Consider the following 56,591-nt stretch of genomic DNA (forward strand, 5'->3'; position numbering starts at 1 on the left):
TTCTCGCCCGCCTTGGCGATCCCCTTGTCGAGTCGCGTCCACCCGGTCCTTGCGTTGCCGATGAGCTGGCCGCTCTTGTCGGCGAGCACCGTCGGACCGCCTTCGACGATCCGGACGACGCCCGAGACCGTAGCCTTTTCGCGCTCGAGGTCCCCGGTGTCCCGGCCCGCTGCCCTGGCATCGGCGATCCGGCGGTCTATTTCCGCAAGTTCTGCGGCGATCTCATCGCGCTTCAATTTCACTTCGACTGCGCCTCGCCCGGTCACATCCTTCTGGACGTCCGCGGGCGCCTCCAGATGGCTGCCGAAAATGCTCAGTACCGCGAACATCAGGAATACGGAGAACAGGAAGAGCGCGAGCGGCGATACGAAGCGTGCGCGTTCGCCGTGGATATAGCGGCGCGTGAGCTCACCGGGACGTAGCGCGAGAAGCGGCAGCGTGCGCCAGATCTTGCCCTCGAAATGGAGCACCCCGTGCGCAATGTCGTGCCAGATTGCGCTCAATGATCGGTGAATATGCCCCGATTGCCCGCATGCGTGGCAATGCGATCCCACGAGCTTCGTGCCGCAATTCAGGCAGAAATCGCCGTGCTCGCCATGCTCGCCGGCATTGCCTTCGATCGCCTTTGCGACCAGTCCGCCAGTGATCGCGTCGCCGGCTGCTTCAATTTCCCCCGTCATGTCCCGGTAATAACAGCGGCTTGCGGGGCTGTGGAGACTATTTCGAAGCCGCGCCGATCGTGCTAGCGGGCAGGCATGATCGAGAAGGGCATCGACTGCGGATCGCTGATCCGTTCCATGGGCGAAGCCGCGCGCAGCGCGGGGCAAGTGCTTGCCGGCGCCTCAAGCGCGCGCAAGGCGGCAGCGCTCGAGGCCGCAGCGGCGGCGATTCTGGGTGAGCGCGACGCGATCCTTGCGGCCAATGCCGAGGATATGGCGCGCGCAAGCGCCAATGGCCTTTCTCCCGCGATGCTCGACCGGCTGAGGCTCGATCTCGCGCGCGTCGAGGCGATGGCCGCGGGCGTTGAGGCGGTGGCGCATCTGCGCGATCCCGTCGGACGGATCATCGACGAGACGCTGCGCCCCAATGGACTGATCCTCCAGCGCGTACGCGTACCGCTAGGCGTGATCGGCATCATCTATGAAAGCCGGCCCAATGTAACCGCGGATGCGGGTGCGCTCTGCCTCAAATCGGGCAATGCTGCGATCCTGCGCGGCGGCTCCGAGGCCATGGCGAGCAACCGCGCGATCCACGCCGCGCTGGTGCGTGGCATTGTTTCGGAAGGGCTGCCCGAACAGTCGATCCAGCTTGTCGGCGTCACCGACCGTGCCGCAGTGGGCGCGATGCTGACCGCCGCCGGTCTGATCGACATCATCGTGCCGCGCGGCGGCAAGTCGCTCGTCGCGCGTGTGCAGGAAGAGGCGCGCGTGCCCGTGCTCGCGCATCTCGACGGCATCAACCACGTCTATATCGACGCGGCGGCCGATCCCGCCAAGGCGATCGACATCACGGTCAACGCGAAGATGCGCCGGACTGGCGTGTGCGGCGCGATGGAAACGCTGCTGATCGACCGTGCCTATCCCGATCCAAAGGCGCTGATCGGCGCGCTGATCGAGACGGGGTGTGTCGTGCGCGGCGATGCCGCGGTGCAGGCGCTGGACGTACGCGTTACCGCGGCGAGTACCGAGGACTGGGATACCGAATATCTCGACGCGATTGCCTCGGTCGCGATCGTCGACGGCATCGATGGCGCGATGGCGCATATCGCGCGGCACGGATCGCACCATACCGACGCGATCGTCACCGAGGACAAGCCAACCGCAGAGCGCTTCCTTGCAGGGGTCGACAGCGCGATCGTCGCGCACAACGCCTCGACCCAGTTCGCCGACGGGGGCGAATTCGGGATGGGCGCGGAAATCGGCATCTCTACAGGCCGTCTCCACGCGCGGGGACCTGTCGCGCTCGAGGGGCTGACGACCTACAAATGGCTCGTCCGGGGAACGGGACAGACGCGGCCCTGATGACCCGCGTCGGCCTTCTCGGCGGATCCTTCAACCCTGCGCATCGCGGACATCGCAAGATAAGCCTGTTTGCGATGGAGGCGCTCGGACTCGACGAGGTGTGGTGGCTGGTGTCTCCGGGCAATCCGCTGAAGGACGGTGCGGGCGACATGGCGCCGCTTTCCGCGCGGCTCGCGTCGGCCCAACAGATGGCGCGCGGCAGCCGGATTCGCGCGACCGCGATCGAGGCGCAACTGGGCACGCGCTACACCGTCGACACGCTCCGTGCGCTCAGGCGGCGCTATCCCAAGGTTCGCTTCATCTGGTTGATGGGGGCCGATAATCTCGGTCAGTTCCACCGCTGGCGCGACTGGCGGAGAATTGCCGCTACTGTCCCGATTGCCGTAATCGCGCGTCCGGGTTATGATGGTGCTGCCCGCGCAAGCCCTGCGATGGGTTGGCTAAGGGGGTTCGTCCGCCCCGCATGCCACAGAAACCAGTGGACGCAATGGAGTTTGCCGGCGCTCGTGCTGTTGCGCTTTCGCCCCGACCCAACCTCCGCAACCCGTCTGCGACAGGCAGACCCCCATTGGCACCACGTCTTTGGCCGCAGCGTTCCGCGCGACGGTCTGACACGAGCGCCGATACCCTGAAGGAGCAACCTTGCCAGCCACCGCTTCCGCAAAAGTGCCTAGTGACGCCGAAGGCGTCGAGGCGCTTCATCAACTCGTGCTCTCTTCGCTCGAAGACGACCAGGCGGTAGAGACGGTTTCCATCCCGCTAGCCGGAAAAAGCAGCATCGCCGACCACATGGTGATCGCGAGCGGCCGTTCCACGCGTCAGGTCGCCTCGATGGCACAGAAGCTCGTCGAGAAGATCAAGGCCGAGTTCCACAAGACCGCGCGTATCGAAGGGCTTCCCAATGCCGATTGGGTGCTGATCGACGCGGGCGATGTGATCGTCCATCTCTTCCGTCCCGAGGTTCGCAGCTTCTACAACCTCGAGCGGATGTGGAACTTCGGAGACGCGCCCGCCGCCAACGAGGGCTAAGGCGCGTCAATGCTGCTCCATATCGTCGCCCGCGGGCGCATCGGCCGCGGGCCCGAGGCGGAGCTCGTTGATCGCTATGTCAAACGGCTGAACTGGCCGTTCAGGATGACCGAGCTGCCGGATGCCGGCGGCAAGATGCCTGCGCTCGAGCCTGGCACGGTGACCGTGATGCTCGACGAAAAGGGCGAGCAACTCGGATCGCTGCAATTCGCGAAAAAGCTCGAATCCTGGCGCGATCAGGGGCGGCGTGAGGTGCGGTTCCTCATCGGTGCGGCCGACGGCTTCGAGGACGCACAGCGCGCCGACGCCGACCTGCTCATCGCCTTTGGCAAGGCGACCTGGCCGCATCTGCTGGCGCGCGCCATGCTTGCTGAACAATTGTGGCGCGCCACCTCGATCCTTGCCAACCACCCCTATCATCGCGAAGGATAGCGCGCATGAAGCGGGCGGCGATATGGGGAGGGATCGCGGCGCTGGGGCTCGGCCTCGGCGTGGCCACGCTTTCGCCCGCTGCAACGACCCTGAAGGACGAGCAGCGGGCGCTGATCAAGGCAAAGCAGGATGCGCTGATCGCGCATCAACGGTCGCTCCAGTTCGAACACGACGCCGTCGCCGAGCGTGACGAGGCGATCCGGGCGCGCCGGCTCGCCGCCGCGGTCGCTGCACGCATCCAGGAGGCCGAAGCCGGAATCGCCGCGGCCGAAGCGCGCATAGCCATCGTTTCACGGCTTCAGGCTGAGCAGCGTTCGCGTCTTGCCGAAAAGCAGGATGCGATCGTGAAACTTGTTGCAGCGCTCCAGACGATGGCGCGACGTCCGCCCGTGCTGGCGCTCGTTCGCCCGGGCTCGACGCGCGATGTCGTCCATGTCCGTTCGCTGCTCGCGACCGTCATGCCCGTGGTGGAGGAACGCACCGCGGGGCTGCGCGAGGAGGTCGCGCGCGGGCGCGCGCTCAGGCGCACCGCCGATCTGGCGGCGGCATCGCTGCGTGAGGGGCGTCAGAAGCTTCAGACCGAAAGGGTGGCGCTGGCCAGAATGGAGGCCGAGCATCGTGTGCGCGCGCAGCGTTTTGCCAACAGCGCGATGTTCGAAGCGGATCGCGCGATCGCGCTCGGCGAAGCGGCGCGCGACATCACCGAGCTGATGGATGAGCTCGAAGACGCAGCGGTAACGCGCGAGACATTGGCGAGTTTGCCGGGGCCGCTGCTCCGACCGCGAGTTCCCGGAAGTGCTGCGCACGCGCCCGTCGATCGCCAGCGCGCGGAACCGAGCAATCCGCGCTATCGGTTGCCCGTCGTTGGCGATGTCGTGACCGGTCTGGGCGAGGTTTCGGCGGCGGGAACGCGTGCCAGGGGTATCACGCTGCAAACCGCGCCGGGCGCGCAGGTCGTGGCGCCGACAAGCGGGCGCATCGCCTTCGCCGCATCCTATCGCGGCTATGGCCAGATCGTCATCATCGATCACGGCGGCGGAGTGACGACGCTGATCACGGGCATGTCGCGGCTTGGCGTCAAGGTGGGCGATAATGTCGAGCAGGGCAGCCCTCTCGGTCGCGCCAGGGCGGACCGGCCGATGATCACGGTAGAGCTGCGCCGCGACGGCCAACCCGTCGATATTGCTCCGCTCGTCAGCTAAGGTTCATATGGCAGCGATAAGCTGTTCCGGCTCCCTGTGGGAAGGGGATGCCGAATATCGTCCCCTTCCCATGTTTCGGGGGGCAACTTGCATTTCTCCGGCGCGTAAAAGCCTGTATGCTGCCCCGCAATTTCTGGGAATCCTTACTGCAGGAACAGTGATTCAATGCCCAAACCGATGATTCGCGCCGCCCTAGCACTGTCCGCGGTGGCGCTGGTGCCCGCGACCACAGCCAGCATGGCCGCCGTGGATTCGACGACCTGGCGCGAGCTGGACCAGTTTCTCGCGGTGTTCGAGCGCGTGCGCGCCGACTATGTCGAGAAGGTCGACGACGAAGCGCTCATCAAGGGCGCGATCGACGGCATGCTCTCCAGCTTGGATCCGCACAGCTCCTATCTCGACGCGCGCGATTTCGAGAATATGCGCACCCAGACCGATGGCGCTTATGGCGGGCTGGGCCTGACTGTCTCGATGGAAGATGGCGCGGTCAAGGTCATCACCCCGACCGAGGACACGCCCGCGTACAAGGCGGGGATCAAGGCGGGCGACTATATCACGCATCTCGACGGCACGCTGATTTACGGCGGCACGCTTGATGAGGCGGTCGACCAGATGCGTGGCAAGCCAGGAACCGCGATCAAGCTGACCATCGTCCGCCCCGGCCGCGACAAGCCTTTCGACGTCACGCTCACGCGCGAGATCATCGAGCTGAAGCCCGTCAAGTGGGAGGTGAAGAACCGCGTCGGGATCATCAACATCAACAGCTTCTCGCGCACGACGGCGGAAAGCGTTCGCGCCGCCATCGTCGGCATCGAGAAGTCGCTGGGCGGCAAGCCCGCCGGCTATGTGGTCGACCTGCGCTCCAACCCCGGCGGGTTGCTCGACCAGGCGGTCGAGGTCTCCGACGTCTTCCTCGAACGCGGTGAGGTCGTCTCGCAACGCGGACGTCAGAAGGGCGATATCGAGCGCTTTTATGCGCGTCCTGGCGACATGGCGAAGGGGCTGCCCATCGTCGTGCTCGTCGATTCGGGGTCGGCCTCCGCCGCGGAGATCGTCGCGGGTGCGATTCAGGATCACCATCGCGGCGTCGTGATGGGCGAACGCAGCTTTGGCAAGGGATCGGTGCAGACATTGCTGCCGCTCACCGACACCACCGCGCTTCGCCTCACCACCGCGCGCTACTACACACCCTCGGGCCGCTCGGTGCAGGAAGGCGGGATCGAGCCCGACATTCAGGTGCCGCAGCTCTCCGACCCCGACTACAAGACGCGCCCGCGCTTCCGTGAGGCCGATCTCAAGCGCCATCTGATCAACGAGGCCAAGGTCGACAACAGCGTGCTCGAGGAAGACGCCAAGGACGATCCGCGCTTCAAGATGACTGCCGAAGAGCTGAAGAAGAAGGGCGTCGAGGACTTCCAGCTCACCTATGCGATCGATTCGATTACACGGCTCGCCAAGCCGCTTACGGTCGCCGCGTCGCGCCCTACCGGCAAACGCTAACGCGCGCGGGGGGACGATGATGGACGCACTTGGCAAAGCGCGCGCGCTCGCGCTGCTCGCGCCCGCCGTGCTGCTCGGCGGCGCGCTCGGCTCGCAATATCTCGGCGGGCTCCATCCGTGCGAGATGTGCTACTGGCAGCGCTGGCCACATTGGGCCGCGCTCGCGCTGGCGGTGCTGGCGATCGCGCTCCGGAAAAGCGCAGCCGGACTCTGGCTGCTCGCGCTTGCCGCGTTCGCGATCTTCGTCAGCGGCGGCATCGGCGTGTTCCATGCGGGTGTCGAATATGGCTGGTGGGAAGGGCTGACGAGCTGCTCGACAGGCCTTTCGGGCGGAAGCGCAGAGGATATCCTGAATTCGATCATGGCGACCCCTGTGGTGCGCTGCGATCAGGCGCAATGGACGTTCGCCGGAATCTCGCTCGCGGGGTTCAACGCGATCTTTTCGATCGGCGTGGCGATCGCCATATGGGGGCTGATGGCAAAGGCGAGGAAGCCATGACTCCGATCAGGCCCGGCGAACGACGTCCCGACACTGCATCGATGCTGCGCGTCGATCAGGCCGGCGAGTTCGGCGCGACGCGGATTTATGCAGGGCAGCTTGCGGTGATGGGCGATCGGCAGCCTGCCGCCCGCACGATCGCGGGCATGGCGGCGCAGGAAGACCGCCACCGCAAGCATTTCGATGCGATGATCGCACGCCGCGGCGTTCGCCCCACGCTGCTCCAGCCTGTCTGGCACGTCGCAGGCTTTGCACTGGGCGCAGTGACCGCGGCGATCGGCCCCGAGGCGGCGATGGCCTGCACCGCTGCGATCGAGACCGAAATCGACAAGCACTATGCCGAACAGCTCGAGCAATTGGGGGACAGCGATCCCGAGCTTTCCTCGGCGATCGCCGAGTTCCAGGCGGAAGAGATTGAGCACCGCGATGCGGCGCTGGCGGCGGGCGCGGAGAATGCGTTCGCCTATCCGCTGCTGAGCGCTGCGATCCGCATGGGCTGTCGCGCTGCAATCGCCTTGTCCAAGCGGATCTGAAGTGAAGGGGCACCGTGCGTATCAACGGGGTAGCGTAAAGGAATGACCGAATGAAAAGCCCCACCATGATCGCGGCGCTGGTCCTTGCGGCAGCCGGCGCAAGCCCGGTGGCTGCGCAGGAAAACCAGCGCATGCTCGTCATCTATGGCGACGACGAATGCCCGCGCGGCGCGGATGAGGACGAGATCGTCGTCTGCGCGCGCCATCCCGAATCCGAACGCTACCGTATCCCCGAGCGTTTCCGCGAAAAGGAAATCTCGCCGCAGAACGGCAATGAAAGCTGGGCGGTGCGCGCTGAAGCGCTTGAATATGCAGGAAGAACGGGCATCAATAGCTGCTCGGTCGTGGGCCCTGGCGGCTGGACGGGGTGCTATGCGGAAATGCTACGCATCGCGCAGGCCGAACGGCGGCAGGCGGCGCGTGAGCGTGCACGCGTTCCGTGATAGGCTGATCGCAGGACGGGCAGGGTTGAGGAGGAAGTTATGATGCGTTTGTTGGTCCCCGCGATCCTGTTGGCGCTTGTTCCATTGGGCGCAGCCCATGCGCAGGAGCGTGAACGGATCAATCAGATCGTGGTCTATGGCGACGATCCCTGTCCCCCGAGCACGGGCGACGAAATCGTCGTGTGCGCGCGCAAGAGCGAGAACGAACGCTTTCGCATTCCCGAAAATCTGCGCGGCAATCCCACCGATCCCGCGCGCGATAGCTGGGTGAACCGCGCCGAGCGGCTCGAATATGTCGGCCGTTCGGGCATCGGCTCGTGCACGCCCACGGGGTCGGGCGGAGCCTCTGGCTGCTTCAACCAGCTCATGCGCCAGGCGCGCGAGGAACTCGCGGTCGGCGACGGGACGAACTGGACCCAGCTCGTCGAGGCTGCGCGCCAGGAACGGCTGGGCCAGATCGACGAACAGGCCGAGCGCATCGAGGCCCAGATCAAGGCCGAGGAAGAGGCCAAGGCGCCGCAGTAGCGCGGGAAAAAAGGGGGAGAGTTTCAGCGCTACGCCCGGGTTTCTCCCGATACCCGCGCACCTCAGTTTTGCATAGCGTCACCGTTCAGCGTCATTCGCAAACGGAGACACGTTCATGCCTGCGAAACTGCCGGTAGCGGAAACCCCTGAAATCCTTCCCCGTCCCGATTTCCATTTCACAGGACAGGTCGGGCGCACCTTCAAGGATTCGGACCCGGCGACCTTCCCGCAACCGGTGCAGCCGTCCAAGGGCGCGCCCAACATCGTGCTGATTCTGCTCGACGATGTCGGCTTCGGCCAGTTCAGCACCTTCGGCGGTGGCGTGCCTTCGCCGACGATGGATCGGCTGGCGAAGGAGGGGCTGCGCTACAATTATTTCCACACGACGGCCTTGTGCAGCCCGACGCGGGCGGCGATCATCACCGGGCGCAACCATCATTCGGCCTCGTTCGCCGGCATCACGGAAGCAGCCACAGGGTTCGACGGCTATACCTGCATCCTGCCGAGGAATTGCGGCACAGTGGCGGAAGTGCTGCGCCAGAACGGCTACATGACCGCCTGGATCGGCAAGAACCACAATACGCCCACCTGGGAGACGAGCGCCGCGGGGCCGTTCGATCGCTGGGCCAATGGCCTGGGCTTCGACTATTTCTATGGCTTCAATTCGGGCGATATGAACCACTGGCACCCGCTGCTGTTCGAAAACCATAATCTCGTGCCCGCATCGGATGATCCCGACTATCATCTGACCGAGGATCTGGCCGACAAGGCGATCCGCTGGGTCCGTCAGGTCAAGAGCATCGCGCCCGATAAACCCTATTTCCTCTATGTCGCGCCCGGCGCCACCCACGCCCCGCATCAGGCGCCCCAGAGCTGGATCGACCAGTTCAAGGGCAAGTTCGACATGGGCTGGGACGCCTATCGCGAACAGACGCTCGAACGGCAGAAGAAATTGGGCGTGGTGCCGAAGGACACCCTGCTGACCGAGCGGTCAAAGGGGCTGCCCGCGTGGGATGGGCTGAATGCCGACCAGAAGCGGCTCTATGCCCGGATGATGGAGGTGTTCGCGGCCTATGGCGCGCAGGTCGATGCGGCGATGGGCCGGGTGATCGACGCGGTGAAGGAACTGCCCGACGCCGACAACACGATCATCATCTATGTCGCCGGCGACAACGGTTCCAGCGCCGAAGGTGGGCTGGAAGGTTCGCTCAACGAGAATCTGTTCTTCAATGGCTTCCCGGAGAAATGGGAAGATAATCTGAAGGCCATCGACGATCTGGGCGGGCCGAAGCATTTCAACCACTTTCCTTCGGCCTGGGCGCACGCGATGAACACGCCCTTCCAGTGGACCAAGCAGGTGGCGAGCCATTTCGGCGGCACGCGCAACCCGATGATCATCTCCTGGCCGGACAAGATCGAGGACAAGGGCGGCCTGCGCGATCAGTTCCTGCATGTGATCGACATCGTGCCGACGCTCTACGAGGTCTGCGGCATCACCCAGCCGCGCGAGATCAACGGCGTGCAGCAAAAGCCGATCGAGGGGGTGAGCTTTGCCGCGACCTTCACGGACGGAAAGGTGCAGAGCAAGCGCAAGACCCAATATTTCGAGCTCGGCGTCAATCGCGGGCTTTACCACGAAGGCTGGATGGCCTCGGCGCCGTCCTTCATTCCATGGAATCCCAATCGCGACGAGAATTGGGATCCCGACCAGCAGGTGTGGGAGCTCTACAAGCTGGACGAGGATTTTTCGCAGGCCAGGGATCTCGCCAGCCTGCATCCCGACAAGCTGCGCGAACTTCAGGATTTGTGGTGGGTCGAAGCAGCCAAATATAATGTCCTGCCGCTCGACTGGCGCGGGACGATCCGCATGAATGCAGAGTTGATGGGACGGCCAAGCATGGTCGGCAAGCGCACCAAGGCGACTTATTATGAAGGCATGGTGGCCTTGCCCGGCGCGGCCTGCCTACCCATGCTCAACAAGAGCTGGACGATCACCGCCGAGATCGATGTGCCCGACGACAAGGCAGAGGGGATGATCGTCACGCAGGGCGGATCGGAAGGCGGCTATGGCCTCTATTTGCGCGAGGGCAAGCCGGTCTTCGTTTACAACTATCTCGGCATGGAGCGGCCGACCTTCACCGCAGACGCGCCGCTGCCGAAGGGCAAGTCGAAGCTGGTCGTCGACTTCAAATATGATGGCGGCGGCATGGGCAAGGGCGGCGCCGTGACACTGAAGGCGGGCGGCAAGACGATCGCGCAAGGGAGGCTCGAGCGGACCGTCCCGATCCAGTTCGCGATATTCGAGGGCCTCGACATCGGCATGGACACCGGATCGGCAGTGGATTTCACCTATCCGATGCCGTTCAAGTTCAATGGCAAGATCGAGCGCGTCGAGGTGGAGGTGAAGCCGGGCAAATGACCGCGCCTGCCCGCTCGCGCGACAAGGCGGTCCAATGAGATTGACGAAGTGAGGCCGCCTTCGCCCTAGGACCGATCGACAACCAGAGATTGCGACGCTCTTACGTGGATTTTCAATCCGTTCGGGCTGACTGGACCGGGTGTTGAGATGTCGATCCGTCCTAAAGAACAGTCGGTCGTAGCACGGCGCGCGAGCACGCGCCCGGGGCGGCCTGTCCTACATGCAATGTTCATGTCATGTTCTCACCGGGGTCGGGCTGTTCACCCGCGAGCGAGAGGGCGAATCAACATGGCGTTTTGTGAGAAGTTTGCGAAGCTAAGCGAAGTTAAGCCTGTGCTGAGCATCGCCGAGGGGCCTGTCCCGAGCATCGCCGAGGGGCCTGTCCCGAGCATCGTCGAGGGGCGAAGGCGGGGGCATTCAGCCCGCCGCCGTCTCCTTGGCGATCCATGCGTCGATCTGCGCCTCGAGCACATCGAGCGGGACCGCGCCCTGGACCAGCACTGCGTCGTGGAAATGGCGCAGGTCGAATTTGGGGCCGAGTGCCTTCTCCGCCTTCGTGCGCAACTCGCGGATCTTGAGCTCGCCGATCTTGTACCCCAGCGCCTGGCCGGGCCAGGTGATGTAGCGATTGACCTCGGCGTCGATATTGGCGGCGCTGAGCGCGCTGTTGTCGGTCATGAAGGCGACCGCCTGCTCCTTGGTCCAGCCCTTTGCATGGATGCCCGTGTCGACGACGAGGCGGCACGCGCGCCACATCTCGTAACTGAGGCGCCCCATGTCCTTTTCGGGGGTGTCGTAGAGTCCCATCTCGATGCCCAACCGTTCCGAATAAAGGCCCCACCCCTCGGTATAGGCGGTGAAGAAGGTCGCGTGGCGGCGCCATTCGGGTATGTCGAGCTCCTGCTGGAGCGCGATCTGATGATGATGTCCGGGCACCGCTTCATGCACGCTGAGCGCGGGAACCTCCCAGAGCGGACGCTGGTCGAGCTTCGAGGTGTTGACGTAATAGGTGCCCGCGATCCCCGATTGTGGCGAACCCTGATTGTAATAGGCGGTCGTCGTCCCCTCGGCGATCTCGGCCGGAATCTCGCGGATGCCATAAGGGAGGCGCGGCAGCTTGCCGAACAGTGTCGGCATCTTGCCGTCGATGGTCTTGTTGATGCGCGCCACCTTCTCCATCAGCTCTTCGGGCGTCTTCGCATAATATTTGGGATTGGTGCGCAGTTCCTGGATAAAGGCCTCGCGGCTGGCGAAGCCAGCCTTCTTCGCGACCGCCTCCATCTCGGAACGGATGCGCTTTACCTCGTCGAGCCCGATCTGGTGGATCTGGTCGGCGGTCAGCTCGGTGGTCGTTTCCTGCCGGATGCGGAAGGCATAATATCTGGCGCCCTGAGGCTGCGCCGACACGCTCGCCGATTTGGCGCACTTCTTGAGATACGTATCCGTGTAGAAGGCATAGTGTTTGCGATAGGCGGGGTTGAGCACGTCGGTGATGATCGCCTTCGCCTTCGCCTGCATCGCGCTCCATTCGGCATCGCTGACGTCGAGCGGCCTGGCCTTGAGGAAGGGCGCGTAGAAGCGCGACTTGGTCGGATCGTCGACGACGACGCCGATGATTCCCTTCTCCGACCCCTCGATCGCGACGCAGGGCAGCACATAGCCCTTGTCGACGGCGGCTTGCGTGATTTTCAGCGCCTCGTCGTTGAGCTTGGGATATTGCGCGATGCGCGCCAGATAGCTTTCATAGTCGGCTTTGGTGCGCATCGGCAGATTGTCCGCCATTCCCGCAAAGCTCTGATGCCAGCCGTCATAGGTGGTGAACAGCATCATGCGCTGGCCAAAACTGTTGGCTTCGATCGCCTCCGAAAGCGTGCGGCGCAGGATCGCCTTGTTGGTCTGGTCGGCCGCCGAAAGCTGCGCGGTCGGGATTGCATCGAGCCGTTTGAGGAACGCGGCGGCGTCTGCCGCGCGTCGGTCCGCCGCCGCCAGGCTGACGTCCTGAATCTGCGCGTCATAGTCACGCACTCCCAGCGCCGTCGCATACACCGGATTCTGCTTCAGCACCCATGCCCAATAGGCGTCGGTCAGCGTCTTGAAATCGTCAGCAGGAGCGGCGACCGCGGGGCTCGTGGTCGCGAGCAACAGGGGAAGAAGCATTTTTCGCATGAAGTCCGGTCCCTTGAGATGTGCGCGGACGCTAGCGGGGCTTGGCCGTGCTTTCCAGTGCAACGATCGCGAGGCTGCTTCGTTACCCTTGTGAACCGAAGCGAGGAGAGCGGCCATGAGCGATCATGTCTACAAGATCAGCGAAGTCGTCGGATCGTCCGCAACCAGCATCGAGGACGCGATCGAAAAGGCGATCGCGCGCACCGCAAAATCGGTGAAGCGGCTCGACTGGTTCGAAGTCGTCAACACGCGCGGCCATATCGTCGACGGCAAGGTCGGTCATTATCAGGTGACGCTCAAGATCGGCTTCACGCTCGAGGGCTGAGCGCGATCACCGCGCGGCGCTCTCCAGCTTGGCGAGATCAACGCTCGCGACCGCGGACTTGAGCGCGTCGATCCCCCCGACATTGCTGCCCTCCGCCTCGACCATGAAGCGATTGGCCACGAGCACGCCGAAGCTGCCCGATCTGGTGTTGTTGTCCCATTTCTCGCTGGTCATGCGGCCGTCGACGGTGCCCGTCTTTTCGTACCCCGTCTCGGTCTGGCGGCTCGACTGGACGTTGAACGCGGTGCCGAGCGCGGCGAGCCCGCCTGCCGCGGCGAGGTCCGTGACTTTGAGCGTCATCGTCGCATCGCCCGTGCCGTAACGTGCCTCCGCGCTCGATCCGCCAAGGCCTGCTGCGCTGGCGGACGCGCTCGAAAGCTCGCTACGCGTGAAGCCGCCGATCGTGGCCGGTAACATGCCCTGAAGCACATTCGGGTCGAGTGCCGCCACGGCTTCGCCATTGGCACCCGCCTGCATCTGCTGCGAAGCAGCCTCAATCTGTTTGGATGCTGCCTCGAGCTTGCCGAGATCGACCGAGCCGACGCCGGGGACCGATAGCGTGCCAGATACCTCTCCGTCGTTGCTGGCGAGCGTCGGCGCACCACCGAACATCGCTGCCACGGGTGCGACGACCGCGCCCATCGCGATGAAGGCGAGCACGGCGGCGAGGACCACGACCGCGGTGTAGGGCAGCGCCTTTTCGGCGGGCGCCTTCATCAGCCTGGGGAGCCCGAGATAGAGAAGATAGAGGCTGTAGAGCCCTCCGATCAGCGCCAGAATGCCAAGCGCCGGCAACAGGTTGAATATGCCTGCGACCCAGCCCGCGGTTGCCGAATAGGCCGCGACCTTGAACGCCTGGACGCGGTTCGCCGTGGCGCTGAACTGCGGTGCCAGGAAGTCGATGACCAGCGCTATGACGAAGATCGAGGCCAGCGTCAGGACATATTGCACTACTGCGGTGCTCAGCGCCTCGGTGATCGATGGGCGATATGTGATCCCGAGCAAAGAGTGCCCGAAGAGGAGTGAACCGATCAAAGTTGCAAGCGCGGGTATCGCCGCGAGTGGCAGGACCCAGCCCTTGAAGAGGTCGGCTATTGTCGCGGGCTCATCGTCGATCTTCGACCATTCATCCGCGGGCTTGAGCAACAGGTTCTTTGCGCGCGCTATCAGCGCGGCGCGGTCCACACCACCGACGGGTAGCTGCTCCATATTCTGTCTCCTGCATCGCATGTTTCGAAACCGACCGGCATCAACCGGCGCGACCATGTTCTTGTCAGGAGTTACGCTCTGCGATCAGTCGCTTATGTGCGCCCCGTCACAGCCCGCCCCCATTTCCCGCGATGCTAATCACACTATCAGCGGGCTTCAAGCTGCCATTGGTCGCGCAGTTGCATCGGTTCGTCGGAACGCGTTAACCTTATCTTGTGAGGCGCGCGGGCAATGGCTTAGTCGTCGATCAAGGGAGAACAGGGCAATATGGCGTCGGTCCCAATGCCGGAATACGGCACTTGGAAGAAACGGATTTCGAACAACGCGGCGGGCGCGCTGCTGCTGTTCACTATGCTGCACGTTACCTGCTTCACCGCGCTTGCGGGTTATGCCCGGTCCTCGCTCGTCAGCTATCTGGGCATCGCGATCCTCATGGGGCTGGTGATTCCCGCGCTCGCACGCATCGAGGCGCGCTGGCACGGTGACGCGCTGCGCGGCCTCACCGATGCTGAACTCTCTGTACGCTTCCGCGTCGAGCGCGCCCGCCTGTGGGGCGCGGCGATCGCGTTGCCTTTTGTCTGGAGCGGGTTGTTTCTCGGCGCGTTCCTGATCTTCACGCGCCTGACGGGATGAACCGATAGCACGGCGCGCCCGTTCAACCTCCCGGAGGCGAGCAGGCGATGGCAGAGCAACAAGATGCGTCCGCGCTCGCGGCAGTCCGCGCCGAGGCACAAGCATGCACGCGCTGCGACCTCTACCGGCACGCCACGCAGATGGTCTTTGGCGAGGGCCCCGTCGATGCAAGGCTGATGCTGGTCGGCGAGGCGCCCGGCGATCAGGAAGACCTGCAAGGCGGTGTCTTTGTCGGCCCCGCGGGCAGGGTGCTCGACCGCGCCCTTGCGGATGCGGGTATCGACAGGGCGCGGACCTATCTTTCGAACGCGGTCAAGCATTTCAAGTTCGAGCCGCGCGGGAAATGGCGGTTGCACGCCAAGCCCGATGCCGGAGAAATTACGGCCTGCCGATGGTGGCTTGATCAGGAGGTCGGGCTCATTCGCCCGGCGATGACCGTTGCCATGGGCGCCACTGCCGCGCGCGCGCTCTTCGGCCGCGTCATGACCATAGGACGTGAACGCGGGCGCGTGCTCGAACTGCCCGGCGGCGGAGAGGCCTGGATCACGGTCCACCCCAGCTATGTGCTCAGGATCCAGGACGAAGCGCTCGCCGAAGAGGAATATGCGCGCTTCGTCGATGATCTGAAGAAGGCGGCAGCGCGTAGCGCCCGGGCCAGCGACAGGCCGTCAGGCCGTCTCCTTTGACCTCTCGGCCACCGCGCGGATGCGGGCGTCGCGGTCGTTCCCCTGACCCGCGAACAGCGTCGAAAGGCGTGCGACTGTCTCGGGCGTGGCCTTGTCGGGCGCACCCGAATCGAAAGGCGGGGCTGGATCATATTCAAGCCCGAGCTGGACCATCCTCGCGTGCTCCTCGCCCGCGATTGTCGCCATCAGCGCAAAGCCGAAGTCGATCCCCGCGGTGACCCCGCCACCCGTGACCCTGCTGCGATCGAACACGACGCGCTGCCGCACGGGCTCGGCGCCGAAAAGTGCGAGATAGTCGTGCCACGCCCAGTGACAGGTCGCACGATAACCGGTGAGCAAGCCCGCGGCCGCCAGAATGAGTGATCCGGTGCAGACGCTCGTCACCCATGTCGAGGCCGCGCCCGTCTCGGCGAGCCAGGCGACGATTTCCTCATCCTCCATGACGTCGGTGCAGCCTATGCCGCCGGGCACGCAAAGAATGTCGGCGTGCGTGACCTCAGCCAGCGTCGCGGTCGGCAGCACCGAGAAGCCCGAGTCGGTGAGCACGGGTTCGCGTGTCTTCCAGGCATAGTCGACGCGTGCGTTCGGCAGCCGCGAGAGAACCTGGGCGGGACCGGTGAAATCGAGCTGGGTGACATTAGGGTAGATGAGGAAAACGACGTGCATCGGCTGGCCCTCCGTTGATTTCGGCGAAATGTTAATGCAGCCGGGGCTTGTCATAAATGACAAGCTAGTGCATTTTTCTGCCATGCCTGCGCCAACGGTGTTTCTTGCCTATCACGGCATCCAGATTCTCGACGTGACCGGACCCTGCTCGGTGCTTGGCGGTGCGAACGACCTGCTGGGGCGCCGCGCGTATGAGATCGTGGTGACGGGCCCGAAGGCGGGGCGGGTGCGGAGCAATTGCGGAGTCGAGCTCGGCTGCAACGCGCTGGGCGAGATTGCGCCCGACGGCGTCGATATGTTCTTCATTCCCGGCGGTGAGCGCGAGGGTCTGACAGCTATGATCGCCGACACCGAGGCGCGGGACTGGACGGTGACAGCGAGAGGCGCTGCACGGCGTTACGGATCGATCTGCACGGGTAGCGTGGTGCTTGCCGCATGGGGACTGGTCGATGGCCGCCGCTTTGCGAGCCATTGGCAGGCTACCCGCTATTTGCGCCGCACGCACCCCGCGCTCGATCTCGATGCCGAGGCGATTTTCGTCGAGGACGGGCCGCTATGGACCTCGGCGGGCGTGACGACGGGGATCGACATGATGCTGGCGATCGTCGAGCGCGACCACGGCGCCGAAGCAGCGCGACATATCGCCCAGCGGCTGGTGCTGAGCGTGCGCCGACCCGGCACCCAGTCGCAGTTCAGCCCGCTGCTCGCGGCGCAGGCGGGAAGGGAGGGGCGCTATCGCGACCTGATCGGCTGGATCGCGCTCAACCTCGAAAAACCGCTGGGAGTGGAAGCGCTCGCAGAGCACGCGGGCGAAACGCTGCGCAGCTTTCATCGCAATTTTGTGGAGGCGACGGGTCAATCGCCTGCAGCGTTTGTCACCCAGCTCAGGCTCGATCGCGCTCGTACGCTGATCGTGGACGGGCATGCGCTCAAGACGGTCGCTGCCCAAGCAGGATTTCCAGACGTCGCGCGGCTGTCGGCGGCATTCCGGCGTCGCTTCGGCATGACCGCGAACGAATATCGCGTGGTGCACGCCGCCTGATCTATTCCGCAGCGAGCAACTGCTCCGCGCCGCCCAAATCGACCGAGACGAGGCGGCTGACGCCCTGTTCGATCATCGTCACGCCGAACAGGCGGTGCATGCGGCTCATCGTCACCGCATTGTGCGTGACGATCAGGTAGCGCGTTTCGGTTTCCTTGGTCATCGCGTCGAGCAGGTCGCAGAAGCGCTCGATATTGGCGTCGTCCAGCGGCGCGTCGACCTCGTCGAGCACGCAGATCGGGGCGGGGTTGGTGAGGAACAGGCCAAAGATCAGCGCGACCGCGGTCAGCGCCTGCTCGCCGCCCGAGAGCAGCGTCAGCGTCGTCAGCTTCTTGCCCGGCGGCTGCGCCATGATCTCAAGTCCCGCCTCGAGCGGATCATCCGAATCCACCAGCTCGAGATGCGCCTGACCGCCGTTGAACAGCGTGATGAAGAGCCGCTGGAAATGGCCGTTGACCGCTTCGAAGGCGGCAAGCAGCCGCTGGCGGCCCTCGCGATTGAGGTTTCCGATCGACCCGCGCAACCGGTTGATGGCAAGGCCCAGTTCTTCGCGCTCGGCCGCCGAGGTTTTGTGCTCGGCTTCGATTTCGGCAAGTTCCTGCTCGGCGACGAGATTGACCGGACCGATGCGCTCGCGGTCGACGCTGAGCTTTTCGAGCCGTGCGGACTCCTCCTCGGACGCGCCAACCTCGGCGCTCGCGAAGCCGACCTTCTGCGGGAGCACCGGGGGAGGGCATTCGAAGCGCTCGCCTGAGATGCGGCCCATTTCGATACGACGCGCGTCCTGGTTCTCGGCGCGCGCGACGGCACCCGCGCGTTGCTCGCGCGCTTCGGCCAGCGCTTCGCCTGCCTGCGCCGCGGCGGTCTCGGTCTTGCGCAACTCGGCCTCGGCTTCGCGTTCGGCGGCGGCGAGCGCCTGCGCTTCGGTCGAGAGCCGCTCGGTTTCCACCTCAAGCGCGCCGATCCGGCGGTCGAGCGCGGCGGGGGTGTCTGCCAGGGCTTGGGCTTCCTTCTCGGCAGCATCGGCGCGCTTCGCCAGATCCTCGACCCGTTTTGCCGCCTCACCCGCGCGCGTGCGCCAGCTCCTGGCCTCGGCGATTGCTGCGGCATGGCGCTCGCGATCGGCGGCAATGCTGCGATCGAGCGTGGCGCTTTCGGCCTTCAGTTGCGCGACCTTTGAGCGGGCGGCTTCATTGCCCGACTGGAGCGAGGCGACGAGCGTTGCGGTCGCACTGCCGTCGGGAAGCGCGGCTACGGATGCGCTGGCCGATTGGCGCTCGGTATCGGCCTCGCCGCGCTCGGCGTCGGCGCGAGCAGTGCGTTCGGCCATCTCGGCGCGTCGGAACGCGAGCCGCTCGATCTGGCCATTGGCCTGATCCTCCTCGCGCGCAGCAGCACGAGCGGCCTGTTCGGCGCGCGAGAGTGCGGTGCGTGCGGCGTCGGCGCTCGCGCGCGCGACATCCATACCGGCCTTCGCGGCTTCGGCGTCGCTGGCGGCACGCGCGACGGTGGCCTGGGCGCCGGGAAGCTGCGCCTCGATTTCGGTCAGGCGATTGAGGCGGATCAACCGTTCGGCGGCGGCTGCGCCCCCTTCGCGTGCGACATAGCCGTCCCAGCGACGCAGCACGCCACCGCGCGTCACCAGTCGCTGTCCGACCGCCAGCGCGATCCCGTCATCAATATCGACGACGCCGATCTGCGCCAGCCTGCGCGCCACCTGAATGGGCGCGTCGACACGACTGGCAAGACATTCCATACCATCGGGCAGGCGCGGATCGTCCTTATTGCCTTCGATCCCCGCCCAGTAGCGCGGACCATCTTCGCCCAGAGCGGCGTCGAGATCGTCGCCGAGAGCGGCGGCGAGCGCACGCTCATAACCCGGCGCGGCCTTGATCCGATCGAGTAGTCGATTGCCAGTGCCCTGCTGTTCGACCGCGCGGCGCAGCGCCTTTGCTTCGCCCTCGAGCGCTGACAGCGCCGCCTGTGCGGCAGCAACCGTGCTCTGCGCGGCGTCGCGGCGCTCGGCAGCGGCAACGCGATCCGCCTCCGCCCGCTCGATGGCGGCGGTGGCGTCTGTTGCTGCAGTTTCAGCAGATTGCCGCGCTGTTGCAGCCGCCTCGCGCGCTGCGACCAGCGGCGCATCCTCGCCAAGCGCGGCATTTTCACCGGCGAGCCGCTGGCATTCGCGTTCCGCGCGTTCGAGCCGAGTGCTGGCGGTCGTGAGCGCGGCCTGTGCGACGCGCGCCTCAGCCTGTTCGCTCGCCTGCGCAGCCAGTGCGCGCGCAAGTTCGACCTCGGCATCTCGCGCCGCGGTTTCGGCTTCGATCACCGCGCGTTCGAGCGCCGGACGACCCTTTTCAGCTTCCGCCGCGCGCCGTTCGAGCGTCTTCGCTTCCTCGCCCAACCGTGCCAGTGCTTCGGCAGCGTCCTTGGCCAACGCGCCTTCGCGGTCGCGGTCTTCCGTCATGCGCGCCTGCTGCGCGGCGAGTTCGGCGATGCGGCGGTCGAGCGCAGCGCGTTCGGTGCGCAAAGCGGTGAGCTGGTGTCCCGCTTCGCTCGCCCTTTCGCGCGCGATCTGGGCTGCGGCGCGGCGATCGGCGAGCGCCTTGGTCGTATCGGCCTGCCATGCCGCGGCGGCGCGTTGCGCCTCGGCGGCGCGCGCGACAAGCGCTTCGGCGGCCTCGGCTTCCTTCTTCGCGGCCTCGGCCGCGGCGGCGGCATCGCGCCAGCGCGCGTAGATCAGCCGTCCCTCGGCGACCTTTATTTCAGCGGACAGCCGACGGTAGCGCTCGGCCTGCTTGGCCTGGCGGCGAAGATTTTGCGCGCGGACCTCCATGTCGGCGAGCAGTTCGTCGAGGCGCGCGAGGTTGGCCTCGGTCGCGCGCAGCTTCTGCTCGGCGTCCTTGCGGCGCACGTGCAGGCCCGCAATGCCCGCGGCTTCCTCGAGCATCTGACGGCGTTCGGCGGGCTTGGCGGCGATGACCGCGCTGATCTTTCCCTGGCTGACCAGCGCAGGCGAATGCGCGCCCGTGGCGGCGTCGGCGAAGAGCAGCGCAACGTCCTTCGCGCGCACGTCGCGACCGTTGACGCGATAGGCCGAGCCCGCGCCCCGCTCGATCCGGCGGACAACTTCGACATCGCCGTCATTGGCCGCGCCGATCGGGCCGAGAGCCGCACCAGCCTCGGTTTCGGTCAGGATAGAAACTTCTGCGAAGCTGCGCGCGGGGCGGGTGGTAGTGCCAGCGAAGATGACGTCTTCCATGCCCGCGCCCCGCATCGAGCGCGCCGAGCTTTCGCCCATCACCCAGCGGATCGCCTCGAGCAGGTTGGATTTTCCGCAGCCATTGGGGCCGACGATGCCCGTCAGCCCCTGCTCGATCCTGAGCTCGGCGGGGTCGACAAAGCTCTTGAACCCCGAAAGCTTGAGGCGCCGTATCCTCATAGATGCGCCGCCCCCCGACGCATCATGACCGCCTTATGCGCCCGCGGCGCGGAGCTTGGGCTCCAGCGCTTCCCAGGCGGCCGTGTCGGGCACAACCTGGCCATTGATCATGAACATCGGCGTGCCGGTGAGGTTATATTCCTCGGTTGCCTTCTTATTCATCGCCACGAGCTTGTCGACCGCCGCCTTGTCGGCGAGGCACTGCGCCGCCTTCTGGCTCGAGACGCCGCGCTGCTGGACGAACTGGTCAAGCTGGCCCGCTTTCGCGAGTTCGCCGAACTGCTGCGCGGGCGGCAGCGACTGGATGCGCTTGAAGCCTTCCTCACCCAGCGACTGGAAGCGATTGAGCCATTCGGACTGCGCCGCGAACATCTGCTCGGTGAGCTGGAAATAGGGGCCGGTGCCACCGCAACGCGAGAGCAAGGCTGCGGTCATGTCGATCGGGTCGCGTACATAATTGCGGAGTTCAAGGCTGACGGTGCCCTTGGAGATATATTTTTCCTTGAGCGCAGCTACGCCCTTGTCAGCGAATTCGGCGCAATGCGAACATGTCAGTGAGGCATATTCGACGAGCTTAATCGGCGCGTTGGGGTTGCCCATTACGAAGCCACCCTCGTCGGTCTGGGTGATTGTATCGACCCAGCTCTGCCCCGCCGGCGCTGCGATGGGTGCCGCCGACGATGTGGCGTCGGCCGTCTTCGCTTCGTCGCTGCTGCCGCACGCAGCGAGTGCCAGCGTAAGGGGAAGGGCGGTGAGGCCAATAATGCGCTTCATTGTGCTGTACGCTCCTGCTTTGCTCATTTGATTGCTGCGTCGAGTTGCGGCTTCAGCGCCGCCCAGTCCATGGCCCCGGCGACGATCGTTCCGTTGATGAGAAAGGCGGGGGTTCCGGGGATCTTGCGCTGTTGCCAGGCTTCGCCTGACATCGCGACGAGCTGGTCGGTCGCGGGCTTGCTGGCGAGGCAGGCCTGCGCCTTGGCGGGCGCCATGCCGCGTGCCTGAACCAGAGCGGTCAGCCCCGAACCGCGCGCAAGTTCTGCCAGCGCCTTTGGCTGCGGCATCCCCTGAAGCCGTTCGGCATTGGCCTTGTGGAACTCAATCCCCTTGCTCATCCATTCGCCCTGCTTGGCGAAGATCGCTTCGCTATGCCCCAGGAAGCGCGCAGCGCCGTCGCATCGTGCGAGCAATGCCGCTGCCAGGTCGAGCGGATCGCGCACCGCGTGGCGCACTTCGATGCTCGTGATCCCCTTGGAGACGTAGTCGCGCTTTAGCGTGGTCGACGCTTCGCCGACGAAGTGCGCGCAATGGGCGCAGGTATAGCTCAGATATTCGACGAGCTTCGCTTTCGCGGCGGGACTGCCGATGACATAGCTGCCCGCGGATGTTGTCGCGACGGTTGCGACCCAATTGCGCGTTGCGGGTTGCGCTGCGACGGCCGCGACACCGGCGCCAAGCAGGCCAAAAGCAAGAATGATTCCGGACTTCACGATTTATCCCCATCGATAACGGGCACACCCTGCGTTGCAGCCACACCGCGCGCCAGCGATTCGAGCACAGTCTTGAGCTCCGGATCAGCGATCGTCCGCAGGCTGTCGCCGAGTTCGACGGGGATCGGCTTGAGCGATGGCGGTGTGGGACGTTTGGGCGTCGGCTTGGGTGCGGCGCCATGGCGTATCGCGAGGCGCGCAACCGCTGGATAGCCGAAGAAACGGTTCACGCGCTCGATGATCTCGGGCGCGACATGCTGCATCATCGGCGCATGCGCGCCGGTGACGGACAGCGTCAGCACACCGTCGGCGCGGCTGCCCTGCGGGAAGCGGATCGATTCAGGAGCGGAGACGTCGGCATAGCGCGCGCCGACGATTTCAGACCAGCGGCTGACAACCGCGCTCTGGACGAATCCGAATCGGCGATAGGCGGCACGGCCAATGTCGGGCAGCATCTCGGATACCGTGCGCGCGCGTCCTCCCCGCGAACGTCCTGCGTCCGTTTGCCCCTTTTTCTGCCCATGTCTTTCGCTCATTGTCCCCTCCATGCCATAGCCGACCCATGCCAGTCGATATGCCATTGGAGGAACGGGTCGAAATCCCGGCTATGCTGCTGCGCTGGTACGATCGGCATGCGCGCGCTTTGCCCTGGCGCAGCCCGCCCGGCGTCCCTGCGCCCTCCCCTTATCGGGTCTGGCTGTCGGAGGTGATGCTCCAGCAGACGACGGTGGCTGCCGCATGGCGGTATTTCGAGGCATTCACCACGCGCTGGCCGACTGTGGAAGCGCTTGCCGCGGCTGATGACGCTGACATGATGGCTGCCTGGGCGGGCCTCGGCTATTACGCACGTGCGCGCAACATGCTTGCCTGCGCGCGCACTGTGACCCGCGATCATGGCGGTCGCTTTCCCGACAACGAGGCGGGGCTGCGCGCGCTGCCGGGGATCGGCGCCTATACTGCGGCCGCGATTGCCGCGATTGCGTTCGACCGCCGCGCAGTGGTGGTCGACGCCAATGTCGAGCGCGTTGTCGCGCGACTGTTCGCGGTGGAGGAGCCGCTCCCGGCTGCCAAGTCGCTGCTGCATGGGTTTGCGGACAGCATCACGCCGAGCGCGCGGGCGGGCGATTTTGCGCAGGCGATGATGGATCTGGGCGCGACGCTCTGTTCGCCGCGCAATCCTGCTTGCGCGCTGTGCCCGCTGAACGAACCGTGCGCTGCGCGCAGGGCGGGAACCCCCGAACGCTTTCCGGCGAAAGCCGCGAAAAAGGCAAGACCGCGCCGTTTCGGCACGATCTTCTGGGTGGAGCAGGACGAGCATGTGCTGCTCGTCCGCCGCGAGAAGAAGGGACTGCTGGGAGGAATGCGTGCGCTGCCCACCGGCCCCTGGCAGGCCGAGACGCCCGGACTCGCCGAGGCGCCCGTGACGGGCGAGTGGGGCATTGGCGCCACTGAAGTCTCCCATGTTTTCACGCATTTCGCGCTCGATCTCGCGATAGCGCGGCTGCAGCTTGAAAAGGGTTGCGCTGAGAAACTCGTCGGGGAATGGTGGCCGATAGACCGGCTCGACACCGCGGGGTTGCCCACGGTGTTCGCGAAGGCGGCGCGCAAGGTTCTGGAGGACAGGAATGGCTGACTTGATGCTCGAACGGCGTGACTTCATCCGCGCTTTGACCGCGATCGGCTTTGCCGCGGCACTCCCTGCGCCGCTGCTTGCGCGCACCCGGGACTGGGCGGAGGTTTCCACGCTGTTCGACGGCCTGGTGCCGGACAAGCTTCCGGCGCTTGCCGCGGTCATCGGTCGGGGAACGGACAAGGGGGATTTCCTTGCGCGCGGACGCCTTGCGCGTGACAGCATGGTTGCGGTGAACCGCGACACGCTGTGGCGGGTCTATTCGATGACCAAGCCGATCACGGGCATGGCCGCGATGATGCTGATCGAGGACGGCAAGCTCGGCCTCGACCAGAACATCGCCGATTTCATACCGGGCTTCGCCAATCCGCGGGTGCTGACCGAGCCCGACACGAGCCTTGCGAGCCGCGCGGCAACGGCGCCGATCACGGTCCGCCACCTGCTGACGCACACCGCGGGGCTCGGCTATTCGATCATAACCAGGGGCCCGCTGCTCAAGGAATATCTCCGGCTCGGGATCACGCCCGCAGCGCTCAGCCGGACAAAGCAACTCGACGACACCTCGGCACCCCCCGCGCCCAGCCTCAAGGAATTTGCTGATCGGCTGGCGACGCTGCCGCTGATCACGGATCCGGGATCCAGATGGAGCTATTCGGTAAGCCTCGATCTGCTTGGCCGCGTGATCGAGGTCGCGTCGGGCAAGTCGTTCGACGGCTTCCTTCAGGAGCGGATGTTCGATCCGCTCGGCATGACGAGCAGCTATTGGCGTGTGCCCAAAAGCGAGGTCGGGCGCTTCGTGACCAACTATTGGGCCACGCCGCAGGGGCTAACACCCGTCGATCCCGCCGCGAGCAGCATCTATCTCGATCAGCCCGCCTTTCCTTTTGGTGGCGCCGGGCTTGTGATGAGCGCGCGCGACTATGACCGCTTCCTGCTGATGCTGATGGGATGGGGTGCGATCAAGTCGGTGCGCGTGATGAAGCCCGAGACCGCGCGGCTCGGCATGTCCAACCTGCTTCCGCAAGGCGTGACGCTTGGCGCAGGGTTTCCGCCGGGCACCGGCTTCGGTGCCGGCGGCCGCGTGGCGACGCGTTCAATCGCCGGCGGGAAAGGCGAGGGCGCCTATGGCTGGGAGGGTGCTGCGGGCACGGTCGCATGGGTCGATCCCGCGCGCGGCATCCGCGCCTGCGGCTTTGCGCAGTTTCTGCCCTTTGGCGCGTTCAGCTTTCAGACCGATTTTCCCAAAGCGGTTTACGCAGGGGTCGCATGAACCGCTGGGTTCCGGGCTTTACAGGCAGCACGCTCGACCGCGCCGATCTGGTGCGTACCAATCCCGAACAGCTCGCAGCGCTGACGGGCAGCCTGTCTGCACGGTTGCTCGTGCTCGACGGCATCGATCCGGTGCTCGACCAGGACGGGCTGATGGTCTGGAAAAGCCTTGCCGAGGCCGATCCCTCGAGCGAGCTGATCTTTCTCGGCTTTGACGACGGCAAGCCGCGCTTTGCCGAGGTTCGCCCCGACCTTCCCAGGGGAGCCTCCCGATCGCCGGCGATCTTTCGGATGCTCGACATCATGCCGCCGGGCGAGGCGGGAACCTATGCCGCGGCGCGCAGCCTGATCGACTGGCATCTGCGCCACGGCTTCTGTGCGCAATGCGGTACGCGAACTGAAATGTTCCGCGGCGGCTGGGGCCGGAAGTGCGGCCAGTGCAAGGCCGAGCATTTTCCGCGCGTCGACCCGGTGGTGATCATGCTCGCCGAACATGACGGCAAGGTCCTTATCGGTCGCCAGCCCGCCTATCCCCCGCGGCGCTATTCGGCGCTCGCGGGATTCCTTGAGCCGGGAGAATCGCTGGAGGAGGCGGTCGCGCGCGAACTGCACGAGGAGGCGGGACTGCGCGCGTCGAACGTGCGCTATGTCGTCAGCCAGCCCTGGCCGTTTCCGTCATCATTGATGATGGCGTGCATAGCCGACGCCGATCGCGACGAGCTCACCATCGACTATACCGAGCTTGAGGACGCGATATGGGTCACGCGCGAGGAGGTGCAGGCTTCGCTGGACGGGGATCCGGACGCACCCTTTCTGCCACCGCCGCCCTATGCCATCGCACACACATTGTTCAGGCGCTGGCTCGAAGGCGGCGGCTGAGCGGCTTTCCAATTCGGCTCACCAGCGTGTGACGAGATTATCCAGCGACAGCGGACGCTGATAAGAGACGTCGCTCTTGTCGCGTGTGCCCATTGTGTAGCCCTGCTCTGTGAACCTTGGATTGTGGAGGATCGAAGCATCACCCGCGATCAGCGTATCGACGGTCGAGCGACGAAGCGCGATCCGCCATTCGCCGTCCCTGCGCTCAACCCGGTCAATGTATCGACCGTTTATGATGCGCGCGGTCTTGCCGCCACGATCGAGCAACGACACCATCACATAGCTTTCACAATGCGCGACATCGCCGTCAATCTCGCAAAGATGCGTCGTGATGTTGTGCAGATGCTGGTCCGAACCCGCTGCATGGACCATGTTGGACCATTCGGCATATTTCGGGCCGGGGTTGATCGCATAGCCATGCTCATCCACGCCATCCTCATGATAGGCGCTCGTGAGCAGATCGACGTCGTGCCGGTCATGGCCGCGGGCATGGCGCGCAACGAGATCGACGATCGCCTGCCGATCCTTCAGATACGCCACGTCCTTGCGCAACTGTTCCAGTTCATCCGCATTCATCGTGAGAAACTCCGTGAAGTGACTGATCTTCCAGTGCGCCGCTAGCGAAGCACGACCGGATACTGGGCGCGCGGCGCGACCTTGTGCGTATCGCGGCAGGACCGTGGCTGACGTCCCGGACCGTCGGTAAGACCATATTGAACAGCCATTTCGGCGCCGATCACGGTCTGCCCGCTCAGCTCCATCAGTCCCGGGTCGTTATACAGCGCCCAGATCACGTGCCCCGTGAATTCGGGTGTTTCGGACGCCGCCTCGAGGTCCCCGTATTTGACCGGATCGGAGGCGATCACCATCCGCAGCCGGTCGGTCAGCAGCGCCCCCATCCAGATCGACAGGGCTGCCACACCAAAGGGTTTCAGATCGACCGCCATGTCGGCCGCGAACTTGTCCATGCCCGCCTTGTGCGCGCCATAGGCCGGACCGAAGGAATAGTGCACCGCGCCGGAGGCGGAAGTGAAGATCATCAGGCCATGGCGGCGGGCGACCATCAGGGGCGCTGCATAATAGCTGGCCATGTAACTGCTGCGCAGGCCGACATCGAGCATGTCGACGATGCCAGCGGGCTTTTCCCAGAAATTGCCCGGCGCAGTCAGCGCGTCATGCAGCGCACAGGCATTGTTGACCAGAATATCCAGCTTGCCCTGTTCCTGCCCGACCTGCGCGAACAGCGCCTGCACCTGTTCGTCGTCGGCATGGTCCACACGAACCGCAATCCCTTTGCCTCCGGCTTCGGTCACGGCCTGCGCGGTTTCGTAGATCGTGCCGGGCAGAACGTGATCGCCCGCCTTTTCCGAACGGCCGGTGACATAGACGGTGCAGCCATGGCTGCCGAGTGCGATTGCGATGCCGCGTCCGGCACCGCGACTTGCGCCCGTGATCACGGCGACCGGGCTTCGATCCATCAGCATTCTCCTTTTCGGGCGTGGAGCCTTCGCGAATGACCCGCGCCCGCCATTGTCAACGCACAGGCCTGATGCCGCGCGCAGCGATCAGCGCGATCGGCAGGCCGACGAGGATGAGGTGACAGAAGAGCTGGCCCGCGATCGCCCTGGGATCGTGCGGCAGCGGCATGGCCGGCCACCGCAGCGGGCGGACGATCCAGTACATGATGAGCCAGAGCAGCAGGCCGTAGCCAAGCCCCGCCGTCACGGGATTGCGAAGCAGCGCGGGGATGCGCGGCGCGATCGTCATATAGGCGAGTACCATGCAACTCATGATCGCGAAATGGACGAGAAAGCCGGCGAGCGCATAAGCGGGATTTGCGAGGGCGGCATCGCCGAGCGGCCCGCTGGCGACGAACTGAAGGACGCCGACGGGGCCGGTCCCCGAAAGGCCCGAAAGAATGAACGCTGCAACGAGGTCGAGTGTGCCGGCGACCGCTATGGCAGTGATGACGGGTTTCCGCATTATATCCTCCCCATTTTGGCGGGGAGGTTCGATCGACGCGGTGATCAAGTCAATGGCAGCCCTCCCCCACGCAGGGGCGGGGAGGGCGCTCATTGCTCTCACGTCCTCGCGGCTCACTTTTTCGGCAGCGCAACCTCGGCCTTTGCGGTGGCCAGGATGGTGCCGAGCTGGTTGGCCATCTTGCAGTCGATCTGCACCACCTCACGGCCTTCCTCATCGACGAACTTGTCGACGATCGTGCCGGTCATGACGGTGATATCCCCCGTGAATGCAGGCCCGCGATAGGATGCGACCGAGTGGACGACCATGCCCCATTCGCCCGCCCAGCCGGCGAGATAGTCGAGAATCCACGCACCCATCGAAGCGCCATAGCCATAAGCACGCGGCATGCCGATGAAGCGTGCCCAGCGCGGGAACAGGTGGCCGCGCGAGGGGCCGAAATAGGCGCCGTCGGTGAACTCGGGATTGATCCGCTCCATCACCGGGTCATTCTCATGCCCCGCCATTTCATCGACGAAGCCGAGCGCGGCGAGGTCGAGATCGGTGCGGCGGTGCGTCCCGCCCCAGATGGTGAAGAGATAGGCGCGCCATTCGGTGGTGAAGCTTGCGATGCTGTGCGGACCGAACACGCGTTCGGGCAGCGCGTCGCCGACATTCACATCGTCCCAGTAGCGCTTGCCGTGCTCCAGATCGTGGATCATCTGGATCCACTGGAACTTGCGCTCCTCAAGCTCCTTGAGCTCGGTGTCGCTCCATTCCGGGTCTTCCGTCCCCTCCATGGTCTCGTCGGAGGTTTTTTCGCGGCCAGCCTCCGCCAGGTAGCGGATCGCGGTCGAGCGCTGCTTTGAGATCAGCTCGCCATTCTGGTTGTAATAGTTGTTGTCGCCGCGCTGGAAGCAGGTCGGGCCGGCGAACTTGGTGTCCTTGACGACATAGTCGAAAGGGATGCGCTCATTGTGCACGACGTCGCCGCCTACGATGCGGGGGCCGTAGAACCACCATTCGTCGCCGCCAAAGAGCAGGTGCGAATTGGGAATGGCACCGACACAGGCGGGACCCGCGCCATGGCCGTCGTCCATGGTCACCGCGAAGCTTTGCGGCGCGACCAGCTTTCCCCAGCGACCCTCCGCCGCATAATCGGCATCATAGTGCAGCCGGTTCGCATAGTGCATGCCCTGCGCCCAGCGGCGGATATCGTTGTTGTGGATCGGTTCGCGCATGCGCGCGGGCTGCATCGGCTTGCCGAGATACTGATCGATGTCCGAACAATCGAAGATGGGCTTGCTCACGGGTCGGGTATCCCTTTGGTGGAATCACTGCGCTGAAATGCTCAACCTTCCTTTGATCCGCGTGCCGATGGAGGCAACAGCGTGCTTTGGTTGATGCCGCCCCAGCCAAGCGTAAAAGGCGCAGGTCGGACTACCGGGACACGGCGATATCTCGCTATTTTCCGGGACTTTCGCGGTCCTCGCCCGGTGCTCATCGCCGCACCGATGTTTGGCAGAAAGGGGCCGGATCGCGTCGCCATGCGTGTTGATCGGCTTCAGCCGATGCGGCGGATGCTCAGGATCCTGATCGGCTGCTTGATGTGCTGGCCGATGGTGTTGGTCGAGCGGCCGCCGGGCCAGGTGGGCGCGGCGAGGATGCGGCGGACGATTGGCATGCCGCTGACCACGCGGCCAAAGGCGGCGTAGCCGGGCTTGCCGGGGCCGGCGTCGAGATAGGCGGCGGGGCCGACGGTGATGAAGAAATCGCCCATTGCGCTGCCCGGCGCGTTGCGCGCCATCGAGAGCGTGCCGTCGACATGCTTGATGCCCGTCTGGCTGGTCGGTTCATGGTCGATCGGCCAGCGCGCCTTGCGGACCTTGCTGTCGATGCCACCCTGGACGAGCCCGCGCTTCGGATCGCTCTTGTTGCGCGCGGCGCGGTAGAAGCTGGTGTTGTCGAAGCGCTTTTCCTCGGCATAGGCGAGGAAGTTCTTCGCGGTGATCGGCGCGCGCCTGAGGTCGAGCTCGGCGACGATCGGGCCGATGCTGGTCTCGATGCGGACGCGTGCGGTCGATTGGGCGGATGCCGGCGCAGGGAATGCGCCGAAGACCAACAGCAATGCGAGAAATAGCCGGGCAACGGAATGGATCAAAAGACCCTCCGTTCGTGTCGAGCGAAGTCGAGACACGCCTTCCGGAAAATGCTCGACGTATCCGCCGCATTCGGCATCGTCCCTCGACTTCGCTCGGGACAAACGGGTTAGGGGTGTTACTCGAATGCCCGTCAAGCCAGCGCCGCGTCAGCGCCCATCAGATTGGGGAAGAAGTCCTCATGCGCCTTGCGGAGCGTATCGAGCGAGACTTCGTCGCCATTCAGAATGCTCACCGCCTGGCCGCCCGTCTCGCCGATCGGGAGCGCGGGGATGCCCAGTGCGTTGGCCGCGGCGCAAAGCGCGGGGGCGTCGCTGGTGGTGACGAGGTAGCGGCCCTGATCTTCGCCGAAGAGCCATGCCGTCGGCGCAGTACCTTCGGGCAGGCCGATCTCTGCGCCCATGTTTCCAGCGAGTGCCATCTCGGCGACCGCGACGAGCAGGCCGCCGTCGGAAATGTCGTGCACCGCACTGAGCGTGCCCGCCTGAACCTGCGCGCGGACGAAATCGCCTGCGGCCTTTTCGGCCGCCAGATCGACTGGTGGGGGCGCGCCGTCTTCGCTGCCGTGAACCTCACGCAGCCAGATCGACTGGCCGAGATGGCCTTCAGTCTTGCCGATCAGCACGATCGCTTCATCCTCCGCCTTGAAGGCGACGGTGGTCATCACGTCGATGTCCTTGAGAAGGCCGATGCCACCGATCGCGGGGGTGGGCAGGATCGCGCTGCCGCCCCCGGTGGCCTTGGACTCGTTGTAGAGCGAGACGTTGCCCGAGACGATCGGGAAGTCGAGCGCGCGGCAGGCTTCACCCATGCCTTCGAGGCAGCCGGTGAGCTGCGCCATGATCTCCGGACGCTGCGGGTTGGCGAAGTTGAGGCAGTTGGTCACCGCGAGCGGGGTGGCGCCAACCGTGGTGATGTTGCGATAACACTCCGCAATGGCCTGCTTGCCGCCCTCATAGGGATCCGCATAGCAATAGCGCGGCGTGCAGTCGGTGCTGATCGCGATGCCCTTTTGCGTGCCGTGAACACGCACCACCGCGGCGTCACCGCCCGGGCGCTGCAGCGTGTCGGCGCCGACCATGTGGTCGTACTGCTCCCAGATCCAGCGCCGCGACGCCACGTCGGGCGAGCCCATGATCCTGACAAGATCGGCGACGATGTCGGTGCTCTCGGGTACGTCGCCCAGCGGCTTGACGCCCGACCAGGCTTTGTACGCGTCGCGCGGCATTGCGGGGCGGTCATAGAGCGGTGCGTCGTCGGCGAGCGGGGCGAGCGGGATGTCGCACACCGTCTCGCCATTGTGGACGAGCACCATATGGCCGGTGTCGGTGACATGACCGATGACCGCGAAGTCGAGCTCCCATTTGCGGAAGATGGCCTCGGCGAAATCCTCGCGGCCGGGCTTGAGCACCATGAGCATGCGCTCCTGGCTTTCCGAGAGCATCATCTCATAGGCGGTCATGCCGGTTTCGCGCTGCGGCACCTTGTCCATGTCGAGCTGAATGCCGACGCCGCCCTTCGAGGCCATCTCGACCGAGGAGGAGGTGAGACCCGCTGCGCCCATGTCCTGGATCGCGACGATCGCGTCGGAGGCCATGAGTTCGAGGCACGCCTCGATCAGCAGCTTTTCGGTGAAAGGGTCGCCGACCTGGACGGTGGGGCGCTTTTCTTCGGTGTCCTCGCCGAAGTCCGCCGAGGCCATCGTTGCGCCGTGGATGCCGTCGCGGCCGGTCTTGGAGCCGACATAGACGATCGGATTGCCGACGCCCGAGGCGGCCGAATAGAAGATCTTGTCGGTGTCCGCGACGCCAACGGTCATCGCGTTGACGAGGATATTGCCGTCATAGGCGGGGTGGAAGTTAACCTCACCGCCGACGGTGGGAACGCCCACGCAATTGCCGTAGCCGCCGATGCCGTGGACGACGCCCGAGATCAGGTGGCGCATCTTCGGATGGTCGGGCCGGCCGAAGCGCAGCGCGTTCATGTTGGCGATCGGACGTGCGCCCATGGTGAAGACGTCGCGGAGGATGCCACCCACGCCCGTCGCCGCGCCCTGATAGGGCTCGATATAGGACGGGTGGTTGTGGCTCTCCATCTTGAAGATCGCGGCCTGGCCGTCGCCGATGTCGACCACGCCCGCATTCTCGCCGGGGCCGCAGATGACCTGCGGACCTTCGGTCGGCAGCTTCTTCAGATGGATGCGCGAGGACTTGTACGAGCAATGCTCGGACCACATCACCGAAAAGATGCCCAGCTCGGTAAGGTTGGGCTCTCGGCCCAGCGCGTGGAGCACGCGCTCATATTCCTCGGGGGACAGGCCGTGCTCGGCGACGATCTCGGGGGTGATTCCAGACATGGCGCAGCCCCTAGCGCCAGTACCGCAAATTGTCAGCAGCAAATGCTCCGGTCGCCGCGCACTGCTTGCGCTTGTCATCTCCCGGTTCGATCCTGCGCCCAGTTCGACTCGGCCGGGGGGCGAATGAGGAGAGAGCCATGAGCGTTTCACCGATTCCCGAAGGCTATTCCAGCGTAACGCCCTATCTGACGCTCGACGACGCCAATGCAGCGATCGAATTCTACAAGAAAGCGTTCGGCGCCACCGAGGTGTTCCGGATGCCGATGGGCGACAAGATCGCGCATGCCGAGATCAAGATCGGCAATTCGCACGTCATGCTGTCCGACGAATGGCCCGACATGGGCATGCTCAGCCCCAAGGCGCGCGGCGGGACGACGGCGAGCCTGATGATCTATCTGGAGGGTATCGACGCGGCCTTCGATCGCGCGATCGCGGCGGGCGCGACTGCCGAGCGGCCGCCCGAGGACCAGTTCTGGGGTGACCGGATGGGGACGCTGGTCGACCCCTTCGGCCATCGCTGGTCGCTGGCGACGCATTTCGAGGACGTGCCCCCCGACGAAATGGCGCGGCGGATGAGCGAGATGGCGCCCGCCTGACCTGATAATAGAAAAGGGCCGGTCGGATTGCTCCGCCGGCCCCTTTTTGAATGCTGGTTGGAAGTCGCCGGCCGCGATCAGGCCTTGCAGCTCTGGCTGCCCTTGCCGGGGAGCGTGATCGTAACGCTGGGGCCGCTGCCTTCAAGCGAATAGCCCTCGGCGATCATCGGCTTGCCGGCTTCCTCAGCCTTGACCTGCGTCGGCGCGGCGCTCTTGTCGAGGCGGATGTTCGCACTCTTGTCGTCCGACAGGAAGTCGACATAGACGAGCGTGTTGTCCTTGCAGCGATAGGTCTTGCTTTCCTTCATCGAAGGAGGAAGCTCGACGGGCGCGGCATTGGCGAGTTCTGCGGCCATGTCGTCCTGCGGACCGCCACCGGTGACGGTTTCGGGCTCGGTATTGCACGCGGCCAGCGCAAGGAGCGCAGAGGCTGCGGCGACGGGGAGGATTGAGTGCATTTTCATAACAAGCGAGACGCTTTGCCCTTGTGAGGGGCCGCGTCAAGCATGGTTGTGTTACAAACTGAAAATAAACCGTATCTTACAACTTGTCCGGACGTGAAAGCCGGGTGTTGAGGGTCAATCGTGAAATTCGCTGGCCTCGGGAATGCGGCCAAAGGCGATTCGCGTTCCAACCCGATCGGCGCGGCCGCCACTCATCGGGCCGACGCTGACCGCGTGGCGTCCGAATTTCTCGTTGATCCGGTCCATGGCGCGACTGAGCGAAAGCGTCCGCGTTTCCCGGGCGAGCGGATCATCCGGATCAAGCGCAGCAAAGAGCGAGTCCTGCTCGCCCTGGACAGGCTCGATCTCGGCGAGCGTCACGCCGATCATGCGCAATCGAAAGCCGCCGGGCCGCGCGCGCCCTTCTGCTGCGAGCTTCGGCCAGAGCGCGTCGAGCGCCGCGAGGATCGCGAAGCTGTCCTGCGTGGGCGCGAGCTTGCGGCTGATCCTGACCGTGCTCTTGTCGTCCTCGAACTTCGCATGGAGGACAAGCAGCCGGCTGCGATAGGCATTGCGGCGCAGCCGGCTCGCGGCCTTGAGCGCCAGCCGTCGCGCGGTCAATCGCGCTGGCTCGAGCCCGCGTTTCGAGGGGGAGAGTACGTGGCTGTGCCCGATCGTGCGGTGCTGCGTCGGTTTTTCGGGAAGGTCGACGCCGTGGAGCAAATACCAGAGCCGGTCGCCGTTCACGCCGCCCCATGCTCCCCCCGCATCGCGCGGCCGGCGCGCGCAGAGCTGCGCGATGTCGTTGACGCCGTGCTGCGCCAGATGCTTCTCCATCTTCGCACCGATCCCCGATATCGCGCGCAGCGGCAGCGGGAACAGCCGCTCCGGCAATTCTTCGGCCCGCAGAATCGTGAGACCGTCGGGCTTCTGCATGTCCGAAGCGAGCTTGGCGAGGAGCCGGTTGGGCGCGATTCCGATCGATGAGGTGAGGCATTCGCCGATATTGTCGCGGATGCCTGCCTTGATCCTGAGTGCGAGCGCACGCGCGGCCTCGGCGCTGTTCTCGTTGTCGAGCAACCGGCACGCAACCTCGTCGATCGAACAGACATGCGTGACCGGTATATGCTTCCACACCTCTGCGACGATCGCGTCGTGGAACTCGACATAGCGTTGGTGCTCGGGGGCGACGATCAGCAACTCGCGGCACTTGCGCCTGGCCTCCCAGACGGGCGTCCCCGTGGAGATCCCGTACTTCTTGGCCTCATAGGATGCCGCGATCGCGACAGTGGTGTCGCTGGCGACGGGCGCGACGATGACGGGCTTGCCCCGCAGCTCCGGATTGAGCTGCTGCTCGACGCTCGCGAAATAGCTGTTCAGGTCGACATAGAGCCAGCGCAACGGCCGTGGCGGAAAGGCGGGGGCGGATTCGGGCATCGGCTGTAGAACATATAATGAACGCGGGCCGGCGTCCAAGCGAAGTTGGCGATGACCGCCCCGGTTCGCATTTTCCCGCGGATCGTGAAAGAAAGGTTGGCCAGCGAAGACTCGGGAGACGATGATGCCGGCTCAGCTTAACCACACGATCGTCTGGTGCCACGACAAGATGCAGTCCTCTGCGTTCGTCGCCGACATCCTCGGCCTGCCCGCACCAAGACAATTCATGCATTTCCAGGTCGTCGACCTCGACAACGGCGTCTCGCTCGATTTCATGGAAAAGGAAGGCGATGTCGCCTTGCAGCGTTACGCCTTCCTGATCGGCGAGGACGAATTCGACACGGTGTTCGAGCGCATCAGCGCCGCGGGTCCCTATTGGGCCGACCCGCCGTGCTCGAAGCCCGGCGAGATCAACCGGCATGACGGTGGGCGCGGCGTCTATTTCGCGGATCCGAACGGCCATCTGCTCGAGGTCATCACGCGGCCCTATGGGTGAGAGGCAGGCAGATCGCGCGAACGAGCCAGTGCGTGCAAACTCCGGCTAAACCGGGTTGCAAAAAAGCCTTGCTTGGCTGAGGCCCTGTTTACGCTTGGCTAGGGGCCAGACAGATCATTCCTGATTTCGGCAGTCAAATCGCCCTCAGCGACCGCAGTAAGTCCGGCGCCGATGCTGCCGACGATCAAATCCACCTGCACCTCCTTTGCTGTCTCGGCGGCGCGCAACTGATCGCGAAAGTCAGCCATCGCCTTGGCCATGGTGCTGGCGCGCCGCCCATATGCCCGTGCCGCCGCATAGCAGCATGAGCGCAACCATAGCGATGCCGGCGACCTGCGCGGCCCGGTTCAGTGAGGTAATCATTTCGTTTCCTCGACAACGAAGAAACCCCTTGGCGTCGGCAAATACAGGCCGGGCGAAAGAGTCGGGGGAACGCGCGATCTGCAATCTCACGAGCATTATAGGCGGCTGCGACCCGGCCCGGCGTGCGCGACCTATAATTGGACGAGAACAGCTCAGGATCGTCCGCCATGAAGATGTCTCGTCTTGCCGCTTGCGCCGCCCCATTGTCGCTCCTGCTGTGTTCGGCACCGGCGATGGCGGGGGATGCGGTTGAGTTCGACGTCACCTATATTGCCGACCTGATGAGCGTCTCGGGCAACGGTGATGGCGCCCGGTTGAGCTATCTCGACAACCTCGACCTCACCGCGACTGCGGATCTGGATGCGTTGCTCGACTGGAATGGCGGTACCGCGCACGTTCATGTGCTCAACAATCTGGGCGGCACGCCCAATGATCGCGCAGCGACGCTCCAGGGCGTCGACAATATCGAGGTGGGGCACCAGAGGTTGCGCGTGCTGGAGGCATGGATCGAACACGCGCTGGGATCGCGGACAACGGTGCGCACGGGACTCTACGACCTTAACAGCGAATTTTACGCCAACGATGCCGCGGGGCTGCTGATCGCCCCCGCCTTTGGTGTCGGATCCGAGATCGCCGCTACCGGGCCCAATGGCCCGTCCATCTTTCCGTCAACCGCTCTTGCACTGCGTGTCGATCAGCGTCTGGGTGAGCAAGGCTTTGTGCGCGCTGCGGTGCTCAATGCTTCGGCACGGACGCTGGGCGATCCCGACGGCGTCGACCTGAGTTTTGACAATGGCGTCCTGTTGATCGGCGAAACGGGGATCAGCGCGCGGGGCAAGATCGCGGCGGGAGCATGGACCTACAGCCGTCGCTATGACGATATCCGCGCTATCAATGCGGCGGGCGATCCCGTGCGTCGCCGAGCACATGGCGCCTATATCGTTGCCGAGTATCCTCTCGATAATCCCGATGACGTGTTTGCCATGAGCGCGTTTGTCCGTGCGGGCGTGTCGGATGGGCGGACAACGCCGTTTCGCGGCGGGTGGCAGGCGGGATTGCTCGTCGCGCATCTGTTTGCAAACCGCCCTGACAGCGCTTTTTCAATCGGGGCCAACCAGGCCTATCTGTCGCACGGTTTTCGTCGAAATTTGCGTGATGAGGGTATCGATGCCGCGGATGCGGAAACCGCATTCGAGGTCACCTATTCCGATCGGATCGCGAACTTCCTGACGCTTCAGCCCGATTTGCAACTGATACTCGACCCCGGCGGGGATCGCGGTCGTCAGGCCGCGATCGTATCGGCGCTGCGAATGATCGTCGCGTTCTGAGGCGGCCAAAACCGCGACTACGCCATACCCCCAAAAAGCCTTGCTTGGCTGAGGCCTTTTTTGCGCTTAGCTAGGGGCCATGACGATCATTCCCGACACGCTCGCGCTCATCGGCAACACCCCTCTGGTCCGGCTGAAGGGGCCATCGGCAGATACGGGCTGCGAGATTCTCGCCAAGTGCGAATATGCCAATCCCGGTGCGTCGGTGAAGGACCGCGCGGCGCTCTACATAGTGCAGGACGCCGAGGAGAAGGGACTGATCGGGCCAGGCGGTACGATCGTCGAGGGGACCGCGGGCAATACGGGCATCGGGCTCGCGCTCGTCGCCAATGCCAAGGGCTACAAGACGATCATCGTCATGCCCGAGACACAGAGCCGCGAAAAGATGGACACGCTGCGCGCATTGGGCGCCGAGCTCGTGCTCGTCCCCGCCGCGCCCTATTCGAACCCCGGCCATTTCGTGCACACGTCCCGGCGTATTGCGGAAGAGACCGAGAACGCGCTCTGGGCCAACCAGTTCGACAATATCGCCAACCGCAAGGCGCATATCCTGGGCACCGCCGAGGAGATCTGGGCGCAGACCGGCGGCAGGGTCGACGGCTTCACCTGCACTGCGGGCACGGGCGGCACGATTGCGGGGGTCGGCATGGGGCTCAAGGCCAAGAACGAGGACATCGTCATCGCGCTCACCGATCCATATGGCGCCGCGCTCTACAGTTATTATGCGTGCGGTGAACTGAAAGCGGAGGGATCTTCGGTCGCGGAAGGCATCGGGCAGGGGCGGATCACCGCCAATCTGGAAGGCGCGCCGATCGACACGCAGTTCCGAATTTCGGACGCCGAAGGGCTCGAATGGGTGCACCGGCTGCTTGAGGAAGAGGGACTTTGTCTCGGGCTTTCCTCGGGGATCAATGTCGCCGGTGCGGTTGCGCTGGCGAAGCAGATGGGACCGGGCAAGACGATCGTGACGATCCTGGCGGACACGGGATTCCGCTATCTTTCGACGCTCTACAATGCCGATTGGCTCGATGCGAAGGGCCTGAAGGTACCTGCATCGCTGAGGGCGGGATAAGCCTCCCTGCGCGCTGACACGTCCCGCGATCGCCATAGGGATCGGGCCGAAAGTCGCGAAAGTTGCGCGTGTGGACCCGATGGCGGACGCCAGTTCCTCCCCGGTACGGGGAGGTGGCAGCCCGGAGGGCTGACGGAGGGGCTGCGCCGAATTGTCAGGTTTCGCGCCAGCCCCTCCACCACGCTTCGCGTGGTCCCCCTCCCCGTACCGGGGAGGAACTGAACGGCAGAAAACCACGCCATCCCGGACCTCCGCGCTTATCGTTGAACGGCCCGGGCGTACCGACTTTCCTAGCTTTTTCGAAAGGTTCGACAAGCGCCATCACCTTCGTTAATAATGTCCTCCGTGAACTCGGGTCCGCAAGAGAGTGACAAGCAGGAGCGGCTGCAGCGCGTGCGCATCGGCGTCACGGGGCTGGCGGCGGTGTTCCTTGTCGTGCTGAGCGCTGGCGCGATCATCAGTTCCGCAAGCGACGAGGCGCCCGTCCAGCAACAAGCCAATGTCGAGGCGCCGATGGGGCTTCCCGACATCGTTGGAGACAATCTGGCGCAGGAGCCGCTGCCGCAGGAGCCGCTCGCTGAACTGGGCGTTGCGCCCTCCACGGCATCCAACGAAAGCGGCGTCACCGCCGACGCGGCGGGCAAAGGCCCCTGATCGGGCACGCGCTTCCGCGCATTCTGCTATGGGCCGGCCTGCTGGCGCTGGTCGAACTGCTCGTGGGCGCGGTGATGGGACCACTCGCCAATGGCCGTGCCGAGCCCGGCGCCTTTCTGGCGGCGCGATCCTGGTTGCTGCTCATCCTCGTCTTCTGGTTGCGGCCCGAGCGCTGGCCTGTCCGCTGGGCGGCGGGCGTGCTGGGGATCGTGCTCGCGATTGCGGGACAGGCGCTGTTTCTCGGGCTGCTCGGCGCGCCGCTGTCCGGCGAGGCGGTGCTGCGGCAGGCGGGACGCGCGCTGCTCGTACTGCTGGTGCTCGATCTCGTCATTCAGGTGGGGCAACTCGTCTGGCTCAAGGCGGGTGGTCTGATCGGCGGGGTGGCGGCCGTTGTGCTGGTGGCGTCGCTTGGCCCCGTCGCGCTGATCGGAAAGCCCAAGGTCGACAAGGACATGATCGCGCTGCGCCCGTCGTTGGCGCTGGTCACGGGCCTCCCGCTGGTGTGGGGCGAAGGGGACATCAACGCGACGTTGCGCGGCAGCCGCGGCCCCGCCCAATCCTATCGCTGGCTCGAGCAGAACTTCGCGATATCGGTGCTTGACCGGATCGACCAAGAAGCCCTCAAGCGCCACAGTTTGCTCCTGCTCGCCCAGCCGCGCGCGCTGCAACCCGAAGAACTGGTCGCGCTCGACGCATGGGTGCGGGGCGGGGGCAAGGCACTGGTGCTCGCTGATCCCTCGCTGCGCTGGCCGAGCCAATATTCGTCGACCGATCCGCGCGCGCCGCCCGCGGTTTCGCTGCTCGATCCGTTGCTTGATCATTGGGGGCTGCGGCTCGACCTGATCGACGTGCACCGTAACAGGCAGGTCGAGACGGTCGAAGTGGCGGCCGCCGGCAATCGCTGGAAACTTTCGGTGCTGGCGCCGGGACGTTTCGTGCTGACCGGAAAACTGTGTACATTGCAGCAGGAGGGGCTGTTCGCACGATGCGCGATCGGTAAAGGCAAGGCGCTCCTGATCGCGGATGCGGACCTGATGGCGGATCCGCTCTGGGCGGGCGAGGGCGCTGATGGCATTTCACGCGAAAGGCGCTCGGCAGACAATGCGCCGCTGCTCGGAATGCTGCTCGATGAGCTTTCGGGGATTTCGCGGGACATGAGCGGGGAATGGGTGCCATGGATCTGGACCCCTGGCACTCCGCTGGTTGCGTTGTTTGCCGGCGCAATACCCGGCTTGATTAGCCTTTCATTTGGCTTGGGCAGGGTTTTTCTTGTTCGGAGTCGCCGGGTTTGACTTGACCGCGACTCCGGGAACTTGCCCATCAACTCTGGAACATAGTATGAACTCTTGGGGTTGGGCGGGTGTACGTAGAATTTCACGCCATAATTTATCTAATAAAATCAATGCACTATAAGCTATCCCCAAAAATCCCCATAAAACCCCTTTATTCCCCGCGGCTCCCCTGATACCTAAAAGGGCGCAAAGGCGGGCGTTTCCCACTGCAAATCGCGAATCCCGAAAGATTGGCGAAGGCCGTTTTTCGGGCTGGGGAAACGTGCGCCTGAAATGGGGCGGAATACAGGGACGTGAACACGAGGCGGACATATCGCGGTTTCGGGCTGAGTGGCATCGACGGCAAGGGCCGCGTCGCCATCCCCGCAAAGCTGCGCGCCACGCTCGAGGTCAATTCCAACAACGAACGTGTCATCGCCCTCTCGCGCAGCCGGACCTCGCCTTGCCTTACCGGCTATGACCTGCCCTTTGCCGATATGCTGCCCGATGTCCTCGCCCAGGAAATGACGGAGCAGGAAGGCGGCGCCAAGCTCAGCCGCGAGAACCTCAACCGCATGGCCTTTGGCGTGGTCGAGGACGTGCCCTATGACGCGAGCGGCCGGCTCGTCATCCCGCCCTTCATGCGCAAGCTCGGCCAATTGGAAGACCTCGCCTTCTTCCACGGCTCGGGCCACATCATCGAGATCTGGAACCCGCATGTGCTGCTGAAGGCCGATGACGTGCCGCCGATGCTTGTCGAGCTCGTCCAGTTCCTGCTCGAAGAAAAGGGCATGAAATGAGCGCCGCGCCGCACATTCCTGTCCTGCTCGATGAAGTGATCGCGGGGCTCGCGATCCAGCCGGGCGAGGTGCATGTCGACGGCACCTTCGGTGCGGGCGGCTATACGCGCGCGATACTGGCGAAGGGCGCCAGGGTTTACGCTTTCGACCGCGATCCGGATGCGATCGCGGAAGGGGAGGCGCTCGTGGAGGAGGCGAAGGGACAGCTCAGCCTCGTCCCCGAGCGCTTTTCACGCATGTTTGAAGCATTGGCCGAGCGGGGGGTCGGCGCGGTCGATGGGGTCACGCTCGACATCGGGGTATCCTCGATGCAGCTCGACCGCGCCGATCGCGGTTTTTCCTTCCAGGCTGACGGTCCGCTCGACATGCGGATGGAGCAGGAGGGAGAAACCGCGGCGGACTTTGTGAATGGCGCCGACGAGGCCGCGATCGCCGACGTGCTTTATCATTTCGGCGAGGAACCGCGTTCGCGCCGCGTGGCGCGCGCGATCGTCGCAGCACGCCCGATCACGCGAACCGGCGAGCTGGCGAATGTCGTCCGCAAGGCGCTGGGCCACAAGCCGCACGACAAGAAGGATCCCGCCACGCGGACCTTCCAGGCGATCCGCATTCATCTGAACCGCGAGCTCGGCGAACTCGAGGACGGCCTTCAGGCCGCCGAGCGCGTGCTGAAGCCTGGCGGACGGCTTGCGGTCGTCACCTTTCACAGCCTCGAGGACAGGCTGGTCAAACGATTTCTGCGCGAGCGGAGCGGCGCAACGCCGCAAGGGTCGCGCCATTTGCCCGAAGCGTCGAAGGAACGGCAGATGCCGACCTTCGACCGGGTCGCGAAGCCGGCGCGTGCGGGGGAGAGTGAGGTCGCGCGTAACCCCCGCGCGCGCTCGGCAACCTTGAGAGTGGCGCACCGCACGGCGGCCGCGCCGAAGGGAGGGGCGGCATGATCGCCAACAGATTCAAATCGGTCGGGCGCGTTCTTGGCGGCGCAGTCGCCGCGATGGCGCTGTATCTGATCACCTCGCAGGTCGCCGCCGAACGCACCGAGCTTGAGCGCGTCAATCGCCAGATTCTGTCCGCCAAGAAGGACATCCGCCGGCTTCAGACCGAGCTCGCGACGCGCGCCAATCTGCGACAGCTAGAGCGCTGGAACGGCGAGGTTCTGGCGCTGACCACGCCCGATGCCGACCAGTTCCTCTCGGGCGAAGTGCAGCTTGCCTCGCTCGATCGTTCGGGCATCACGCCGGGTCCGCGCTATGCGCCGACGACGATGGTGACCGCGATGGTGTCGATCCCCGATGAGGTGCTGCCCGCGGCTGCACCTGCCAAAAGCGATGCGGCCGAGCGGCGAGAGATGGCGGCCGAAGCGGTCAAGCCCGAGAAGAAGCCCGCTTCGAACGAGCAAGCAAAGAGTACCCCGGCGAAGGCCGGGGTCCAGCGTGCAGGGACTCCCGTACCCCGGCCTTCGCCGGGGTACGCCGAACGGAAAACTTCATCTGCGCCCAAGGCCGACCCCAAAAAGGCCGAGAAGGAAAAGAAGCTGGCGAGGCTTGAAGACAAGCTGCTCGACGACCGGCTGATGGGTGAGATCGCGAAAAAGGCGCGCGCCGAGGGTGGCGGGAGACGTAGCCAATGACAACCCTCGTCGCCCGGCCGAATCGCGTTCGCGACGCCGGGCAACGGTATCAGTGGCTGGCGACTGCGCATCTGCGCCTGATGGTGCTGATGCTCGTCTTTTTGGGTGTTGGCAGCCTGATCGGGCTGCGCCTTACATGGCTCGCGGCCTTCGGCGATCCGCCGGCGACTACCTATACCGGCACAAGCTATATTCCCGTGCGCGGCGATATCGTCGATCGCAACGGCGTCACGCTCGCAAGCACGATGGATGCCTGGTCGGTGGGCGTGCATCCCGGCCGTCTGCTCGGGGATCCCGAGGATCTCGCGCCCAAACTCGCTGCGCTCATGCCCGAACGCAGCGAGGCCGAATATCTGGCGATCCTGCGCTCCGGGCGCAGCTTCACCTATCTGCGCCGGCGCGCGATGCCCGAACTGGTTGCGCAGGTGAATGCGCTGGGCGAACCCGCCATGGCATTCGCGCGCGAGCCCGAGCGGCTCTATCCGCAGACGACATTGGCCGCGCATGTGCTGGGTTATACCGATTTCGACGGTCGCGGGGTGACGGGGGTCGAGCGCGCGCTCAATGCGCGCCTGACTGACCCGGTCAAGCGCGCCGACGCGGTCGCGCTCTCGATCGACAGCCGCGTCCAGGCCGCGATGGAGAGCGAACTCTTTGCCGCGATGACCAAGCACAGCGCTATGGGAGCGACGGGGCTGGTGCTCGATGTCGACAGCGGTGAGGTTCTTGCGCTGGCGTCGCTGCCGGTGTTCAATCCCAACAAATTCGGCAAGTCACCCGCCGAGGCGCGGCGCAACAACGTGACGCAAAGCGTCTATGAACTCGGCTCGACATTCAAGCCGTTGACGATCGCGCAGGCCATGGACACCGGGATCGTGACCTCGATGGCCAAGCGCTACGACGCGACCGCGCCGCTCGCGATCGGCCGTTTCCGGATCAAGGACGATCACCCGCTCGGTCGCTGGATCACGGTGCCCGAGACGCTGGTCCACAGCTCCAACATCGTGACCGCGCGGATCGCCGACGAGATGGGGCAGGCGCGGATGGAGGATCTGTTCCGCAAACTGGGCTTCAACGAACCGCCGCATATCGACCTGAAGGAAAAGGGGCGCACCCTCTGGCCGCATAATTGGGGGCGCTCAACGACGCTCACCACTTCCTATGGTCATGGTATCGCGGTGACCCCGCTGCACCTCGCCAGCGCTTATGCCGCGCTGGTCAACGGCGGTATCTGGCGTCCCGCGACGGTGATGAAGCTTGAAAAGGGATCTGCGCCCGCCGGGCGCCGTGTGTTCACCGAAGCGACGAGCATTCGCATGCGTCAGTTGCTGAGGCTGATCGTCACCGAGGGCACCGGCCGGCGCGGCGATGCCGCGGGCTTCCGCGTGGGCGGCAAGACCGGCACCGCCGAGAAACCCGGTGCTGGTGGCTATTCGCGCAGCGTCAACGTCTCGACCTTTGCCGCGGCTTTTCCTATGGACCGCCCGCGCTACGTCGTGATCGCGATGCTCGATGCGCCGAAAGGAACGTCCGACACGTTCGGCTTCACCTCGGCGGCATGGACCGCGGCGCCCGTGGTGTCCAAGGTGATCGCGCGGACGGGGCCGATGCTCGGCGTCATCCCCGATGCGCACAAGGATGTCGATCTCGCGGACCTCGCGCCGCTTATCAAAACCGACAAGGAGGAATGATGCGGCTTGGTGCGCTTACCGGCGGGAATGAGGATTCGGTCGTCACGGGTTTCGCGATCGATCACCGCAAGGTTGCGCCTGGCACGGTCTTCGGCGCCTTTCAGGGCGCCGCCTTCAATGGCGAGGATTTCATCGAACAGGCCGTCGCCGCGGGGGCGGTAGCGGTGGTCGCGCGGCGCGCGGCGCGTGTGGATGGCGCGGTCCACATCGTCGCCGACGAGCCGCGCGCCACCTTCGCGCAGCTTGCGGCAAGGTTCTTTGCGCCGTTCCCCGAAACGGTGGTGGCGGTGACGGGTACCAACGGCAAGACTTCCACCGTCGAACTCGCTCGCCAGCTCTGGCGGATGACGGGCAACAATGCCGCCTCGATAGGAACGCTGGGCGTCACCACCGCCGACGATCAGGTCACGACGGGGCTGACCACGCCCGACGTCGTGACCTTTCTGTCCAACGTTGCGGGATTGAAGCGCGAAGGCGTTACGCATCTCGCCTTCGAGGCGTCGAGCCACGGACTTTCTCAATATCGCACCGAAGGGCTGCCCGTCGCCGCGGGCGCCTTCACCAATCTCAGCCGCGATCATCTCGACTATCACGGCGACATGGCGGCGTATTTCACTGCCAAGCTTCGCCTGTTTTCGGAGGTGATCAGCGACGGCGGGGCCGCGGTCATCTGGGCCGATGACCCTGAATCCCCAAAAGTGTTCGATCTGGCTCGAGAGCGGGGGCTCCGAGTGCTGGGTGTGGGCGAGCGTGGAGACCTTCTCCGGTTGATCTCGCGGTCCCCCACTCAGTTAGGTCAGGTCCTGACGGTTGAGGCGGCGGGCCAGTCCCACCGCCTCAATCTTCCCCTGATCGGAGCCTATCAGGCCGCCAATGCGCTGACCGCCGCTGCGCTGGTGATCGCTTGCGGTGGCGATATCGAGCAGACGCTTTCCAATCTGCAGCGCGTTCAGGGGGTGCGCGGGCGCCTCGAGCGCGCCGTCATCACCAGGGCGGGCGCGCCCGTCTATGTCGATTATGCGCACACGCCCGACGCGATCGCCGCGGCGGTCGAGGCACTGAGGCCGCATTGCAAGGGGCGACTGATCCTCGTCTTCGGCGCGGGCGGCGACCGCGATCAGGGCAAGCGTCCCGCCATGGGCAAGATCGCGGTCGAAATGGCCGACCATGTGATTGTGACCGACGACAACCCGAGGACAGAGGACCCCGCGGCTATTCGCCGCCAGGTGCTCGATGGCGCGATGGGCGCGGTCGAAATCGGAGGGCGGCGCGACGCGATCGCGGCCGCAATCGCCGAGGCCGGCCCCGACGATCTCGTGTTGCTCGCGGGCAAGGGGCACGAGCAGGGCCAGATCGTGGGCGATATGGTGCTGCCTTTCGATGACGTTCAGGTCGCGCGCGAGTGTGCGGCATGAGCAGTTCACATCTATCTCAAAATACGTTCGGGCTGAGCTTGTCGAAGCCCTGTCCTTCCTTGGCGTCGGGGAAAAAAGGAAAGGCAGTCCTTCGACAAGCTCAGGACGAACGGGGGTTGAATATCTGCGCCGCTTTCTTTGATGGTGACGCTGCATGAGCGTCCTCTGGACATCAGAGGCCATCGCGGAAGCGACGGGGGGATCCGCTTCGGCGGATTTTTCTGTTCAAGGGGTCGCGTTCGACAGCCGCGAGATCGGGCCGCGTGACCTCTTCATCGCGATGAAAGGCGAGGCGACCGACGGCCACCGTTTCATCGACCAGGCGTTCGCCAGCGGCGCGGCCGGTGCGATCGTCAGCGAGGCGATCGACTATCCCCACATTCTCGTCGCAGACACGACCGCGGCGCTGGGCGCCCTCGGGGTTGCTTCGAGAGCCAGAACGTCCGCGAAAATTGCGGGCGTGACCGGTTCGGTGGGCAAGACCGGGACGAAGGAAGCCTTGTTCGCAGCGCTCGATCGCTTCGCTCCCGGCCATGTCCATCGTTCGGTGAAGAGCTACAACAATCACACGGGCGTGCCGCTCAGCCTTGCACGCATGCCCGAGGACACGCAGTTCGGCATCTTCGAGATGGGGATGAGCGCGCCCGGCGAACTGGCCGCGCTGACGCGGCTGGTGCGCCCGCATGTCGCGGTCGTTACCGCGATAGCGCCGGCGCATCAAGCCTATTTCGACAGCATCGAACAGATCGCCGATGCCAAGGGCGAGATCTTTCAGGGCCTCGAGCCGGGGGGCACGGCGATCGTGCCCTTCGACAGTCCTTATCGCGATCGGCTGATCGCCGCCGCCGAGCCATATGCCGCAAAGATCCTGACCTTCGGGCATGGCGAGGGCGCCGATGTGCGCGCGCGCGATGTGGTGCGCGCAGCCAATGGCGGATCGCTGGTCACCGCGAACTTCCCCGACGCCGAATTGTGTTTCACCGTCGCCTTTCCCGGTGAGCATTGGGTGTCCAACGCGCTTGCGGTGCTCGCCGCGGTCGAGGCGCTGGGCGGCGATCTGGCGCAAGCGGGGCTTGCGCTCGCTGACCTCGAAGGGCTTGCCGGGCGCGGTGCGCGCCACCGTGTGCCGGTGAAGGACGGAACCGCGCTCGTCATCGACGAGAGCTACAACGCCAATCCGGCGTCAATGGCCGCCACCATTCGTCAACTCGGCAAGGAAGAGGCGGAGCGGCGCATCGTGCTGCTGGGGTCTATGCGCGAACTGGGGCGCGAGTCCGACCGCTATCACGCCGAGCTGGTCGAGCCGCTGGCCGCGGCGAACGTCGATTTTGCACTGCTCATCGGAGACGAAATGCGCCCGCTTGCAAAGGCGCTTGAAGGCCGGATCGAGTTCGTGCACAGGCCCGACGCCGCAAGCGCGCTTGAGCGACTTTCCAAAATTCTCGAACCGGGTGACGCGGTCCTCATAAAGGGGTCTAATGCAATCGGGCTTTCCCGCGTCGTCGACTCTCTGGTTTCCGGCGCGCTGGGGGGCAGGACGGACTGATGCTCTATTTAATCGCAGAACAGCTTGGCTTTCCCGGTATCCTCAACCTGATCCGCTACCTGAGCTTCCGCGCGGGTGGCGCGGTGGCGACGGCGCTGCTGATCGGGCTTATCATCGGGCCGAAGTTCATCGGCTGGCTGCGCGTGCGTCAGGGCAAGGGGCAGCCGATCCGCACCGACGGGCCGCAGACGCATCTCGCCAAGCGCGGCACGCCGACGATGGGCGGGCTGATGATCCTGACGTCGGTCACGCTCTCGCTGCTGTTGTGGATGGACCTCAGCAACATGTTCGTCTGGGCGTGCCTTTTCGTGACGCTGGGCTTCGGCGCGATCGGCTTTCTCGACGATTATGACAAGGTCCGCAAAGCCAGCCACAAAGGCGTTTCGGGCAAGGTTCGACTTGCGGGCGAGTTCGTGATCGCGGGGCTGGCGAGCTGGATGATCATCTCGCAGGTCGGCACGCATCTCTATGTGCCCTTCATCAACTATCCGCCGCTCGATCTCGGCTGGTTCTATATCGTCTTCGCGGCCTTCACGATTGTGGCGTTCGGCAATGCGGTGAATCTGACCGACGGTCTCGACGGGCTCGCGACCTTTCCGGTGATCATCGCGAGCCTCGCGTTCATGCTGATCGTCTATCTGGTCGGCAACGTGAAGTACGCCGAATATCTGGGCATCCCGCACATTCCGGGTGCGGGTGACCTCACCATATTGTGCGGCGCCATGATCGGCGCAGGCCTCGCCTTCCTGTGGTTCAATGCGCCGCCCGCCGCGGTGTTCATGGGCGACACCGGCAGCCTTGCGCTGGGCGGGGCGCTGGGGACGATCGCGGTCGCCTCGCAGCACGAGATCGTGCTCGGCATCATCGGCGGGCTGTTCGTCGTGGAAGCCATGTCGGTGATCATCCAGGTCTTCTTCTACAAGCGGACGGGCAAGCGCGTGTTCAAGATGGCGCCGATCCACCACCATTTCGAGCAGATGGGATGGTCCGAGCCGACCGTCGTCATCCGCTTCTGGATCATCAGCATCGTGCTGGCATTGGCCGGCCTGTCGACGCTGAAGCTGCGGTGATCGTCTCCCCAGCCTTTGCGGGCAAACGATTTGCGGTGCTTGGGCTCGCGCGCTCGGGCCTCGCGACCGTTGGCGCGCTTGTTGCGAGCGGCGCGGAGGTTGTTGCTTGGGACGACAAGCCGGAGGCGCGCGCGGCAGTCGCTGCAATGTACCCCGGCGAAGGCCGGGGTCCAGATTCGGAGCAAGCGCTGGACCCCGGCCTTCGCCCGGGTACTCTGAGCGTTGCCGATCCGCTGACGATCGATCTCGACGGTTTCCACGGCGTCGTCGTCTCGCCGGGCGTGCCGCTCAACCGCCACCCGATCGCGCAAAAGGCGCGCGAGGCGGGTGTACCGGTGATCGGTGACATTGAACTGTTCGCGCAGGCGCGGGCGAGCCTGCCGCCGCACAAGGTGGTCGGGATCACGGGCACCAACGGCAAGTCGACGACGACCGCGCTGATCCACCATATCGTCGAGACCGCTGGCATTCCGACGAGGATGGGCGGCAATATCGGGCTGCCGATCCTTGGCCAGGAGCCGCTGTCCGCGGGTGGGGTCTATGTGCTCGAGCTGTCGAGCTACCAGATCGACCTGACCTTCAGCCTCGACTGCGATGTGGCGGTGCTGCTCAACATCACGCCTGACCATCTCGATCGCTATGACGGATTCGAGGCGTATGTCGCGTCGAAGGCGCGGTTGTTTGAGATGCAGTCGGAGGACAAGATTGCGATCGTGGCCGTCGAAGACGAACCAACGCGCACAATTGCCGCTGATCTCAAAAATTCCGTTCAGGCTGAGCCTGTCGAAGCCCTTATTTCTTCTTTCCGCACGGCAGAAGGAAGCGAAGGCCTTCGACAAGCTCAGGCCGAGCGGGTTGAGCGACTGGTTGAAGTGTCGTCAACAGATGTGCGGGGGCAGGATCGCTGGCCCTCGCTGCAGGGGCCGCACAACGCGCAGAATACTGCCGCAGCAATCGCCACAGCGCGCGCGCTGGGCATCGACGATGCGGGGATCTTCCGCGCGCTCGAAACCTATCCCGGCCTGCCGCACCGTATGGAGCGCGTCGCCGAGAAGCATGGCGTGCTCTACGTCAATGACAGCAAGGCGACCAATCCGACCTCGACCGCGCCCGCGCTCGCGGCTTACCCCGCGATCCACTGGATCGTCGGCGGGCGCGCCAAGACCGACGAGCTTGACGCGTGCACCGCCTTTTTCGGGCATGTTCGCGCGGCCTATACGATCGGCGAGGCGGGCGAGATGTATGCGCGGCTGCTGGCGCCGCACATGGCCGTCAGCCAATGCCGTGACCTGAAGACCGCGGTCGCGCGCGCAGCGGACGTGGCGCGCGCAGGGGAGACGGTGCTGCTGTCGCCTGCCTGTGCGTCCTTCGACCAGTTCAGCGATTATGAGGCGCGGGGCGAGGCCTTTCGCGTCGCGGTGGAGGCGCTTTCCTGATGGCTTCGATTCCCGGCAATGTGCAGGTTCCGCGCCCCAAGGCGAAAAAGCCGAAAAAGGCCAAGGTGCTTTCGCGCTTCGGCCGCGACAACCATTCGCCGATGAGCATCTGGTTCTGGGAAATCGACCGGGTGCTGCTGCTGTGCGTGACGCTGCTGATCTCGATCGGGCTGATCGCGGTCGCCGCCGCCTCGCCGGCGGCTGCCGAGCGCTATTCAGACGGCGCGACGCGTTTCGATGCGCTGCACTATTTCTGGCGCCAGCTCGCCTGGGTTGTGCTGAGCGTTCCGGTGATGCTGATCGTGTCCGCCATGCCCAAGGAAATGGCGCGGCGGCTCGCGCTGATCGGCGCGGCCATTTTCGCGGTCTGCCTTGCGGTGGTGCCCGTGATTGGCGCGGAGGTGAACGGCGCCCGGCGCTGGATCGGGATGGGGATCGCCCAGTTCCAGCCTTCAGAATTCCTCAAGCCGTGTTTCGTCGTCGGCATGGCATGGCTGTTGTCGCTCCGCGTGCACGACAAGACCTTGCCCGTCGTGCCGATCTCGGCGTTGGGGACCGCGCTTGTGGCGCTGTTCCTGATGCGTCAGCCCGATTTCGGACAGACCGTAATTTTCTGCGCAATCTGGCTCACGCTGCTTCTGCTTTCGGGGTTGAGCGTGCGCATCCTCGCCTGGCTGGGCGCGGCGGGCGTCGCTGCGGTGATCAGCGCCTATCTGTTCTATGATGTCGCGACGCGCCGCATCAACGACTTCCTCTTCCAGACGGGCGACACCTACCAGACCGATATGTCCCACGCGACACTGACGGCGGGCGGGCTGCTCGGCACCGGGCCCGGCGGCGGGAGCATGAAGTTCCGCCTTCCCGAGGCGCATACCGACTATATCTTCTCGGTGATCGGAGAGGAATTCGGGCTGATCGCGTGCTTCGCGATCGCCGCGCTTTATGTGCTGATCGTCGTCCGCGTGTTCGTGAAGCTTCTCGACGAGGACGATCTGTTCCTGTTGCTCGCCTCGGCGGGCCTTGCCACGCAATTCGGATTGCAGGCAATGATCAACATGGCGGTCAACACGCAGCTTGCGCCATCCAAGGGCATGACGCTGCCCTTCATCAGCTATGGCGGATCGTCGATGCTCGCATTGTCGTTCGGCTTCGGGCTGCTGCTCGCCTTTACGCGTCGAAACCCCTATCTCCTTCGCTCGCCTTATGTTGTAAAATGGAGCGGTCGATGAGGATCGTGCGTCATTTCGTTCTCGCCGCCGGGGGTACGGGCGGTCATATGATCCCAGCCCATGCGCTGGCGGGGGAATTGATGTCGCGCGGCCATCATGTCGCGCTGATCACCGATGAGCGCGGCGCGCGCATTCCGGGCCTGTTCGACGGCGCACAGACGCATGTTCTGCCAGCAGGCAGGCTCGCGGGTGGGCCCATGGGCTGGTTCAAGGCGGGGCGATCGATCCTCGCCGGACGCGCGATGGCCGCGCGGCTGTATGAGACTTTCGAGCCGAGCGCAGTGATCGGCTTTGGCGGCTATCCCGCGCTGCCCGCGCTGCTGGCTGCGACCAGCGCGAAAATTCCGACGGCGGTGCATGAGCAGAATGCGGTGCTCGGCCGCGTCAATCGTTTCCTCGCGGGCAGGGTCGACGCGATCGTCACCGCCTATCCCGACATCCAGCGGTTGAAGGATGGCTGGCGTCACAAGACGCACCTGCTCGGCAATCCGGTGCGTGACGAGGTGCTGGCGCTGCGCGACCAGCCATTCCCCGCGCTCAGCGAAGACGGTATCTTTCGGCTACTTGTCACGGGCGGGAGTCAGGGCGCGACCATCCTATCCGATGTTGTCCCCGAGGCGCTGGGACTGCTTCCGCTGAATTTCCGCCGCCGGCTGCAGGTGACGCAGCAATGCCGCGTAGAGGATATCGACCGCGTGCGCGCAACCTATGCCGATCTGGGCATCCCCGCCGACCTCGCCACCTATCTGCCCGACCTGCCCGAGCGGCTGGGCTGGGCGCATCTGGTGATCGCGCGCGCGGGCGCCTCGACGATCGCCGAACTGACCGCCGCGGGCCGTCCCGCGATCCTCGTGCCGCTGCCTTCGGCGACCGATAACCACCAGACCTATAACGTACGCGAGATGGTCGATGCGGGAGGCGCGCGCGCCATCCAGCAATCCGCCTTCACGCCCGTGGAGCTTGCCAAACAGATGCAGAAACTCGCGCTCGAACCCGGCGCGCTTGCCAATGCCGCGAAGCGCGCCTGGAATTGCGGACGCCCCAATGCCGCGCGCGATCTTGCCGACCTTGTCGAGAATCTCGGGCCGCAGCCCGTGGGCGGCGAGCCGATCCGCATGCGTCCGGCGCAAGCGCCTGTTATGGGCAGGCAGGGGGCCGTCGCATGAGGGGCGTGCCCACCGATATCGGGACGGTCCACTTCATCGGCATTGGCGGCATCGGCATGTCGGGCATTGCGCGCGTGATGAACAATCTCGGCTATAAGGTTCAGGGCTCCGACGCATCCGAGGGTGCAGTCGTGCAGGCGCTGCGCGAGCGCGGCATCAAGGTGACGATCGGGCACGCGCCCGAGAATCTTGGCGATGCGCGCGTCGTCGTGACCTCGACCGCGATCCAGCGCGGCAATCCCGAGGTCGAGGCTGCGCTCGAGCGTCGCATCCCCGTGGTACGCCGCGCCGAGATGCTGGCCGAGCTGATGCGGCTTAAATCGACGGTCGCCATCGCGGGCACGCACGGCAAGACCACGACGACCTCGATGGTCGCTTGCCTGCTCGATGCGGGCGGCTTTGATCCGACGGTGATCAATGGCGGGATCATCAACGCCTATGGGTCCAACGCGCGGCTTGGCGCTGGCGACTGGATGGTCGTCGAGGCCGACGAGAGCGATGGCAGCTTCCTGCGCCTCGACGGCACGATCGCGGTCGTCACGAACATCGATCCCGAGCATCTCGACCATTATGGCAGCTTCGATGCGGTCAAGGAGGCCTTTGTCGAGTTCGTCGAGAATGTGCCGTTCTATGGCGCGGCATTGCTCTGCCTCGACCATCCCGAGGTGCAGGCGATCCTGCCCAAGATCCGCGACCGGCGGATCGTGACCTATGGCTTTTCAGCTCAGGCCGACGTGCGCGCCGAGAATGTGACGCCGGTGCCCGGCGGCAATCGTTTCGATGTCGTGGTCCGTGATTTCGACGGCAACCTGCGCCGGATCGAGAATGTCGAGTTGCCCATGCCGGGACGGCACAATGTCCAGAACGCGCTCGCTGCGATCGGCGTCGCGCTTGAAATGGGGATCGAGGACGCGAAGATCGCGGAGGGGTTCCACAAGTTCGGAGGCGTCAAGCGACGCTTCACGCGCGTGGGCGAAGTCGACGGCGTCACCATCATCGACGATTACGGGCACCATCCTGTCGAGATCCGGGCGGCGCTGTCTGCGGCGCGCGAAGGCGTAGCGGGTCGCGTGATCGCGGTGGTGCAGCCGCATCGCTTTACGCGCCTGCGCGACCTGATGGATGATTTCCAGCAGGCCTTCAACGATGCCGACATCGTCTATGTCAGCCCCGTCTATCCCGCGGGCGAGCAGCCGATCGAGGGTATCGACGCGGCGGCGCTGGTCGAGGGGTTGAAGGTGCGCGGCCACCGTGCGGCGAGCGAGATTGCGGGTGCCGACGCGCTGGCGCAGACGCTCGCCGAGGTGTCACGCGATGGCGATATGGTGGTCTGCCTCGGCGCGGGCGACATCACCAAATGGGCCGCCGGGCTAGCCGATGCGATCCGCGATGTGCGGCAGGAGGTGGCGGCGTGAATGATCCCTTCGCAATCTGGTTCGATCTGTCTCGTCAGACCATCGACGCGCAGCAGGCGCAGGTGAAGGCTGCGCAACAGGCGCTTGGCGCGTTCGACAAGGCAGTCGACGCGCAGCAGGCCACCGCGAAGGCGGCGAAGGCCAATCTCGAATTGTGGAAGAGCTGGATGAACCTGTGGGGGATAAGGTGAGCGCCCACATGATCGCACTATGTACCCCGGCGAAGGCCGGGGTCCAGGAGTCGCACGCAACGCGTTCCGGCCACTTCTGGACCCCGGCCTTCGCTGGGGTACGTGGCGGGGGTGCTGCATGAGCGCAACCATGGCGGCTGCATCGAGCATACTGCCACCGCTCGGCGGCACGATTGCTCCCGGAGGGAGCCTCGCTGATTTCATCTGGTTTCGCACTGGCGGGCCCGCCGAATGGCTGGTGCGTCCGAAGGACGTGGAGGATCTGAGCCGCTTTCTTGCCGCGCTTGACGCTTCGCTACCGGTACTGCCCGTGGGCGTGGGATCGAACCTGATCGTGCGCGACGGCGGCGTGCCCGGCGTGGTTGTGCGGTTGCCCAAGAGCTTCGCCAAGGTCACGATCGAACCGGGAAACCGGGTGCGCGCGGGTGGCGCGGCGATGGGGATCACCGTTGCGAGCGGCGCGCGCGATGCGGGGATTGCCGGACTTGAATTCCTGCGTGGTATTCCCGGCACTGTCGGCGGCGCGGTCCGTATGAACGCGGGCGCCTATGGCCGCGAAGCGTCGGATATACTCGTCGAAACCACGCTGGTGCTCCGCGACGGTACGGTCGAGGTGCGGCCGCTCGAAGCGCTGGGATATACCTATCGCCATTCCGAACTGCCCGAGGGGGCGATTGTTGTCGAGGCGCTGTTCGAGGGCGTCCCCGGTGATCCCAGCGAGATTGGCGTGGAGATGGACCGCATCGCCGCCGAACGCGAGGCATCGCAGCCGCTGCGCTCACGCACGGGCGGATCGACCTTCAAGAACCCGCCCGGCGACAAGGCCTGGCGGCTGGTCGACGAGGCCGGATGTCGCGGCTTGCAGATTGGTGATGCGCAAGTATCGGAGAAGCACTGTAATTTTCTGCTCAATCTCGGTAGCGCTTCATCGGCGGAAATCGAGGAACTGGGCGAGGAAGTGCGGCGGCGGGTGAAGGCGAAGTCGGGCATCACGCTCGAATGGGAAATCCAGCGGATTGGAGTTAAGGCGTGAGCGACCGGTTGCACATTGCGGTTTTGATGGGCGGCTGGTCTTCCGAGCGCGAGGTTTCGCTGACGAGCGGCAATGGGGTTGCCGAGGCGCTTGAAAGCCTGGGGCATCAGGTCACGCGGATCGACATGGATCGTAACGTCGCGCAGGTGCTTGCCGGGGTTCGTCCGGACGTCGTTTTCAACGCGCTCCACGGCACGCCCGGCGAGGACGGCACGGTACAGGGGATGCTCGATCTGATGCAGATCCCCTATACGCATTCGGGGCTCGTCACCTCGGTGATCGCGATCGACAAGGAACTGACCAAGCAGGCACTGGTGCCGCACGGCATCCGCATGCCCCAAGGCACGATCGTCGAGAGCGAACGCCTCTACGAAGCAGATCCTCTGCCAAGGCCCTATGTGCTGAAGCCGGTCAACGAGGGGTCGTCGGTTGGCGTCGCGATCGTCATGGAGGACGGCAATTACGGTAAGCCGATCGGCCGTGATTCCGAGGGGCCGTGGAAGCATTTCGACCGACTGCTCGCCGAGCCCTTCATTCGCGGGCGCGAGCTTACCGTGGCGGTGATGGGCGACCGCGCGCTCGCCGTGACCGAATTGAAGCCCAAGACCGGCTTTTACGATTACGACGCCAAATATACCGATGGCCTGACCACACATATGTGTCCCGCCGAGATCCCCGAGGATATTGCGGCCGCGGCGATGGATATGGCGCTGCAGGCGCATCGGCTGCTCGGTTGCAAGGGCACGTCGCGGTCGGATTTCCGCTGGGATGACGAGCGCGGAATAGACGGTCTCTACCTGCTCGAGGTCAACACGCAGCCCGGCATGACGCCGCTCAGCCTGGTGCCCGAGCAGGCGAAATATTGCGGCATTTCCTATGCCGAACTGTGCGACCGGATCGTGAGGGATGCCTTATGAGTACGGCTACCATCCGCCGCGGCCAGCCCGCGCGCGCGCGGCCCAAGGTGGGTGCCGGGCGACGCAAGGTTGCGCCCAAGAAGAAGGGGATGCTCGAGCGGCTGGCCGAACATCTGCCCGTCGGCGTCGAGACGATCCAGCGCTGGATCGGCTATGGCGTGGTTGTGACGGGCATTGGGCTGGCGGGCACCGCTGCGACCTTCATGGGGCTGCCCCAGATGGGGGGCGTTGCGCTGGCCGAGATGGTCGGCCGCGCGGGCTTCGAGGTGAAGCGCGTCGAGGTGATGGGGATCGACCGGATGGACCGGCTGACCGTCTACGCCGTCGCGCTCGACCAGCATTCGATGGCGATGCCGCTCGTCGATCTCGACAAGGTGCGCAGCGACCTGCTGCGCTATGGCTGGATCAAGGACGCGCGCGTTTCACGCCGCCTTCCCGACACGCTGGTAGTCGACATCGTCGAGCGCAAGCCTGCGGCGATCTGGCAGAATGCGCGCGCGCTCAGCCTGATCGACCGCGACGGCGTCGTGCTGGAGCCCGTCAAGATCGAGGCGATGCCCGACCTGCCCTTGCTGATCGGGGCGGATGCAAACAGGCAGGCGCAGGCGCTGGCCGCGCTGATGGAGGCGGCGCCGTCGCTCAAGCCGATGATGGCGGGCGCGAGCTGGGTGGGCAATCGCCGCTGGGATCTGCGCTTCCAGTCCGGAGAGACGCTGGCGCTGCCCGAGGGCGAAAAGGAGGCAGCCGACGCGCTGGTGAAATTTGCGCGGATGGACGGCACCGAACGTTTGCTCGGACGCGGCTTTGTGCGCTTCGACATGCGGCTGCCCGATCGTTTCGTGGTGCGCGTGCCGCCGCAGGGTGCGGCGAAGAAGGTG

Annotated in this window: 56 protein-coding genes and 1 pseudogene (2 of these 57 running past the window's edge); 39 read left to right on the plus strand and 18 right to left on the minus strand. The window is 65.0% G+C overall.

Annotation, left to right across the window (positions count from 1 at the left end; translation table 11 throughout):
* Positions 1–680: the 5' portion of a DUF3667 domain-containing protein gene (locus D3876_RS09625; protein ID WP_119761724.1), read on the minus strand. Its footprint begins 391 nt before the window's first position; 680 of the gene's 1,071 nt are visible here — the first part of the coding sequence; its start codon is at positions 678–680; its stop codon lies off the left edge, out of view.
* A 75-nt stretch (positions 681–755) separates the two neighbouring features.
* Here D3876_RS09625 and D3876_RS09630 point away from each other — a divergent pair, with 75 nt between their 5' ends.
* The 11 genes from D3876_RS09630 to D3876_RS09680 all read left to right on the plus strand — a co-directional run bounded on the left by D3876_RS09630 (position 756) and on the right by D3876_RS09680 (position 10,603).
* The gene (locus tag D3876_RS09630; protein WP_119761726.1) at positions 756–2,021 is read left to right on the plus strand and encodes a glutamate-5-semialdehyde dehydrogenase; all 1,266 of its coding nucleotides are present in this window, start codon (positions 756–758) and stop codon (positions 2,019–2,021) included.
* Positions 2,021–2,653, plus strand: coding sequence for a nicotinate-nucleotide adenylyltransferase (locus tag D3876_RS09635; protein WP_119761728.1), 633 nt, complete (start codon positions 2,021–2,023; stop codon positions 2,651–2,653). The genes D3876_RS09630 and D3876_RS09635 overlap by 1 nt, the downstream gene beginning before the upstream one ends.
* 10 nt (positions 2,654–2,663) lie before the next feature.
* The gene (gene rsfS / locus D3876_RS09640; protein WP_182911970.1) at positions 2,664–3,050 is read left to right on the plus strand and encodes a ribosome silencing factor; all 387 of its coding nucleotides are present in this window, start codon (positions 2,664–2,666) and stop codon (positions 3,048–3,050) included.
* 9 nt (positions 3,051–3,059) lie between these two features.
* Entirely contained in the window at positions 3,060–3,482 is a 423-nt protein-coding gene (locus D3876_RS09645) for a 23S rRNA (pseudouridine(1915)-N(3))-methyltransferase RlmH (protein WP_119761732.1), read from the plus strand.
* 5 nt (positions 3,483–3,487) lie between these two features.
* Positions 3,488–4,684 (plus strand): murein hydrolase activator EnvC family protein, encoded by a 1,197-nt coding sequence (locus D3876_RS09650; protein WP_119761734.1) that lies wholly within the window; start codon positions 3,488–3,490, stop codon positions 4,682–4,684.
* Positions 4,685–4,849: 165 nt separating this feature from the next.
* Positions 4,850–6,184: a S41 family peptidase gene (locus tag D3876_RS09655; protein ID WP_119761735.1), complete on the plus strand. Its 1,335-nt coding sequence runs from the start codon at positions 4,850–4,852 to the stop codon at positions 6,182–6,184.
* 19 nt (positions 6,185–6,203) lie between these two features.
* Positions 6,204–6,683, plus strand: coding sequence for a disulfide bond formation protein B (locus D3876_RS09660; RefSeq protein WP_119761737.1), 480 nt, complete (start codon positions 6,204–6,206; stop codon positions 6,681–6,683).
* Positions 6,680–7,216 carry a demethoxyubiquinone hydroxylase family protein gene (locus D3876_RS09665; RefSeq protein ID WP_119761739.1) on the plus strand — a complete coding sequence of 179 codons (537 nt, stop codon included), beginning with the start codon at positions 6,680–6,682 and terminating at the stop codon, positions 7,214–7,216. The genes D3876_RS09660 and D3876_RS09665 overlap by 4 nt, the downstream gene beginning before the upstream one ends.
* Positions 7,217–7,266: 50 nt before the next feature.
* Positions 7,267–7,659, plus strand: coding sequence for a hypothetical protein (locus tag D3876_RS09670; protein WP_119761741.1), 393 nt, complete (start codon positions 7,267–7,269; stop codon positions 7,657–7,659).
* Positions 7,660–7,701: 42 nt separating this feature from the next.
* Complete coding sequence (locus tag D3876_RS09675) at positions 7,702–8,184, plus strand: hypothetical protein (protein WP_238475316.1); 483 nt, start codon at positions 7,702–7,704, stop codon at positions 8,182–8,184.
* Between the two features lie 115 nt (positions 8,185–8,299).
* Positions 8,300–10,603 (plus strand): arylsulfatase, encoded by a 2,304-nt coding sequence (locus D3876_RS09680; RefSeq protein ID WP_119761745.1) that lies wholly within the window; start codon positions 8,300–8,302, stop codon positions 10,601–10,603.
* Positions 10,604–11,020: 417 nt separating this feature from the next.
* Here the strand turns inward: D3876_RS09680 and D3876_RS09685 are convergent, their stop codons facing one another.
* Positions 11,021–12,769 (minus strand): DUF885 domain-containing protein, encoded by a 1,749-nt coding sequence (locus D3876_RS09685; protein WP_119761747.1) that lies wholly within the window; start codon positions 12,767–12,769, stop codon positions 11,021–11,023.
* Positions 12,770–12,884: 115 nt separating this feature from the next.
* Here D3876_RS09685 and D3876_RS09690 point away from each other — a divergent pair, with 115 nt between their 5' ends.
* Positions 12,885–13,094 (plus strand): dodecin, encoded by a 210-nt coding sequence (locus D3876_RS09690; protein ID WP_119761749.1) that lies wholly within the window; start codon positions 12,885–12,887, stop codon positions 13,092–13,094.
* 6 nt (positions 13,095–13,100) lie between these two features.
* Here D3876_RS09690 and D3876_RS09695 read toward each other — a convergent pair whose 3' ends face one another.
* Entirely contained in the window at positions 13,101–14,303 is a 1,203-nt protein-coding gene (locus tag D3876_RS09695; RefSeq protein WP_119761750.1) for a Yip1 family protein, read from the minus strand.
* 267 nt (positions 14,304–14,570) lie between these two features.
* On the opposite strand from D3876_RS09695, the gene D3876_RS09700 reads away from it, so the two are divergent.
* Both D3876_RS09700 and D3876_RS09705 read left to right on the plus strand, forming a co-directional pair.
* Entirely contained in the window at positions 14,571–14,936 is a 366-nt protein-coding gene (locus tag D3876_RS09700) for a hypothetical protein (protein ID WP_147417632.1), read from the plus strand.
* A gap of 17 nt (positions 14,937–14,953) precedes the next feature.
* A pseudogene (locus tag D3876_RS09705) lies at positions 14,954–15,622 on the plus strand (UdgX family uracil-DNA binding protein); the annotation flags it as partial.
* Here the strand turns inward: D3876_RS09705 and D3876_RS09710 are convergent.
* Positions 15,605–16,288, minus strand: a complete 684-nt coding sequence (locus tag D3876_RS09710) for a DJ-1/PfpI family protein (protein ID WP_238475317.1) — start codon at positions 16,286–16,288, stop codon at positions 15,605–15,607. The pseudogene D3876_RS09705 and the gene D3876_RS09710 overlap by 18 nt on opposite strands.
* Before the next feature lie 82 nt (positions 16,289–16,370).
* Here D3876_RS09710 and D3876_RS09715 point away from each other — a divergent pair, with 82 nt between their 5' ends.
* Positions 16,371–17,330, plus strand: a complete 960-nt coding sequence (locus D3876_RS09715) for a GlxA family transcriptional regulator (RefSeq protein ID WP_182911971.1) — start codon at positions 16,371–16,373, stop codon at positions 17,328–17,330.
* 1 nt (position 17,331) lies between these two features.
* Here the strand turns inward: D3876_RS09715 and smc are convergent, their stop codons facing one another.
* From smc to D3876_RS09735, 4 genes are read right to left on the minus strand one after another with little or no spacing between them, the layout of a single operon-like run.
* Entirely contained in the window at positions 17,332–20,772 is a 3,441-nt protein-coding gene (gene smc / locus D3876_RS09720; RefSeq protein ID WP_119761758.1) for a chromosome segregation protein SMC, read from the minus strand.
* Between the two features lie 33 nt (positions 20,773–20,805).
* Complete coding sequence (locus D3876_RS09725) at positions 20,806–21,546, minus strand: DsbA family protein (protein WP_182911972.1); 741 nt, start codon at positions 21,544–21,546, stop codon at positions 20,806–20,808.
* Positions 21,547–21,569: 23 nt separating this feature from the next.
* Positions 21,570–22,259 carry a DsbA family protein gene (locus D3876_RS09730; protein WP_238475318.1) on the minus strand — a complete coding sequence of 230 codons (690 nt, stop codon included), beginning with the start codon at positions 22,257–22,259 and terminating at the stop codon, positions 21,570–21,572.
* Positions 22,256–22,795 carry a DUF721 domain-containing protein gene (locus D3876_RS09735; protein WP_238475319.1) on the minus strand — a complete coding sequence of 180 codons (540 nt, stop codon included), beginning with the start codon at positions 22,793–22,795 and terminating at the stop codon, positions 22,256–22,258. Before D3876_RS09735 ends, D3876_RS09730 begins: the two co-directional genes overlap by 4 nt.
* Before the next feature lie 26 nt (positions 22,796–22,821).
* On the opposite strand from D3876_RS09735, the gene mutY reads away from it, so the two are divergent.
* The 3 genes from mutY to nudC are packed head-to-tail and all read left to right on the plus strand — an operon-like array spanning position 22,822 to position 26,037.
* Positions 22,822–23,892 (plus strand): A/G-specific adenine glycosylase, encoded by a 1,071-nt coding sequence (mutY, locus tag D3876_RS09740; RefSeq protein WP_119761764.1) that lies wholly within the window; start codon positions 22,822–22,824, stop codon positions 23,890–23,892.
* Positions 23,885–25,159: a serine hydrolase domain-containing protein gene (locus D3876_RS09745; protein ID WP_119761766.1), complete on the plus strand. Its 1,275-nt coding sequence runs from the start codon at positions 23,885–23,887 to the stop codon at positions 25,157–25,159. Before mutY ends, D3876_RS09745 begins: the two co-directional genes overlap by 8 nt.
* Positions 25,156–26,037 carry an NAD(+) diphosphatase gene (nudC, locus tag D3876_RS09750; RefSeq protein WP_119761768.1) on the plus strand — a complete coding sequence of 294 codons (882 nt, stop codon included), beginning with the start codon at positions 25,156–25,158 and terminating at the stop codon, positions 26,035–26,037. The genes D3876_RS09745 and nudC overlap by 4 nt, the downstream gene beginning before the upstream one ends.
* Before the next feature lie 18 nt (positions 26,038–26,055).
* Here the strand turns inward: nudC and D3876_RS09755 are convergent, their stop codons facing one another.
* The 6 genes from D3876_RS09755 to purL all read right to left on the minus strand — a co-directional run bounded on the left by D3876_RS09755 (position 26,056) and on the right by purL (position 32,514).
* On the minus strand, positions 26,056–26,613 hold the full coding sequence (locus D3876_RS09755; protein WP_119761770.1) for a nuclear transport factor 2 family protein: 558 nt from the start codon (positions 26,611–26,613) through the stop codon (positions 26,056–26,058).
* 41 nt (positions 26,614–26,654) lie between these two features.
* Complete coding sequence (locus tag D3876_RS09760) at positions 26,655–27,515, minus strand: SDR family NAD(P)-dependent oxidoreductase (RefSeq protein ID WP_119763679.1); 861 nt, start codon at positions 27,513–27,515, stop codon at positions 26,655–26,657.
* Between the two features lie 55 nt (positions 27,516–27,570).
* Positions 27,571–28,020 (minus strand): hypothetical protein, encoded by a 450-nt coding sequence (locus D3876_RS09765; protein ID WP_119761772.1) that lies wholly within the window; start codon positions 28,018–28,020, stop codon positions 27,571–27,573.
* A 113-nt stretch (positions 28,021–28,133) separates the two neighbouring features.
* A complete protein-coding gene (locus D3876_RS09770) occupies positions 28,134–29,309 on the minus strand; it encodes an FAS1-like dehydratase domain-containing protein (protein WP_119761774.1) in 1,176 nt (391 codons plus the stop codon).
* Between the two features lie 254 nt (positions 29,310–29,563).
* Positions 29,564–30,160, minus strand: coding sequence for a peptidylprolyl isomerase (locus tag D3876_RS09775; RefSeq protein ID WP_119761776.1), 597 nt, complete (start codon positions 30,158–30,160; stop codon positions 29,564–29,566).
* A 131-nt stretch (positions 30,161–30,291) separates the two neighbouring features.
* Positions 30,292–32,514 (minus strand): phosphoribosylformylglycinamidine synthase subunit PurL, encoded by a 2,223-nt coding sequence (gene purL, locus D3876_RS09780; protein WP_119761778.1) that lies wholly within the window; start codon positions 32,512–32,514, stop codon positions 30,292–30,294.
* Positions 32,515–32,651: 137 nt separating this feature from the next.
* Here purL and D3876_RS09785 point away from each other — a divergent pair, with 137 nt between their 5' ends.
* Positions 32,652–33,110, plus strand: a complete 459-nt coding sequence (locus D3876_RS09785) for a VOC family protein (protein WP_119761780.1) — start codon at positions 32,652–32,654, stop codon at positions 33,108–33,110.
* A gap of 77 nt (positions 33,111–33,187) precedes the next feature.
* Here D3876_RS09785 and D3876_RS09790 read toward each other — a convergent pair whose 3' ends face one another.
* Complete coding sequence (locus D3876_RS09790) at positions 33,188–33,568, minus strand: hypothetical protein (protein WP_119761782.1); 381 nt, start codon at positions 33,566–33,568, stop codon at positions 33,188–33,190.
* Between the two features lie 120 nt (positions 33,569–33,688).
* Complete coding sequence (locus D3876_RS09795; protein WP_119761784.1) at positions 33,689–34,990, minus strand: Y-family DNA polymerase; 1,302 nt, start codon at positions 34,988–34,990, stop codon at positions 33,689–33,691.
* A 124-nt stretch (positions 34,991–35,114) separates the two neighbouring features.
* On the opposite strand from D3876_RS09795, the gene D3876_RS09800 reads away from it, so the two are divergent.
* Positions 35,115–35,486, plus strand: coding sequence for a VOC family protein (locus tag D3876_RS09800; protein ID WP_119763681.1), 372 nt, complete (start codon positions 35,115–35,117; stop codon positions 35,484–35,486).
* A gap of 98 nt (positions 35,487–35,584) precedes the next feature.
* Here the strand turns inward: D3876_RS09800 and D3876_RS20485 are convergent, their stop codons facing one another.
* Both D3876_RS20485 and D3876_RS21035 read right to left on the minus strand, forming a co-directional pair.
* Entirely contained in the window at positions 35,585–35,746 is a 162-nt protein-coding gene (locus D3876_RS20485) for a hypothetical protein (protein WP_182911973.1), read from the minus strand.
* Entirely contained in the window at positions 35,727–35,849 is a 123-nt protein-coding gene (locus D3876_RS21035) for a hypothetical protein (protein WP_274378978.1), read from the minus strand. The genes D3876_RS20485 and D3876_RS21035 overlap by 20 nt, the downstream gene beginning before the upstream one ends.
* 167 nt (positions 35,850–36,016) lie before the next feature.
* On the opposite strand from D3876_RS21035, the gene D3876_RS09805 reads away from it, so the two are divergent.
* The 19 genes from D3876_RS09805 to D3876_RS09895 form a co-directional block, all read left to right on the plus strand.
* Positions 36,017–37,177 carry a carbohydrate porin gene (locus D3876_RS09805; RefSeq protein WP_238475320.1) on the plus strand — a complete coding sequence of 387 codons (1,161 nt, stop codon included), beginning with the start codon at positions 36,017–36,019 and terminating at the stop codon, positions 37,175–37,177.
* Between the two features lie 79 nt (positions 37,178–37,256).
* Entirely contained in the window at positions 37,257–38,249 is a 993-nt protein-coding gene (locus D3876_RS09810) for a cysteine synthase A (RefSeq protein WP_119761786.1), read from the plus strand.
* Positions 38,250–38,594: 345 nt separating this feature from the next.
* Positions 38,595–38,903, plus strand: coding sequence for a hypothetical protein (locus D3876_RS09815; RefSeq protein ID WP_238475321.1), 309 nt, complete (start codon positions 38,595–38,597; stop codon positions 38,901–38,903).
* A 74-nt stretch (positions 38,904–38,977) separates the two neighbouring features.
* On the plus strand, positions 38,978–40,195 hold the full coding sequence (locus D3876_RS09820; protein WP_147417633.1) for a Gldg family protein: 1,218 nt from the start codon (positions 38,978–38,980) through the stop codon (positions 40,193–40,195).
* A gap of 293 nt (positions 40,196–40,488) precedes the next feature.
* A complete protein-coding gene (locus D3876_RS09825) occupies positions 40,489–40,974 on the plus strand; it encodes a division/cell wall cluster transcriptional repressor MraZ (RefSeq protein ID WP_119761790.1) in 486 nt (161 codons plus the stop codon).
* A complete protein-coding gene (rsmH, locus tag D3876_RS09830; RefSeq protein ID WP_119761792.1) occupies positions 40,971–41,915 on the plus strand; it encodes a 16S rRNA (cytosine(1402)-N(4))-methyltransferase RsmH in 945 nt (314 codons plus the stop codon). The genes D3876_RS09825 and rsmH overlap by 4 nt, the downstream gene beginning before the upstream one ends.
* Complete coding sequence (locus D3876_RS09835) at positions 41,912–42,604, plus strand: hypothetical protein (protein WP_119761794.1); 693 nt, start codon at positions 41,912–41,914, stop codon at positions 42,602–42,604. The genes rsmH and D3876_RS09835 overlap by 4 nt, the downstream gene beginning before the upstream one ends.
* On the plus strand, positions 42,601–44,295 hold the full coding sequence (locus D3876_RS09840) for a peptidoglycan D,D-transpeptidase FtsI family protein (protein ID WP_119761796.1): 1,695 nt from the start codon (positions 42,601–42,603) through the stop codon (positions 44,293–44,295). Before D3876_RS09835 ends, D3876_RS09840 begins: the two co-directional genes overlap by 4 nt.
* The gene (locus D3876_RS09845; protein ID WP_119761798.1) at positions 44,295–45,710 is read left to right on the plus strand and encodes a UDP-N-acetylmuramoyl-L-alanyl-D-glutamate--2,6-diaminopimelate ligase; all 1,416 of its coding nucleotides are present in this window, start codon (positions 44,295–44,297) and stop codon (positions 45,708–45,710) included. Before D3876_RS09840 ends, D3876_RS09845 begins: the two co-directional genes overlap by 1 nt.
* A 154-nt stretch (positions 45,711–45,864) precedes the next feature.
* Positions 45,865–47,256: a UDP-N-acetylmuramoyl-tripeptide--D-alanyl-D-alanine ligase gene (locus tag D3876_RS09850; protein WP_119761800.1), complete on the plus strand. Its 1,392-nt coding sequence runs from the start codon at positions 45,865–45,867 to the stop codon at positions 47,254–47,256.
* Positions 47,256–48,326: a phospho-N-acetylmuramoyl-pentapeptide-transferase gene (gene mraY / locus D3876_RS09855; protein ID WP_119761802.1), complete on the plus strand. Its 1,071-nt coding sequence runs from the start codon at positions 47,256–47,258 to the stop codon at positions 48,324–48,326. The genes D3876_RS09850 and mraY overlap by 1 nt, the downstream gene beginning before the upstream one ends.
* On the plus strand, positions 48,323–49,762 hold the full coding sequence (gene murD / locus D3876_RS09860; RefSeq protein WP_119761804.1) for a UDP-N-acetylmuramoyl-L-alanine--D-glutamate ligase: 1,440 nt from the start codon (positions 48,323–48,325) through the stop codon (positions 49,760–49,762). Before mraY ends, murD begins: the two co-directional genes overlap by 4 nt.
* Complete coding sequence (locus D3876_RS09865) at positions 49,762–50,991, plus strand: FtsW/RodA/SpoVE family cell cycle protein (protein ID WP_119761806.1); 1,230 nt, start codon at positions 49,762–49,764, stop codon at positions 50,989–50,991. Before murD ends, D3876_RS09865 begins: the two co-directional genes overlap by 1 nt.
* On the plus strand, positions 50,988–52,157 hold the full coding sequence (gene murG / locus D3876_RS09870) for an undecaprenyldiphospho-muramoylpentapeptide beta-N-acetylglucosaminyltransferase (RefSeq protein ID WP_119763687.1): 1,170 nt from the start codon (positions 50,988–50,990) through the stop codon (positions 52,155–52,157). The genes D3876_RS09865 and murG overlap by 4 nt, the downstream gene beginning before the upstream one ends.
* On the plus strand, positions 52,154–53,572 hold the full coding sequence (murC, locus tag D3876_RS09875; protein ID WP_119761808.1) for a UDP-N-acetylmuramate--L-alanine ligase: 1,419 nt from the start codon (positions 52,154–52,156) through the stop codon (positions 53,570–53,572). The genes murG and murC overlap by 4 nt, the downstream gene beginning before the upstream one ends.
* On the plus strand, positions 53,569–53,763 hold the full coding sequence (locus D3876_RS09880) for a hypothetical protein (RefSeq protein WP_119761810.1): 195 nt from the start codon (positions 53,569–53,571) through the stop codon (positions 53,761–53,763). The genes murC and D3876_RS09880 overlap by 4 nt, the downstream gene beginning before the upstream one ends.
* Positions 53,764–53,893: 130 nt before the next feature.
* Complete coding sequence (murB, locus tag D3876_RS09885; protein WP_119763689.1) at positions 53,894–54,796, plus strand: UDP-N-acetylmuramate dehydrogenase; 903 nt, start codon at positions 53,894–53,896, stop codon at positions 54,794–54,796.
* Positions 54,793–55,713, plus strand: coding sequence for a D-alanine--D-alanine ligase (locus tag D3876_RS09890; protein ID WP_119761812.1), 921 nt, complete (start codon positions 54,793–54,795; stop codon positions 55,711–55,713). Before murB ends, D3876_RS09890 begins: the two co-directional genes overlap by 4 nt.
* Positions 55,710–56,591, plus strand: the 5' portion of a protein-coding gene (locus tag D3876_RS09895) for a cell division protein FtsQ/DivIB (RefSeq protein ID WP_119761814.1). 99 nt of this gene lie beyond the right edge of the window; 882 of the gene's 981 nt are visible here — the first part of the coding sequence; its start codon is at positions 55,710–55,712; the stop codon falls past the right edge of the window. The genes D3876_RS09890 and D3876_RS09895 overlap by 4 nt, the downstream gene beginning before the upstream one ends.

The organism is Sphingomonas cavernae (assembly GCF_003590775.1).
GTDB classification, from domain to species: Bacteria; Pseudomonadota; Alphaproteobacteria; order Sphingomonadales; family Sphingomonadaceae; genus Sphingobium_A; species Sphingobium_A cavernae.

Coding starts and splice junctions, on each gene's coding strand:
- D3876_RS09635 (WP_119761728.1), top strand. CDS start 2,021: ATGACCCGCGTCGGCCTTCTCGGCGGATCCTTCAACCCTGCGCATCGC.
- smc (WP_119761758.1), bottom strand. CDS start 20,772: ATGAGGATACGGCGCCTCAAGCTTTCGGGGTTCAAGAGCTTTGTCGAC.
- D3876_RS09800 (WP_119763681.1), top strand. CDS start 35,115: ATGCCGGCTCAGCTTAACCACACGATCGTCTGGTGCCACGACAAGATG.
- D3876_RS09650 (WP_119761734.1), top strand. CDS start 3,488: ATGAAGCGGGCGGCGATATGGGGAGGGATCGCGGCGCTGGGGCTCGGC.
- D3876_RS20485 (WP_182911973.1), bottom strand. CDS start 35,746: ATGGCCAAGGCGATGGCTGACTTTCGCGATCAGTTGCGCGCCGCCGAG.
- D3876_RS09845 (WP_119761798.1), top strand. CDS start 44,295: ATGCGGCTTGGTGCGCTTACCGGCGGGAATGAGGATTCGGTCGTCACG.
- D3876_RS09795 (WP_119761784.1), bottom strand. CDS start 34,990: ATGCCCGAATCCGCCCCCGCCTTTCCGCCACGGCCGTTGCGCTGGCTC.
- D3876_RS09785 (WP_119761780.1), top strand. CDS start 32,652: ATGAGCGTTTCACCGATTCCCGAAGGCTATTCCAGCGTAACGCCCTAT.
- D3876_RS09820 (WP_147417633.1), top strand. CDS start 38,978: ATGGGACCACTCGCCAATGGCCGTGCCGAGCCCGGCGCCTTTCTGGCG.
- D3876_RS09745 (WP_119761766.1), top strand. CDS start 23,885: ATGGCTGACTTGATGCTCGAACGGCGTGACTTCATCCGCGCTTTGACC.
- D3876_RS09680 (WP_119761745.1), top strand. CDS start 8,300: ATGCCTGCGAAACTGCCGGTAGCGGAAACCCCTGAAATCCTTCCCCGT.
- D3876_RS09695 (WP_119761750.1), bottom strand. CDS start 14,303: ATGGAGCAGCTACCCGTCGGTGGTGTGGACCGCGCCGCGCTGATAGCG.
- D3876_RS09665 (WP_119761739.1), top strand. CDS start 6,680: ATGACTCCGATCAGGCCCGGCGAACGACGTCCCGACACTGCATCGATG.
- murB (WP_119763689.1), top strand. CDS start 53,894: ATGGCGGCTGCATCGAGCATACTGCCACCGCTCGGCGGCACGATTGCT.
- D3876_RS09685 (WP_119761747.1), bottom strand. CDS start 12,769: ATGCGAAAAATGCTTCTTCCCCTGTTGCTCGCGACCACGAGCCCCGCG.
- D3876_RS09755 (WP_119761770.1), bottom strand. CDS start 26,613: ATGAATGCGGATGAACTGGAACAGTTGCGCAAGGACGTGGCGTATCTG.
- D3876_RS21035 (WP_274378978.1), bottom strand. CDS start 35,849: ATGATTACCTCACTGAACCGGGCCGCGCAGGTCGCCGGCATCGCTATG.
- D3876_RS09700 (WP_147417632.1), top strand. CDS start 14,571: ATGGCGTCGGTCCCAATGCCGGAATACGGCACTTGGAAGAAACGGATT.
- D3876_RS09765 (WP_119761772.1), bottom strand. CDS start 28,020: ATGCGGAAACCCGTCATCACTGCCATAGCGGTCGCCGGCACACTCGAC.
- mutY (WP_119761764.1), top strand. CDS start 22,822: ATGCCAGTCGATATGCCATTGGAGGAACGGGTCGAAATCCCGGCTATG.
- D3876_RS09805 (WP_238475320.1), top strand. CDS start 36,017: ATGAAGATGTCTCGTCTTGCCGCTTGCGCCGCCCCATTGTCGCTCCTG.
- D3876_RS09840 (WP_119761796.1), top strand. CDS start 42,601: ATGACAACCCTCGTCGCCCGGCCGAATCGCGTTCGCGACGCCGGGCAA.
- rsmH (WP_119761792.1), top strand. CDS start 40,971: ATGAGCGCCGCGCCGCACATTCCTGTCCTGCTCGATGAAGTGATCGCG.
- D3876_RS09655 (WP_119761735.1), top strand. CDS start 4,850: ATGCCCAAACCGATGATTCGCGCCGCCCTAGCACTGTCCGCGGTGGCG.
- nudC (WP_119761768.1), top strand. CDS start 25,156: ATGAACCGCTGGGTTCCGGGCTTTACAGGCAGCACGCTCGACCGCGCC.
- D3876_RS09715 (WP_182911971.1), top strand. CDS start 16,371: ATGCCTGCGCCAACGGTGTTTCTTGCCTATCACGGCATCCAGATTCTC.
- D3876_RS09760 (WP_119763679.1), bottom strand. CDS start 27,515: ATGGATCGAAGCCCGGTCGCCGTGATCACGGGCGCAAGTCGCGGTGCC.
- D3876_RS09735 (WP_238475319.1), bottom strand. CDS start 22,795: ATGAGCGAAAGACATGGGCAGAAAAAGGGGCAAACGGACGCAGGACGT.
- D3876_RS09850 (WP_119761800.1), top strand. CDS start 45,865: ATGAGCGTCCTCTGGACATCAGAGGCCATCGCGGAAGCGACGGGGGGA.
- mraY (WP_119761802.1), top strand. CDS start 47,256: ATGCTCTATTTAATCGCAGAACAGCTTGGCTTTCCCGGTATCCTCAAC.
- murG (WP_119763687.1), top strand. CDS start 50,988: ATGAGGATCGTGCGTCATTTCGTTCTCGCCGCCGGGGGTACGGGCGGT.
- purL (WP_119761778.1), bottom strand. CDS start 32,514: ATGTCTGGAATCACCCCCGAGATCGTCGCCGAGCACGGCCTGTCCCCC.
- D3876_RS09790 (WP_119761782.1), bottom strand. CDS start 33,568: ATGCACTCAATCCTCCCCGTCGCCGCAGCCTCTGCGCTCCTTGCGCTG.
- D3876_RS09690 (WP_119761749.1), top strand. CDS start 12,885: ATGAGCGATCATGTCTACAAGATCAGCGAAGTCGTCGGATCGTCCGCA.
- D3876_RS09710 (WP_238475317.1), bottom strand. CDS start 16,288: ATGCACGTCGTTTTCCTCATCTACCCTAATGTCACCCAGCTCGATTTC.
- D3876_RS09670 (WP_119761741.1), top strand. CDS start 7,267: ATGAAAAGCCCCACCATGATCGCGGCGCTGGTCCTTGCGGCAGCCGGC.
- D3876_RS09630 (WP_119761726.1), top strand. CDS start 756: ATGATCGAGAAGGGCATCGACTGCGGATCGCTGATCCGTTCCATGGGC.
- D3876_RS09810 (WP_119761786.1), top strand. CDS start 37,257: ATGACGATCATTCCCGACACGCTCGCGCTCATCGGCAACACCCCTCTG.
- D3876_RS09865 (WP_119761806.1), top strand. CDS start 49,762: ATGGCTTCGATTCCCGGCAATGTGCAGGTTCCGCGCCCCAAGGCGAAA.
- D3876_RS09725 (WP_182911972.1), bottom strand. CDS start 21,546: ATGAAGCGCATTATTGGCCTCACCGCCCTTCCCCTTACGCTGGCACTC.
- D3876_RS09835 (WP_119761794.1), top strand. CDS start 41,912: ATGATCGCCAACAGATTCAAATCGGTCGGGCGCGTTCTTGGCGGCGCA.
- D3876_RS09675 (WP_238475316.1), top strand. CDS start 7,702: ATGCGTTTGTTGGTCCCCGCGATCCTGTTGGCGCTTGTTCCATTGGGC.
- D3876_RS09660 (WP_119761737.1), top strand. CDS start 6,204: ATGGACGCACTTGGCAAAGCGCGCGCGCTCGCGCTGCTCGCGCCCGCC.
- D3876_RS09645 (WP_119761732.1), top strand. CDS start 3,060: ATGCTGCTCCATATCGTCGCCCGCGGGCGCATCGGCCGCGGGCCCGAG.
- murC (WP_119761808.1), top strand. CDS start 52,154: ATGAGGGGCGTGCCCACCGATATCGGGACGGTCCACTTCATCGGCATT.